The sequence below is a fragment of the Lysinibacillus sp. DFXJR4 genome, assembly GCF_057196045.1.
This window is the reverse complement of sequence record NZ_JBXUNW010000005.1, coordinates 98,147-155,817: the sequence shown is the minus strand read 5'-3', so window position 1 is coordinate 155,817 and position 57,671 is coordinate 98,147. Positions and strand designations below refer to the sequence as shown.

The window sequence follows — 57,671 nt, the reverse complement described above, 5'->3', positions numbered from 1 at the left end:
ACTGGATCTATAATACTTTCCTTTGTTTGTTCTGATACCAGTTCATTATTATAAATAGCACGCTCCCATTTTAGCAGATCATCTACAGTGGATTTTATACCGCCATCACCTTTAACACCATCAAGGAAGTAAACGTACTTATGTTCATCCATTTCACTTGGAAGTCTATACAAGTCCTGTTCCCAATCATAGATAAAACCTAACGAAAAATTTTCAATATCGCTATCTAGAAATTGCGAATGTGTTGATGTATTGAACATATTTAAAGGTGTGAATATTCTTTTCTGTAAAAACTCTCCGTACCCCATTTTAGAAACCATTTCTATGATTTCTGCAAGTAATACATACCCAGTATTACAATACTCCCACTTTTCATTCGCGTGGAATAACACTTCTGGCTTTTCATCTTTCAAAAATTTAACTACATCTTTATTCGTAGCAATTCTATTAGGGTCCCAGTTACCTGGATCTTCAAACCATTCCATGTAATCTAGAAGTCCAGAAGTGTGAGTTAACAGATTTTTAATAGTTATATTTTCATAAGAAAGAAAAGGAAAAAATTTTTTAAGATTATCATCTAGCTGAAGTTTTTTCTCCTCAATTAGTATCATAATTGCCATTGCCGTGAAGCTCTTAGAAATTGAGGCAATATCAAAGACTGCATCAATTGAATGTTGACTTGAGTTAGTTCTCTTGCCAATAGCTCTCTTGTAAAATGTTTTACCTTCCTCAGCTAATAATACAACCCCGCTAAATAACCTATTTTGTTCTAAGAAGTCTAATACCTTATCTAGTTGTTTACGTTTCAAATCTTGTCCATTCATAGTTCGATGACCTCCATTTATGATTTTTGTATTTAATATGATATATATTATTATCAAGGAGGAGGACCTCTTATTGTTGGTTATATAAAGTTGAAAATATAATACAAGTTAACTACTCCTTTTTTACGAAATTATCATTTCATTAAATTACCTGTAATGAAATTATCCCAAAATTAGGAGATTTAAACAATTACTTTATTCAAGAATAGACGTTTATTGAAAAAAATCCTGCACATCAAATCAAAATTTTCAGTCATACTTTTTTATAAACATCTTATATTGTGACTTTATTTCAAATCTACAGTTAATTAATAAAACATAGTTTCAAAAATTTCATTTAGAAATGTCTTTCCTTCGTTCATTCCTATATACACTATTCTACAAAATGGCCCTATAAAAAAGACACCCAATTTCTACATGAGTGTTTTAATTGAAATTAAAGTTATATTCCAAAGTATTTACTGTAAAAATCCTTAGCTTTCCGCTTAGGAAGTGTATATCTTTGTAGTCCCACTCTTTTCATGACTCAGTAAACTTTGAATGACCTCAATTGGCGTACCGTTATGAATCATACGCGTTCATAGCTGTGCCGTAATTGGTTCGGGTGTTATGTTGGTTTGGAATAAAGTTTGATCAAAACGGGTAAGTTTTTTTGAATTACCGACGATCTTCAACAATCGCCCCCTTTTCATGAATAAAGACGCTTTCCTTATTACGGAAAAGCGCCCGTTACTTAAAGTACATTTCTTCACAAACTTTTCGTTTTAACAATCAGATAATGCTTGGAATTTCTTAACCATACTATAACGGTAATTGCCATACTTAAAATTCCACTTATAAAAGTCATCCCGAAAAAAATTCTCCCTCCAATAGTTGGTGAATTAAAAATTAAACCACTAAGTAATATACATATACAACCTGTTAATCCCCAAAAGCCAATAGCCCATTTAGGATTGCGTTTTATTAGATAATAGCCAATTACACTCAGAATGTAGAGTACACAAACCATCATAATAGTAGGGAATAAAGGCTGGAATTTAGCTGAATAAACAAAATAATCAAGTTGGCTAATATCACGCCCATTTGTAATATCAATGTTAAATAATTCTGTAAACGGTGTTGAATACTTCCATTCTAAAGAATTATCTATAATGGCACTTCCCTCATACCAAGCAATAAATGTTGATACAGCTAAAATAAAAATTCCAATTATAAGTTGCAATATATACTTAACCAATTTTTCCCTCCTGATAAATTTTCATTATTTACGCTACCAAAAACGTCCCCTTATATTAAAAATTTACTTTAAATTCATTAATAATAATGGATTTAATTTGATCAGGCTTTAATGGCTCCTCTGATAGTAACTTCAGTTTCACTTGATTTTCATCCGTGAAGGAAACTAAACTTGTTAATTCCTTATGACTTCCGTCTTTTTTTACAATTGTAGCCGTTAATTCTTCTGTTTCTGTCGCATCGCCTTCCCCTATAATCGTTAAACCCAGTGGAGAAATCTTCAGCTCTTTCGCTATCCAGTCACCAAAGTCCATAGCAAATGGTACCGACTGCCCTCTCATTTCTTCGAGTTTGAAGGATGCTTCCCAATCTCCCTCCACATATTGACCAGCTGTATAAATCTTTGCCTTCAACTCGTACTCAGCTAGATTGATATCCTTCACATTAAAGACATTTTCCTCATAATTATACGCATAAATTGGTATTCCTTGTTCATCTCTCCCGTAAGAATAACTCACTGTTGGTAGAATCTTCTGCCCAGCTGGATTCACTAAATAAAATTCTCCGTGTTCAATCGCATTATTGGCGGTCCACTCTGTTTGCACATATAGTTTGTCATTATGAAGTCCTATATTTGTAATTCGCATTCTGTCGTATAGTTGTGTTTGAATATTCAATATACCCGCTGGTAGTACATATGCATCTCCTTCAGGGGACTTTCCACCACTTCCTCGAATTGTATCATCTGGCAAAATCTCTGTTTGTTGTTTTTCCACATCTTGTAGATCCAATGGGAATGTTACATCCTCTAACACTGATTTATCACTTAAAAAAGAACGGATTTTTAGCTTAAACTTATCTGTACTACTCCCATTAAACGACGTAAATCGAACAAAAGCTGTTTTCGTTGTAGGATCAAAACCAATTCTTTCAACTGTAAAAGACCGTCCTTTTGACATGGAATAATCATAAATATCCAATGTTTCATCAATACGATTTCCTTCAATATCCTGCATTGTCACATACACGACGGCCATATCTTCATCCTGCATCGCTGAAATAATTTCCATTTTTATCCCACCATATTCAACAGTACTTTCTATTGGTTCAAGTAATGCCGCTATTTCTGGGCTAATATGCCATAGCAAATTTTTTACATCGTCATTCATTGCAGCAGCAACTGTAATAGAGCTAGCTAAAAATACGGTGGCCACTGATGGAATGAGCCATGGTTTCTTCCTTTTTTTCTTTACTTGGCTAACACCCATTTTCGCTCTTTTGTGTAAATCTTGTGGCAATGGAATCGACTTCACTGATTCTTTTAACTTATCCATAAAAATCTGCCTCCTCTACTTGAACACGTAACTTTTTCAATGCACGATATAGGATGGACTTTACTGTTCCTAATGGGATTTGGAGCATGTCTGCAATTTCTTGAAAAGTATAGCCCTCGTAATATTTCAGTAATACAATTCCTTTTTCATCGCTTGTTAATTCTTCTAATATCTGTTGTAGCAAGACTTTAACGGTATGGTCACCCTGTTCAAACTGTATATTGTCTATGTATTCATTTTGCATAGGCACAATCTTTTCTAGCTTTTTTAAACGATTCAGTGAACTACTAATGGTAATCTTAATAAGCCATATTTTAATGTACGCAGGTTCTTTTAAGCCTTCAATTTTATCGAACGCTTTATAAGCAGTTTCTTGTACAATATCTAGAGCCTCCTCTTCGTTCTTTAAATAAACAAATGCCATTCGATATATATCTGCTTCATACATTTGAAAAAGTTTTAAAAAGGCTTTTTCATTTCCTTTTTGAGCTTTTTTAATTAAACGAATAATGTAACTCACTCCCTTCTATACATTAGACAATTTAGTTCATGATTTAGCTTAAATAATTTACATTTTCACAGAAAAAAAGTAGGAAGAATATTCTCCCTACGATTTCATTTATATTATTCCAATTAATTCTTGTTGTTAGTTACCACACAGCTCACTTAAGATTTGGTTCAATTTATGTTTTGAATCATATTTCACACTTAGATATAATCAAGCCACGAATGACCAGTTGGAAATTGTCTTTTCAAAGTCATTTTTAACCAATCCCTTTGTTCAGGTAATAAATATGGAAGCATAATTTGTAAATCTTGAAAATCTTTTTCTCTAACCTTTGAACTACCACCTTTATAAAGGAGTTGAATCTCGGGTCTCAGGTAAGGTATCTCATCATCTGTTCTTAAAAATATATCCTCTAATCTTCTTCGAATAGATTTTTCTCTCCTGTAAATCCAGGATTGTTGTTCTGTCTCTACTAACATAATTTGAAAAGCCCAGGGAGAACTACTGCTTTTTGTAACCCAGATGTCATTTGTGGTTTTTAAAAACTCGCCTTCTTGCCAAGGAACAAGTTTCCCATTCTCTGCTTTGTATAAAATCCAATCACCTGACAAATGATTATAGGCAGTCAATTGTTCCTCTCGAAGTATTATTACATCTATATCATCATGTGCCCTTGACTGTTTGCCTAAATGTAAATCTAAAGCCCATCCCCCTGCAATTCCCCATTTAATTGGAATAATAGAAAAGAGCTTATTAATTTCTGTTATGGTGATTGATTCCCAATTATCTATATCTGTCCTCAAATAAACTTCCTCCCGTAGCGTTGAAATAAAATTTGATTAAAAGTATCCTGTAAACTTTGATTTTCGTTATAAAAACCCACCCTTTTAAAATTAACGGTGGGATTCTATTGATTAAATAGTGTGTTTTCTTAAAAAGTTGAACAAAATTTTTAAGAAAATATCCTATATATTCCCTAAATGATTCGTATCATTTATAAAGTGAATTACCTTTTCCTTATCAGTAAGTTCAATTAAACTAATTCCTGTATCTCCAATTTTAAAATAAAGCACATAATATATTATTAATTACTCCACCATTAGCAACAATGGCCATTCGCTCATATGTATTTCCTGTCACAATCTTAGAAAATATCGTTTCAATTCTCATTCAAAAAAACACCATTCCAAGAAACCATTTAGTAACAGTATTTTCAAAAACAACAAAAACCTTCCAAATTGAATTCGGAGGGTTATTTGGGTTGCGCGCTTTTAAGTATAGATGAAGTGTTTATTAATTTAAAAGATTTTTATTGCCAATCTATTAGCTGGTTTAGTTGATTAGGGATATTTTTTAGATTGTTTCCAAAATCTCTTTTGCAATTTCATCAAGTTCTTCTGCGAGTTCATTATCTGTAGGTGTTTCAGCCACTCTTGTTAAATACTCTCTAAACTGAACTCTAGACTCTACCGGCAATTTGATAATCAAAAAATGTAGAATAAACCACTTCCAGTTATCATCATCTGAAGATAAAACATCTTGCACATGTGGGGCAATTTCATCTGGAAAAGTTAAAAGTAATTCTAATACCCTTGGTGCCACTGGCCAATTCATATCTTGAATCCATTCGAGAAGGTTAGGCAGTAAAGGCAATATTTTATCTCTATTCATTTTTTTAATCATTTCTATTCTATCATGATCATGCTTATGTTTTGGCAAAAGATCTTCAAAGTTTTCCATTTGCGTCTCTCCCTTAGATTTTTATACATGGCAATCTATTTATTGTATCAGTCTTTATTAAACTAATCTGTCCCGTTAGCCATCCATGTTGCGTAAAAACCAGCGCTACACCACAGAAAATGAAAATGTATTCAGAACGGGTATTGAATACTACGGCTGGGAGAGGAAGGTCGATAAACTATGGAGTCTTGAGCCCTTCCGTTAGTCTGACTCCAACGACCATGGTATCACTGACTGTCGCTCCTTCATGGGAAGCACTCATGGGAGGTTCATCCTACTCTGGTTACTGCACCAGCCTCTAATTTAATTGGCCGTAGAAAGGATGTTTCTAATGCAAGTCATCATTGAACGTGCATGTGGCATGGATATTCATAAGGATTCGATTACCGCATGTTTTATGACACCAGAAGGTAAAGTGATTCAAACCTTTTCTACTTTCATGGGAGTTGAACAAGTACCTTCTCTTCTATTACAAATTATGTGAAATGCGCAACTAACTTTAACAAATTATTTCCATAATTGATTTAATAATATATAGTTAGGTTGTATTAATATAAAGTTTAGGATCATTTAAAATATTGCTAAACTCCACAATTAAATACCTCACTACTCACTACTACAATTTGGAGGGAGATTACCAAACGGCAAAGATAAAGAACGAACAAATTGAAATTAAAATAGCGCTCCTCAAAGCTGAAGATCGTAGTCGATGGAATGTCTTGGCACGGAGCTATAAAGCATTTTACGAAACGGAGCTCCCAGACAAGAGTTACGATGAAGTTTGGGAGTACTTGCTAAGCGACCAAAAAGTTTTCGGTTTAGGAGCATACCTTCAAGGAAACTTGGTCGGCTTCACTCACTTCCTATTCCATGGCACAATCTGGATGGAAAAAGCATGTTACTTACAAGATCTCTTCGTAGATGAAACTGCTCGCGGGCATGGTGTTGCTCGTGCACTCATTGAGCAAGTAGCTCAAATTGCTCGTGAACATGACTCTACTAAACTTTACTGGCAAACTCGTTATGACAATACTACCGCTCGAGCTCTTTACGACAAGATTGCTCATCACAATGGTTTCATACGTTACGATTATCCGCTAAATTAGAACAAGCTTGGTATCCGGCTGCCATAGGTAAGCGGATACCTTTAACAACGCTTCGCTTTTCGTGTCAAATGCGACATAAAAACACCGCGTAAATGTTAGTTTAGTGACTAACATTTACGGAGCAGTTCATTTATTAAGATAGGTATTTAGTTTTTCTTTTTATAAAACTGGGCATTTTGGCAATTTTACGTATAGTGCGATTCGCCCCCCTATTTCTTCAATTTTCATATCCTCTACATTTTTAAATCCTCTGTATTTTCATGTTAAATTTCATGTGCACAGTAGGCCGGATCGGGTGCTGCAGACGTACCGATGTAGCTTTGTAATAGAGTTTGATTAAAATATTCAAACCAGCATTTTTCTATAAATATAAAGACTCCATTTTGAAAAAAAATTGATCAAAATGGAGTCTTTTATTGTAATACTAAGATTGATTATTTTCTTCCTATGTTATTCAACAATCGCGCCCAATTTGTTGAATATCTATTTTTTATTATTAATAAAGTTCTCTCATATATTTCTATATCTATATTAGGTAGTATATATACTAACAATTTTCTCGTTTAATAAAATCTCTTTTTCTTTTTTCAAACCATTTTTTATTGCTACCTTCTCTGAAGCAATGTTCCCATTTTGAATTAGGGCAATGATTTTTGGAAGTTTTAATTCATTTAATCCATAATTTATCAAGGCAAGAGCCACTTCCGAAGCATATCCTTTTCCCCAATAATTCTCTTCAATCCAATATCCTACCTCTATATAATGATCCTCTTCAACAATTTGAGGTACAAGTCCAGCATGTCCTATTTTTTTACCTGTGACTTTGTCTTTTATAAGTTTTAAACCATAATTTCTATTCAACTTATAATGTTCAATTATCCACTCGAAAAATTTATTAGCTTGTTCTCTATTACGAACTTCTCCATTTCCAATGTACCTCACCATATTAGGATTACTTAGCAAGTTCTCTAAAAAACTAATATCATCTTCTGTGTAATTAACTAAAATTAATCTTTCACTCTCCAACATTTAAACATCATCTCCTAATTCGACTAAGAAACGAAATACATTTTCTAGTTAATGTACATAGTCTCCAAAGCGTCGTTTGGCAACCTTTCATAAAAGCATGTTATTCAACAAACTGGCCCGATTGTGGAACAACTCTATTGTTACTCAACAATTATCAAATCGATCATTTGATTCTGATTTACTTTTTCTTTCATTATAAGAACCCCCTTTAGATAACCTTATCCAAAGGGGTAAAGCATCGTTGAGTTCATATCATTTAAATTCCTCTTTAACAAAGTCAAGGAGTCGGGACTTTAATACGTCACCATCCTGCCCCATATGGTACATATCTGTTCCGTGATAACCGCTCTCGTCCACAATTAGCTCTTTATCAGTTGCTCCAGATTCTTGATATAATTGACGCACATGTTTTTCAATACTGCCTCCATAATCACCAGGTGAAAAAACAAACAAGGATGGCGCTTTAATCTCTTTGACACTTGGAATTGCATCAAGGTTTGAACATTGTGCAGGAGAAGAAAGAATAATTAGGCCCTCAATAGGAAGCTCTTGACGAACTCCTGCAACGATTGCGGTTGTACCGCCACATGATGCTCCTGCCAAAAATACTTTTTTAGCACCCATTCGTTTGAGTTCATTTAAGGCTGCATCTGCATCAAGCTCTATATGTTCATTAACTTGGATCTTCTGTGAGGCACCGTGATTACGATATTCAGGAATAATAACTAAATATCCGTTGTCTGCCAGTTCAGTTCCTATGTCAAGAAAAGAGCAAATGGAATAACCTTGCTCGTGCGCAAGCAGGACTCCTTTATTTCCGCTACCAAGCACAAGTGCCGACAAATATACCCCATCACTGGTTTTCAATGTAGTTGCTTTATCGCGTAGCTTATCTGGAACACAACTATTCACAAGATGCCCTCTAGAAGACTTTACCGTTCGATCTGGCCAGGCAGGATCATACTCAACCGGTGGGTTTGATGGTATGTTCGTCACTTCTGCAAGTGACGTTTCATTTATGGTCTCGGTTTTAGAAGCAGTACTTTGGTTTTGATTAGATATAGATTGATCTTCATTAGAAGATACAGGATTTTTTGTGGTGCAGCCTGTGATTGTTACTAACAAAATGAGTAATGCAAGTAACATTTTTGTTTTGTTTAAAGATATGTTCATAGATTTTCTATTCCTCCAACTTTTACTGAACATAGAACTGAGAGTGTTTCATACTGTCCATCGAATAGTTTGACGTACTGTGTAAAACGACTTCCTGTTGATGAAACAACTCTTTAGAGACATTGGCTATATAAGAATCTATCTCTGCAATCGTGTTTATTCTTCAATTGTATAAACAAAAGCGCTGCGTTCATCATAATGAACTGCTTTATTTATCCCAATTAATTATTTATTTACAATTATAGTAGCCAAGGTAGTAGGTGGAAGCAAGGCACAAAATAAAGAAGTCTGTGATTTTGTAAAAAAATATTTGTTTGATTTTATCAAAAATGATAAACATGGTGGAATACCCATCAAACAAAATAAAGTTTAAAGTAAATACTGATCATACTCTTTATATTCCTCTAGAATACTTCCATATTCCCCGTAATATATGAAACGAAAAAAGGCTTGGATTGTTTCTTATCTTCGAAGTTCCTGTGTTGATTTAGAATACTCTATTCCATTCGAACACGCCGATCACGTTAGCAGAGAAACGTTACTCCTATAAATAACACCCACCTCCTTCACACCCCCCAATAGAAATATAGTTAAATCAATCCTCCGCAATAAGTCCCTTTAGATGAAGAAAGACACATTCCTTACAAAAGAAATGCGCCCGTTTTTGGAATATCGTTTTTTAAGCTAAAGCACCTGTTACTTCAATAACGCCTTAAGATTTATTTTGATCCCACATTTAATCCTCTAAATAATCAAATTTTCTCGCCTGTTCTACTTCCTGAATGGATACTTGGCGTGTTAATTCATCTGTTTCGGAGATATGGTAGGAATCCCATTCATCATTAACGGCAATTTCTTCAGGGTCTTCATATAATTCATCATAATTTTCAAAATCCCCTTCAAAATCGGACGGTGTTTCGGAAGTTCCGTATTTTGCCACAACTTGAAACATATCTTCATAATCATGAATATCATCCTTGTCATCTCGGCCAGAAAAAGAATTGTCAACTGGAGGAAGCATCACTTGTTCTTCAACTGGTCGATCTGTTGGCACGTCTTTTGCAGTATGTTCAATACAAAAAGAGGTATAAGGCAGTGCCACCAATCGATCATATGGGATATCTTGTTGACAAACTTCACATACGCCATAGGTTCCATCCTCAATCTTTTGTAAGGCGGAATTTACTTTTGCTAACTCATCATCGTCATGGACTTTTAACGCCATATCTTTTTCACGTTCGTATAATTCGGTACCTAAATCTGCTGGATGATTATCGATTGTTGACAACTCATCAACAGAATCCCGTAAACTACCTCGTTCTAAATATTCATCATCTGTATCCATTCTTCGTTGGAGCGAGTATTTTTGCTCAATTAACATATTTTTTAACTTTGATATCTTCTTCTCATTTAGAATAGTCATCACGTCCTTTTCATTATTATGAGCGATTTTGATTGAATTATTTGTCTAAAGGATAATATGCTATGGGTTGGATTTTTGCTGGAGTAGTAGTAGCTTTTGGAATTAGTATATTTTGGGATACTACAGCTATTTAATCAATTATCACTCATGTCAATTAACTCAGATCAGCCAACGATTTCTTGTTATATTTTATGACAAAACCCAAAATTCAGATAAAGAGTAAAATGACAGATTAAAAAATCTGGCATTACAAAGACAAAGGCTCAAAACAAGTGAATAACAGGCTTAGTTCTGACAACCTTTTGAATTAATGTATTTTCAAAATTATCGATTTTTCAGTTGTTCTTCATCAATTTCTCCATCATTTCATCATACATATCAAATCTTAATAACAAATTGTAATGACATTGTGAGTTTAATTATGAAATCATTGGTAAAGCTTCATAAGCTAAATAGATCTTTTAGTTCAGATGTAACCAACCATAAATGGTCACTGTGTTTATAATAAAAGGCGGCCTTCCACTATCTAATCTGGTGGAGGACCGCTTTTACTTTGTTCTTATTTACTTAACAATCCTTGACTCCTTGAATTCAAGAAGAACAGAACAGCTTATTCAACAATAGCGCCCTTTTGCAATATAACTTCTATCCCATTTTTAAATCATTCAGCATCGTTACCTTTATCATATAAATCTTTTATGGGTATTACATCGGTTTTATCTTTATATTGTATAGTTATCTTATCCTCATCCGTTAGTTTCTTCTTCTTCCCATTGTACAGTAATAATGTGTTTTCATCTTCAAATGTGAAAGTAATGCCACTCCCATCTTTTAAGAGTTTCGCTGGAGAAGAGAAATCGTTTCTTTTTTCATATACAAATATAGTATGTGTATATCCCTCAGCCGTTTTTGCATCTGTTAAAATTATATAATGATTGTCCTTTTTTGCTTTGAATAAGAGTGTAGCCATTGTTCCTTGATTCTGAATGTTTGTTTCAACATCACTGGAAGTTGCTTGCCACATATTTACGAACACAAAGTAATAAGCAGTTATCAGAACAAGAAACATTGCTAGTAGTGATGAGACGATAACTAAAATCTTTTTTCTATTTTTGGAGCGTACCTTTTTGAAATAATCAATGTTCCTTTTATCCTTTCTTCTCTCATTTTCATCTTCTGAAAATAAATCTCCCTTCATTTTGTTTAAATAATTTCGGCATTCTTCACATTGATTCATATGTTTTTCTATCTGTTCGTTTGTTTCTTCACTTGTTAATTTATCAATATAAGCAGGAGCCAAATCCTTAAATACACTATGTTTCATAACCTTACTCATCCTTTCTGATTTCAAGTTTTGCTCTATAAAAAGTCACTCTTGCCCAGTTTTCTGTCCTTTCAAAAATTGAACCAATTTCTTTGAACGATAAGTCACCCAACAATCTTAAATAAAGTATTTCTCGTTTATCCTCACTGAGTTGATGAGCCTTTTTAAAAAACATAACTTTATCCTCGTTTTTTAAATACTCATCTTCCAAGTCGTAAAATGTTGTGCTTTCATTTTTTATTGAGTCTTTCAATTGTTGGTTTTTATTTTTATGGTTTAATTCTTGCAGCCATACGTTTTTAGCAATTGCACAGAGCCACGTAGAAAACTTGGCTTTACCATTATCGTGAAAGTTATTAATGGATTTAATCGCTTGATAAAATGTTTCTTGAGTTAGCTCCTCTGCTAAATCAAGGTTGTTTGTCAAAGTTAACAAGTATTTAAAAATAAAATCCCCATAATCTTGGTATATATTGTCCTTATCCACTGCCACCCTCCCTTTTCCGTCTGGCCATTCAACTATGTATCACAAAATTATTGATTTCGTTACAACATTTTCAAAAAAATGCATCTTTATAACAGATGCAGATATTCATTTATTCAATTAAATGGCCCTTTAATGAAAATAAACGCTGATTCTTATTACAGTATCGTGCCCTTTAATGGAATAACTAAGATATTTATCAATCCTATACTCTTATAGTCATTCTCTAATGAAAGTTTCTCGTTCTCTTCGAAATATCCTCATTATGAATAAGTGTATCAACAAAATGTAATGTGCATGTTGAAACTACCTATAAAAAAATAGAAAAATCGTTAATACCTGCATATGGTACTTGATATCTGATTTTGTCTTTTAAGCTTTGTAAGGTGTATCCTTGCCATCCTTCTAAAATACCAGTATCCATAAAAAGGGGATTTGTATAATAGAAAGCTACTGCAATATCTTGAGCATACCAATTAAATGAGCAGTCATCAAAATCAATTGTAGTTATACTACCTTCCTCATTAATAATTAAGTTTCCTTGATGATAATCATTTTGAATAAGTCCGAAAGTATCAGGAGTAATAATGTATGAAGTTAGGCGCTACCATTTTTTTAAATATAAAGGTCGCGTTTGTAGTCCCAGAGATTTTATTTTCATGGGAGTGGAAGAAGAACAGAGATGCTTAATCAACTTAAGCCCTATTAGTTGAAGTTGAGGAGCCGGTTGAAAATGCAGATTTCATCGTTAAAAAATTGTCTAGATACTGTTCATACAAAAAGCCACAAAACACTGTTTTAACAGCATTCGTGGCCTTTTAATGAGTTTCCAAACTTTGATTTGGGAACGTTATTTGTATTTGGGTTGTATAAAACAAATAAATTTAATCACTAAATTCTTTAAAAAGGATTACTAATTCATATGGAAATTATTGTGTGTTTGTCGATGTATATAATAATTAATATATTATTGGTAGGTGTGAATGGATGAAGATGCAGGCGGTACAAGGTGGGGTAATGAATATTTATCCGCAGGTGGCGAAGCAAGGATACGATGCGAATTTTGGTAATCTACTTGTTGTGACACAGCAGGCAGCAGAGCAGCGTAATAATAGTCAGAATGAGGAAGTACGCGAGTTATCGTTTAAAGAAATGATTGAACTCGAGCATAAGGCGATTGTCGCTTTCAGGCAGGGCGATTTGATTGGTCATGAGCGTTATATGAAAGAGCTAAGTGGTCATCAAGGGTCGCTAGAGAGAGTGAATGCGGCGGCAGAGGCTCAGGCAGCAGAGGCGAATATGGATAATGGGATTTTCCCAGAGGATGCACCACAGTCGGTGAAAAGCTATATGAGTGGGCTATCGATGAAGGAACACATAGTTATGTTTACGCAGGTGGCGGTACAGGAAATTATAGCGAATGCGTATCAGGATGGGAATGGGCATTGGCGTATTCGACACCGAGATGAGCCGGGTTATATTAATATTTTTGAGCAACCGGATTTTTCGTATACAAAGCTAGTGGAGAAAATGCTAGCACATATTGAATTGAATCGTAAGTATACAACGCAAGATAAGTATGAGGAGCAATTAGACGTCGTACTCGGCTTGAAGGAAGCTGCAAAGGGCTTTTAATTAGCGGTATGGAAATTTGATAGAGGTTGGGAAAAACCATTTCTCAACATAGGTGCTAGCATTTTACGAAAGTAAGATGTCGGCGCCTATGTTTTTTGAACTGAAGCTAGTTTTGTTGTAGCTAAAATCGAATTAAGGAAGCCCTAACGAGTTTCCTTGATTTATGGTCCAGAAATTCCATTTGCCAACAGTAACAGAAATATAAATATTGATAACGGTATCATAAATGTAATGTTTGAAAGAATACTGAACACCTTTACAGTTATATTTTTAGACTTGATCCCTAAAATTAACGACACAATAAATCCAATGTCTATCAAAACATATAAGAAAATTGGAATCCATAGATTTATATTCGGAGACCTAAATACAAAGAAAATAAATAATGCAACTAAGAACAAAACTAAAGTTAAAATGATTGGATAAAACTCTTTATATTGTTTCAATATATTACCTCCTTTCATTTTTTGTTTCAAATGTAATAGTAAATGTAATAACTTGACGAATCTTCGTAATTTTCTATTTTAAATAAGGACTACACACTAAATTTTGATAGTCTCAAACTATCGTAGGTGTCAATCATTTCAAATACTAATGATGATAATAAAAATCTTTATTATGCTGATTGATATTTTCGTTACTGCGACTATCGACAAATAAGAACCAAACAAGGTAATTATCAAGATATTTCGTAGCTACACCTTTAAAACGACCTATCCATTGTTTTTAAGCAAGAATGGAAACCGTTGACATTTTGGATGTGATACAAGCCTTTAATAATGTGCTTTCCATCGTTTGATTTAATCAGATAATACTCTAAGCCCTTTTCTTTGGCATTGGTTTTATACGCTCTCCAAGTTACAAGCACGTTTTCATTAGACAATTTAGAACCTTTTGTTTTAACAATACGCCCCATACAAGCAACTTTTGAGACAGTTGCATTGGTTCGGTCTCTGGCAACGAGAACACAGACTTGTTCTTTGCTTATTCCCCTATGTTTAGATTTCTCACCTCTTTTACGAGGCTTCATTCCACGTTGAATCCTGACATTTATCAAATATCAACAATTACCTTTAACAGAGCCTTTATTTTTTAATTCTAAAAGTAAAGGTGCTACATTTAGAAAAATAGAAACAATTACTAGAAACCATAATGCCTTTTCCATAGTAGGTACAACATCCAATAAAGCCACCCAATCTTCAACTTTTACCCAATTAGATACAAGGCTATGTTCTGCACAGAGTGTCAATGCTGTAAATGATAACCCTATTGCCATCGCAAGTTTATAATCTTTACCTGTTGTATACATATAAAGATTTATAAAAGTTGCTACTATAGCAATAAGACCTAATATTAACCACATAATGATACCTCCCTTTTACAATATAGACATAAGTTGTAATCAAATTGTTCCCAAACGCTCGTTTGATAACGATTTGAAAGGTTGTTATTCAATAATATGCCCTTTAATGAAAATAAGCGCTGATCCTTATTACAGTATCGCGCCCAATTGTTGAATAACTATTTTTTATTATTAATAGCGTTTTCTCATATATTTCTATATCTATTTTAGGTAGTATATATACTAACAATTTTCTCGTTTAATAAAATCTCTTTTTCTTTTTTTAAACCATTTTTTATTGGGAACGGACTACATTCACGTTTAAAACATTGATAGTCATAGGAATGAAAGCACAAAAAAATGACAGAAACATATCGTAGTTTACGTCTGTCGAAGTTTATTATTTAGTAATTCAATGACTATTGAAGATACTTTTAATAAAAATTAGAGCCACAGTTTAGTGACTCTAATTTTTATGTCTATTCTTTACAAAAATCTACAAATTTTTTTGCCTGTATTAAAGACATATCTGTTTGTTCTCTCACAAACTTCACCGCTTTAATTTCACCGACGGACTTTATTTTCTCTTTTACTAAGGCAATCAGTTCCTCATTATAGATTTTAGTATAATCCATTTTTCCGACCTCCTCTAATCTATAATACCTTATACGACTACTTTAACCATTTAGTTTCAAATATATATTAATACCACAAAAAGACCCTTGTAAAAATAAGGAAAAATCGATTGTGAGGGTTCATATTATTAGAACCCTCCCACCTTCGCTTTTTAATTGATTCAATTTTAACATGATTTATTCCGTTAAATGGCCCTTTAATGGAAAAAGACGTATTCTTTATTAAAGAATTGCGCCCAATTGTGGAATGAGCTACTGCATATGCCCTCGAAATGTACAGTAAATATTTGAATGACACAGTTAATGATATCTAATTTTAGAAGGAGTATAATTTTAATAGCTCATGAATTGATAAACTAGTAGTAGCTTCCATTTTAACAAAATATGGTGATTGCCACTTTTTAGTTGCTATTGCTTGTTTGCTGGTGGGAGTATCCCAACTAGGATAAACTCTAATAGCCATTTTCCCCTTTGTATTAGCCGTTTTAAGGATGTTTTGTTTTAAAAGAACTTCTTTTGGAAAAACAAATTGGCCAAAATCACCAGTATTATTAAAAGTGTTTATTACCAGTAAATCAGTGGCATTATCATATGAGAATGCTTGATTTTTATTAGCTTCATCCTTTTCCCAAAAGGAAACAAACTGTCCCACCTTGTTAGGTGTTATTTTTGCGACTCTAAATCTTACAGATTTAGAATTTAACTGAAATACCACAGCCCCATAATCAGAATTTTGGGATTCCTCTCGGATGTTTTTTATAGTTAAATGATTAGGTTCATAAAGTAATTCATTTACAAATGTCAACGTTTTATTAAATTCATTCATAGTTTTACTCCTTATCTTATATTACGAATACCAATATATCATCTGGGGACTTGTTATCGTAATTGCTTTTTAAAAATTTTAGCTTTATTTCATTAGACTCTTCATTTTGATTTACTGTACAATTTGTTTCAAGTAAGTAAGAAATACCACATAACTAAAGAAGACACAATTCCATGTACAAGAATTGTGCTCAATTGTAGAATAACAACTTACAATGTTTTCGAATTGTTCATTAGTACTCCATTAGTTGTTAATGCCACTCAAACATAATTAAAAACTAAAAAGAGCCATCACAATAATTAACAAAGATCCTATTATAAGAAACATTCCCCAACCATTTTTTCCTTTCATTTTATATTCTTCAATTCCCATAATTGCAAAGAGAAATCCAAGCAATAAAGATGATATTGGACCATATGAAAAATCCTTTGTCATTAATCCGTACATTGAAATCGCTACTACAATTAAAGCAAGCATTATTTTAATAATTTTCAACGTAGTTCCCCCTCAATTGAAGACAGACTTTAGTTTTAGTTCATTATTTCATAACTTTTTATATTTTAACATTAATACCCAATTGTGAAGTGTATTGTTATGTCACAATCTGGCCCTTTCCATGAATAAAGACGCTTTCCTTATTACAGAAAAGCGCCCGATTGTGGAATATCAAGATAATGATTACTGTTTTTTACTTATTAACCTAAAGCCCCATTACTTCAAGAGATTTTAAAAATTATCTTTGAAATTCTAATAATGAAGGAAATCCAGCACGAGACCAAAGCCATAATGGAGTATGGACATCAATTGGTGCTAATCCTGTTCCTTTAAGTACAGTCCCCCAGGCGTCTGCAACAACTTTTCTATCATCTGCTCCACCATTTAATATTTCCTCGGAACATAAACCTAATCTAACCGTAGCCTTCAAGATGTGAGTATCTGGTGCTATTGTGATAAGTTCACGAGAACTCCAAGAAATATTGGTGTAACTTTCCAAGACATAAAGCCAGTAATTAAAAATTTTCGGTCCAGATAAATAAGGGAAATCTGCTTTTCGAGTACCTTGCATTAATTCTTTTAAAGGAAGAATATCAAAGTGAACAGATTCAATAAGACCTTGAACATTCCCTTCTTCAGAAGAATTCATAATTCCTTTTGCTACTCGCTGCCAAATTTCTGGATGTCGATTAGGTTGTAATGCTACACGATGCAGAAGTAAAGCATCTCGTAAAATATCTATATTACAATTAGCAACTACCTTCGTGTTGAAAATCCATTTTGTTTCTTCATCTTGATATGCTTTTAAAACTGCTTCCCACAATTTATATGAATTTCTTTGATAGTTCAAAGCCATAGCCAATGTTAAAACATCCATTAAATCATCTTCCTTAACAACACCAATTAGAACATCTTCTGGCATTACTTCCCCTCCAAGTAATCCGTCAGAGTGCATTTTTATCAATGATTTTACGTTCTTTAAAAATTCCTCTTTAATCATAAATTTCCCCCATTGTGTATTTACACTTATTAAACTTTCCTGCACTATAGTTTAAGTACATTACTCCATCACTCACTCGAATTTTACCATAAATACCCAAACTACTTAAAGGACGTTACTCAACAATCTGGCTCGATTGTGGAAGATCATAAGCATATTTCTTGTTTAACTAAAGCCCTCCATTACTTCAATAAGTATACATACTTTATTCCATAAAGGTAATAAGCTAAGGTCTTGTTAGCCTGCTTTATAGATGGCTCACTCTAGGATGGGAATAACTATAAAATTTTGAATTAGAAAGTACTCCTCCCATTTTTAAATATTTCAATTTTTTTGAAATTAAGAAGACCTATTTTTTATCTCCTTACCCTTTCTTTATTAAATTTCTTCTTTCTTTGGAAGAGTATTTAAGATAGTTAAGTGTTTGATGGTTAGGGAACAAAGTGAAAGAAGTTCCAATCTATTAGTAATGCAATGAAAGCAAATAGTAACAATCCAGTTGAAATAACAAACACAACATGAGTCTTTGTCAATGTTAAAGCAGTTTTTCGGACTTTTCGTAAATGAAGAATGATAAAGGCCAGTGAAAGGATAGCGAGTATCCAATTTAACATGATACTGATATTAATTTCTGTAGCCGTTATATAGACATCAGACGTACTACGTACCAAGATAAATATGAAGTTAAGAGAGATTGCCGAACCACATAATAAGAAGGCATTTGCCCAAGCATGAATCGGTGAGATTTTCCCTTTGTCCAATTTTCTAACCAAATGCCGAATACCTAATACAAGTGGTGTAATAAGGAAAAATACAATTGACGTAATAGCGATAATCATATACATGATTAACATGGGGGTAGTACGGCTTGCTTTAACCGGAATCATATCCATTGATTGTCCAGTAGTCAATCTTATCAGTTTCCCATCTTGTTTATCGATATAAAGAACGGGTGCCATTTCCTTAAATGATGCGTACTCTGTCTGGTATAATTTAAATAAATAAGGTGAGATTTGTTGATAGGTTGCTGTCATCTCTCCTATATTCAAGGTCAACTCATTCTCACCACTTACCTTTGCTTCTATTGGCGTTAGATTGCCTAGAATCTCATGTATGGTTGAATGTGAATTACGTGCAAATACATATTGACCTATCACTTCATTAAAAGTTGGCAAATGATTCTGTGTAGGTAGATGATTCTGTTTATCCTCTCCAATCAGCATATTCACAATTCCGTTGGTAATATCGCCTTCTGAGGCCATATTAGTGAGTACAATAATACTTAACTTTTCCTCAGGAACTATCGCAAGATTACTAGAGAAATTCAATGTATTTCCATCATGTGCAAGTACACGTGGTTGGCTTCTTATTTCCCAAAAACCATGTGCGATAGAACGGATTCCCTTATGCGGTGAATAGCTCTGCTTAAACATCGTTTGTAACGTATTTGGATTAGAAAATAATGGGGTTGCATCGGTTGTTGCTAATGCCATAGAGAACTGAGCCAAGTCCTCAGCCGTGCCGTTTATTCCTCCAGACGGATATAGCGGGATATAGGTCCAATCTCCTACCTTAAATCCTCCATTTTCGGAAGAACTATATCCGATAGCCTTGTTACCAGATAAATCCTGATGATCTAGTAAGGCAGGATGTCCAGAAGTATGCTGCATTTCTAATGGCACCAAGATTTGGTTCATCTCATAATCCGAAAACATTTGGCCACTCACGCACTCTACTACATAGGCAGCAAGAGCTGTGGCAAAATTGGAATAAGAAATAACAGTCCCTGGCTCAAAGGTTTGGTTGGGCTCACCAGCTATTAATGCTTCAGGTAAAGAGATCAACTTATCTGGTGATTGGACTGCCGCTTCAAACATATAATCCTCAAATCCTGCAGTATGGTTCATAATATGTAGCATTGTAATGGGTTTGTCATATTTAAGTTTGGCAGAAAAGGATGGTGGCAGATAAGCCTTAATATCCCGATCAAGCTCTATCTTGCCTTGCTCAACAAGTTGCATGACTGCTGTCCACACAAAAGTTTTGTTAATAGAACCATACTCAAATACGGTTTTTGCTGGATCAACGTGAGTTTTATCAGCTACATTCCCATATCCATAGCCTTTTGAAAAAACAATCTTATTATCTTTCGTTATTACGATTGCAGCCCCTGGAACAGAACTGCCAATAAAAGGCTTAACAAAATGATCAATTTCCTTATCTAATTCTGACAGTGGGATACCTGAGGGCGTTCTTTCTATATTGGGTACTTTGGCGGAAATAGGAACATTAGAACTTCCTATCATACCTAAAATGAACAAGACCATCATGCAAAAAATAGTTTTCAATATAAAATTATTTTTCAAATAAAGTCCTCCTAAAGTTCTGTGTGAAAACAACAATTTTTTTCTAATGATCTTTCCTTCCTAACCCTATTAGATTCAGTTAAAGGATAATGGAAATCGGTAAATGGAAAAACCACCTGAAGACGGATATTTTCTCCGACTTAAGTCCAGTAAAAGTTTATTTCCTAATATTTGCGTATAGACACAATATTATCATAGCGGGAACGAACATTTTCCACGCTACTGTTCTATACACGGATGACGACACACGCTACAATTTTGATGAATAATGATATTCCTATGAAAGCCATTGCCAAACGATTAAGGAATACGCCTGAAATAATCCATACAACATACAGGCATGTACTAAGAGAAATGGAAGATAAAATTATTGACACGTTTGACCGTGCTATTGAAAGTGGGGCTGGTTCTTAACTAACCCCCACTCAAACCGCTAAATATAGGCACTAACAATGCCTTTAAGTTTCTAAAATGACAGTAAATATGGATTACTTTGCTGAAGATATCCAGTACTTTTCTGATACAGGTCTTTAGACGTAAAAAAACACTTGTCGCCCAATACAGGCAAAACAAGCGTTCTAAGAGTTGAAGGTTAGTTGTAAGTTTATCAAGTATTAGTCAATTATGACTAAAGAATTTTGAATCCGCTTGGTGAGAATATTATGACACCATGCCAAACAGGCTTCAATTGTCAGATAGGAACAGCACAGGCTGAAAACAAGATTCCACTTTCTCACCGCTTGCTATCCTACGGCGATGTTACGGTAATCCCACTGAAAACGTCAACTTGCCCAGTTCTCGTTGATATTAACTCTTGATTTTATTGATGATATCTTGATAATATTGTTTGCCATATTCATTATTAGACTCTTCTGATTTTTTGTTAAAATATTCTATGGCCTCATTTTTATATTGTTCCGGAATTTTTTCTAAATACAAATCCATTATATTTTCAAAAGAACTTTCGGCTACTTTTTTGGGGGACATTTTTTTGACATTCATAAAATATTCCCACTTTTTATCATAATTTTCAAAATGTTTTAATCTAGGTAGGAATATCGCGACATAAGGTCCTATGTTACTTTTATCCGAATTTTCCAACATGAATTCGTAAATCTCCTTTGTTTCCGGAAGATCATATCTCTGAATCATATTCCCAATTGCTGAAACAAGCAGAACTACAAGTTTAGTATTTTCCTTATGGTTATTATAGATATCAAGAAGGGTTTTAGAAAACTTCAGATCATTAAATAAATCTTGATAATAAATTGAAACCTCTAACCTGGGTGTTTTCTCAAACTCTTTTACAGCAAGAAACAGCTCTTCATCACTCAATTTATGACAATTAGAAATTTTCTCTTTTAATAGGCTAATATTTTCAATATTTTTTTTAGTGTCCATATTGTTCTATCATCACCATTTTCCTTTATACCACCTTTATATTATCTTTAAAGAAAGTCATGCCGTTTTTTTGTATTTCCCATTTTCGCAACAACATGTGGTTGGTCGATAAAAGAAACTCCCTTTTCAAGCAATTCTTTAAAGGTTTTATTTATACCTTCACTTGAATTTTACTTCAAAAGTAAACAACTTTATTATCCCTACAAATATAGGAAATATTAGTTCAAAGAATCTGCCGAAATTGTCTCACACCCATTGAATAGTGCAAACCTTTGGAAACAACTGTTCAAAGCTGTTCGCAATTGTACTGTTTGCTTCACACCGTTCTCGTACCAGATATTTTTAACAAGGAGTGTTTCAGTTTTTCTCTCCGCGATAATCTCCGCTCGTCCAATGAAGCTCTCTCCATATAACAGAGGCAGCACATAATAGCCAAATTTTCGTTTGATTGCAGGCGTGTAAATCTCCCAGGTGTAATCAAAGTCAAACAATTCGTTGATAAGTTTTCTGTCCCAAATGAAATTATCTAGTGGAGCAATAAGCTCGCAACGCAATTTCGGTTCCTGATTTTGCAGAACGGCTTCAATAAGCGGTAAATCCTCCGCGAGGCAGTACAGCATATCCTTCATTTGCTCCACGGCAACAGCAACAATGCGAGTTTCGTGTAATAGCTGGCGGAAAACCTCTTTGCGTTGTGCTGCTTTCAGCCCCCAAATATTCAACCATGCATCTGACGCACGATTCCATAAGAGACCAACAGAGCCGATTCGACGTAGTACCCGCCACTTATAATGTTCAAGTTCATCAACCAGCGGCTCTGATGCATTCAGTAGATTTGGCTGTATGTACTTCTTGGCTATATCGTAATATTTACGCGTTCCTTTTTTATGATGGATAATCAACTCACCCGTCGAGTACATCTGTTCCAGGACTGAACGAGATGAATTGTTTCCACTGCTCCAATGGATGGCCGATTGCCAAGAGAAATCTCCATCCAATTTTAAATCATCCGAACATAGTGCACCTTGATTTTGGATATGAGCTAGTACTTGAGCTGTCAACGCTTCCATTTCGGGATAGCGTTCGGCATGTTGTCGGGCAGCCTGCCTGTATCGCTCAAAATACGGCCAGTCCTCAACAGGGATAATGGCCAGATTCTTGTCGGGATAATCGACAAGGCTTCTATCCTCATACAGCAAATCGGCCAGCATTCCCTTAGTAAATCCTTTGATTCGCGACTGTAACACCAATTCGGCGTTTTTTCCGCAAACATCAATGGGGTCGTATTGAATACAACCAACCTGCCGAGCAAAATCCAGTACGCCCTGCTTCCCGCTAAATTTATAATCGTCCAAAAGTCCGTGTTTCAACAACAGAAATTGCCGTGCCTGACGGTTTGTTAATTGGATCATGTACACACCTACCTCTAGTTTAGTTTCTTTTTATATTACAGTGGGGATGATGGGGAAAAGAAAAACGATGACGTGAAGGGAAATTTGTTTACTTCCTCGCTGGGGCGTTTCTTGGACTTTTTATTGGTTGGCTCGAGTCCAGTACAATACCAAACACAAACCAACCAATTAGCTGCATATTAAAAACTCTAACTTTAAGTAATACTACCCAGGAGGGCATTTTCTTTTGTTGGGCCCATCACAGGGGGAACTGGTAAGCCTGCTTGACGTAATAGCACCATCATTTGGCCGCGGTGATGTGTTTGGTGGTCAATTAAGAAACGCAATAATGCACCTTTTGTTGCCACACTCGCAATGCCTGTTTCTGTTAGCAAGTCCACATCTGATAGCTTAGCTACCTCTTCCTTGACCGCCTCTGCTGCTTTTCCGTAAGCTGCTATAATTTCTCTTGCTGTCGCTGGAACTGGTTCATCTTGACCAATCATTGGTACAGTTAAACCTGCTAAATGGCTAAAATAACCTGTTGTTTCTACTAAATGCCAGCCTAACCAACCAAGTGTACTATGCCCTTCCAAAATATTTTGTCCTAATTTGTCATCTGTTACGGCTTGTAATACTTGCAATGTCCCTTCCACAGCCACTGCCCAATCCTTTAAAAAATCATCAACTTGTCGATACATCAAAACTCCTCCATAATCTTTCACTTCTAGTTTATTATACAAAATTTATAGAAAAGACGCAAACATACGTTCTCTATAAAAGGTTCGTATAAAAATTACCTCCGCTAAACTTGAGAATACCATCAAAAGTGAGATGAGCGATTTGAGTAATGAAAAAAATACCAAAAAACAAGAGTTTTGGAACAAATAAATAACCTATTTATTAAATGTGTGCTTTTTTAATTTTGTTTAGCAATGGGGCATATTTGTTTTAAAGCAAATTGGATATTGTGAAGATTTACACTTAAACTATTTGGCAGTTTAGTTAAAGCAGCAAGATTAATGAAATTGACTTTTGTGAAAAAAAGCAGGATCAATTCCATATTTATCTAGATAAAAAAGCTTGATTACAATACTCTCTTAAAGAATTTATAAAATGGATCGTTGCATTCTTTCGTTCCCAACGATTTTTATAATTGGACTTAGCTTGAACTCTCCCTCTAATTCTAAGTGCCTCATAAAGAATGTCAGAATACCTTAAATCAAAGTCCTTAATCACTTCTGCACAGGCCAGTTCTTTTGATGTAATCTTTCCTGTTTTCAAAGTATAGTACACTCGACATAAGGTTAATACAATGAACTCAATCCAAGAATCGAATAAAAACAAATAGCTTCGGGAAGCTTTACTCGCTATATAGTGGTTAAGATTGTACTCCATCTCCTGCATAACATCCTTCCAATCTATATTTGAGTAATAAGTAGAAAAATTCGGACCGTAAACAGCATATGAATCATGAACAAGCTGATAAACGGCAATTTTCATAAGCTTTCTTTTCCCCTTACACTTTGTACCGTTAAAAAACGGGAAAGATCTATGTAAATGTAATTGATTTTGCTCATCCAAGGATAAGTACTCACATTCGAACTTTTTGATCAATGGATTTTCAGTTCTAAGCTTCTTATGAAGATACGATAGTTTTTTCACCTCTTTGTCTGTCACTTCTCGACTAAATACTGTAACAAAATCAATATCACTGCTTTCAGAATGAAAGGCACCTATAACGGTTGAACCATATAAATAGACACCAAGAATTTGATTTGGAAACATTTCGTTCAGCTTGCTACTATAGAGCATCATTACCTTCTTGACTTCGTTATGGATCATGTATTTTAACTCCTCTATGTTTCAATTAGCTTAACTCCTTGTTTAACAATTCCCTCCCATAATGGATATTTTTCAGGCTCAAGCATAATCATCGTAAATCCACTTAGGAAAGATAAATAAGCCCACGTTTTATCACGAAGATCTTGTTCGGTTTCATTTAAACTAGAGCGCTTCTTCAACAATCCAGTCATTCTCTCCACAAACTCATAAGTGATTGAAACTGCTTCTTGCTCTAGCTCTGGAAACCTACCAGATTGAGAAAATAAATATTGTAAAATTCGTAGGTTTGATGGATCTTCACGATAGTGCTTCACATGATGCCTCACCATCTGCTCTAATTGTTCTGACAGTTCTAAGCTTTCTGGTAAATAAAGTTGTCCATTCCTAGTCTCTTGAAATGCTTCTTTAACGGTATTCTCAAACAAGTCCTCTTTGCTAGGAAAATACAGTAAAATCGTAGCAGGATTAATACCTATTGCCTGTCCTATACTAGAAAGGGTAGTCTTAGAAAACCCCTCACTTGGAAATTGCCTTTTTGCTTCTTTTAATATGATATTTCGCTTCTCTAGCCGCTGTTGATTGTTGACTGTTCTTGCCATTTTCATCCCTCACAATACATTAAATAAATAAATGCTTATTTATTTAATGTAAATGAATAACATACGGAAGTAAATACTTTTTAACGCACAAAGCTAATTTTTATCTATTAAACAAGCGAAACCGACCTTTTGTTTCGTTTTTTCAAATTAATGGTACACAAAAACCTGGATATAAATAATTAAGAAACCTAGCAATCTTCTCATGTGAAGGTAGTTAGGTTTTAAAGTTATATGTGCGAAATAAATCCTAAAGTGACACCAATTATCATACACTCATAGCACCTCTATATGTATTTTCTATTTTCATTATTAAACAACTTAAATTGAACACTTTGAAAGTGCATGATTACGACTTTGTTCATATTTTGTGAAGTGATAATAAGTTTATTTAAATAATCAATTATAAATTTTGTTAAATATTGTTAAGTATTCTATTTTTTATCCGATAATTATAATGTGTTACAAATAATGTAAAAGGAGAAGTTGTATATGAAGAAATATTTACTAGCTGTTGGAATTATAACAAGTGGTTTGTTGGGGCTAAATACAGCTGAAGCTTCAGAAGTAGAAAAAGATATGATTGAAGTAGATCCATTAATTGAAAATCTAAAAACAGAACATCCTGATTGGACAATTACATTAGTAACTTCAGATGAGGCTACTAAAATTAAAGAAGAAGTAAAAAATAGTCCAGTTCTAAGAGGTCCAGCGCCACCATTAACAGCTCTCTACATTGATCAAATAGCATCACAAGTTGGAACAAGCAATGAATATACTGAGGATCTTCGCACGCAAACTTCTCATGCAGTTTCAGGCAAAGTTTCCATAGGAGTGATGCAAGTTGGTTATGGAAGTGATAATCAATGGTTAGATGATGAGCGAATTACTTATCAAAATCGCGATTATAAAATTAATGTTGCTTCCTTAGATTTTAATAATGACAGAATTATAGATGGGTATTATTACACAGTAACTTTTAATTCAGACTTAAAAATTCCAAGTGGAACTTCTGCATTATATAAGTTTAGTTCTACTTCACATAGTTACCCTTGGAACACCATTGAAAGAACTTTAAATATTCCACATTTATAATTTAAGAATCCATTGAAGAGAGGTGTATTTAAAAATGGTTTCTATGGAAGATATGAGTATAAGGCTATTTATACTTCGAGGAGCTTACGGATACAAAGGTTTTACTGAACAAGTTGGCGAAAATATGTATAAAGTTGATACGAAAGCTTTTCAAGAAACGATAGAAAATGCCAAAGAACCAATTGACGTTAATAAAGTTTCAGAATTATCATCCAATCAAATTAAAGTGTTACAAGGTGCACCAAGTGGTAGTTGGTTGATTCCTTTACTGAATAGAATGGGAGAATTAGGGATGATGGATTTACGTGAGGGACTAGTCAACCCTAAAGTATTCCAATATACTTCGACAATGAATGCTTATAAAAGATCCATTTAAGCTAAGTGAAAATAAAAGGCATTAACGATAAGGATTTATCCTTTCGGTTAATGCTTTTTTTTCAGTTGTTATGTAAACCTTAATTGCTTAATAATGGCCATTTTCTTATTAGGCTTCGAATTTAAAGTTTTATTCTCCTGGTAAACTATCCATTGTAATTTGCTCAAAACTACAGCCATTAAATCTGCTTTCAGTACACAGTAGCTTTAAAATAAAGTTTGATAAAAAGCACCTTCTTAAACTAGTTTCATACAATAAAGAAAAAGAATCCATTTTGAAAAAAATTTGTTCAAAACGGATTCTTATCTATCAAATTTAAACTACTTATGTTACTTCATAGTGTGTCACTTTAGGCGGTAATTTGCGCTAAAACTCAAATTTTTAAAAATCAGTCATCTAATACTTTGTAAAGAGTTGGTCTTAAAGTAATGAAAATATAATAACCTATTAATCCTCCAATTGTATTAGTAATCAAATCAGTTACATCAAAATTTCTAGAATATATACCACCCCACCATGCACTTAATAGTTGGGAACATTCAATAGTTAAACTAAATAGAAAGGTTATAACAATTGTACCCAAGACACCCTTCCTCTTTATAATTGGATATAAGAATCCAAAAGGCGTCATCATAATAATGTTTAGTATGATTTCCCTAACAGCTCTATCATGATTCAATATTAAATCTCTAAAAGGAATTAAATTAGCTGTTTGCATAAATAGATTATTTGTTCCACCAAATGGTAATGTAAATGGCATTAGTGTTACAAATAAAACCATTACAACATAAAGGTACATAAGTGTCTTAATTACAAACACCTGTTTAGATTCATTTATCCACTTTTTATAAAAGAACAGAAAGTAAATCAATAATAATAAAGTAAAATCAATAAAATAATTCAATTTTTAACCCCTTTGTAATTTCTTGCTTTCATGGTGTCTCCATCTTCACTAATCCTATTAAATCGTAGTTAATTTCACCATTTTCTTTTTTCCAGGATCAGTAATCTTTACATAATAAGTCTCGTTAATAATTTTATTAGCAAAACTACATCCTGTTAGAATACTCCCTAAAAAACAAAGTTAAAACCGAAATTGATAATATTTTTTTATCTCTCCTTACTTATCCAACATATTAATCTATATATTTTTTTAAATCCATAAATCTACAGACGTATTCATAATTTCTTAAGTATATACAAAATAAACTCTATAAATCTTAAAAATTTGCATTAAAAGATTAAGAAATTGTATGTATAATCCGATAAGTCCTCTGAGAAAATGTGAAAAAAGGAGATTTTATTACAGCATGGAAAAAATTTATTAGGCGAACAATCAATGAATTAGATTATATTCGAGAATTCACATTATTAGGAATTACTTTGGTAAATGCGTTGAGTTACCAGAAAATCATACTATTGATGCGAGTTATCAACGATTTTTATATTTATTTGTTGAAGGTAGGTTCTATACTATCTTTTCATTCTTATTTGGTGTAGGATTTTATATCTTTCTGACGAGAGCTAACTCTAAAGGTAGATATTTACTTTTATTAAGCAGACTTATTGTATTGTTTATTATTGGATTCATTCTTCCCTATTTTTAGATGGAGAAGTATAAGATTTTACGCAATAAACGGATAAAAATCCACCAGAATAATAAAGTATTAACAATTTGGCTCATAAATGAAAAGGCGCTTTTCTTAAGAAACGCGCCTAGAATGGAATAATTGTGTAGCTTCTATTAACTAGCTTAACTAAGTTAAATAACATAAACAGAGACTGTCCATGTACCTTTTTTCATTTCTTTTTAATCGGTATCCATATCTCACTATAATAATCCTCTAAAGAAGGGTCAGCATCACTTACGTATACCTCCATTTCTGGTCCACCAGTATGCTCATACCTAGTTGCTGGAAACCATTCAAAAAAGATCCTCTCCCATGCCCTTGGCATTGCATCGGGCATTGCTCCGTAAACTGGAAAAACTGCCCAGGTTGCAGAAGGAATTTGTCTTTCTTCCCAGTCAAATGGGGTTTGTTCAATATTTTTTTCTGCACCGATTAAGTAGGTTAGATTTTCTTGTTGTTTGTCAAAATCCATGCTAATTCCGATTAATCCAAGGGAGCCACAGTTTTTAGCAAGCTCTCCTGTGAATCCATTCTGTTTCGATTCATCCCAGAAAGCAGCTATCTTTCGGTTGTTCTCTCCGCCTATTGTGGTTGTACGAATACTTTTCCCTACAACAGTAAATACGTCTTTTTCCACAATCTTGTAATCCATTTCCACATCACCCTTTAACTGAATTTGAAAAGAGAGTTTTGGATAAGCCTTCAAGGATTGACTATTTTTCTTAGCTTCTGATGGACTGATACCATGAATTTTCCGAAATGCTTTTGTAAAAGATTCTGGACTTTCATATCCATACTTCATTGCAACGTCAATCACTTTAGACCTGGAATTAACCAGTTCCTGTGTAGCTAATGTAATACGACGATTTCGGATATATTCACTCACGGTATATCCAGTTAGCATATTGAACATCCGTTGGAAGTGATATTTAGACATATAAGCGATTGCAGCAATATCTTCAATAAAAAGATTATTGTCTAAATTCCGTTCTATATACTCGATGCTATCTAGCATTTTTTGAAGACCTTCCATGTGAAACTTACTCCTTTCTATATTCAGTCTATCAACAACGGTTTGGTCATTCCTGTTAATCCGTGCTCTATTATGACAGGGTATTACGGCTTAATAAATATTATTGTCCCTTTAAATACAAAATCTCATTTATTTTAACATAAATACCCATTTAACTTACCCAAACTTACTCAACAATCTGGCTCTTTAATGGAATAACTAAAATATGAGCTTTTATTACTGTAAACATCATGAATTTTGGCATTTAAAGTATTCAATGCTTTTAGTGTGACGCTTATATATTCTTTTACATAAAGAACCTGTTTTGCTACATTGCGATGTGCACCACCTGTAATTTCTGGAATGATGCCATCAATGACACCTAGCTTGTTTAAATCAGGTGCTGTTATACGCATTGCTCTGGACCTTCACATTTCACGGCGAACAACATCTTGGGAAACCAATAACGTCCCATTTCCCAAATAATTTTGAAGCATTTTTGCAGTCGTTGTTTTTCCATTTTCCCCCTGCGTCCATTAATAACAACTCAGTAAATAAAAGCAAATATCCTTAGTTTATTATTCTATTAAATGGCCCGGATCGTAATATAAGGTTAGCCAGATTGTTAAGGAACGTTTTCAATGGATATTATTGTTGAAATATAGAGTTTGATAAAGATTAACTCCATTTTGATCAATCTTTATTCTAAAGCTACATTTACTTGTTTTTTATTTTTATTTGTAGGTAAATCTTTATTTGGTTGGGATTTAACCGTATTGTAGCAGCAGCTAGGTTGCCAGCTACCACTATGCACGGATAGCGGCACACGCACACTACAATTTTGATGAATAATAATTCCTGTGAAAGTCATTGCCGAACGACTAAGGAATACACCTAGAATAATCCATGCAACATATGGGCATTGTTAAGAGAAGATAAAATTATCGATATATTTGATCTTGTTATTGAAAATAGGGCTAAAAAAGTGGGGCTAGTTCATAACTAACTCCCACTCAACTCTATATATAGACATTAACAAAGACATTATTATTCTAATGGTTCTAGAATAGCTTCAATTTCTGCGCGTTTTTCTTCTAAAAATGGTGGAAGATCTAGCTCTTTGCCAAGATCCTCGACTGCTGAATCAACTGTGAATCCTGGGCCGTCTGTCGCCATTTCAAATAAAATCCCATTACGATCTCTAAAGTAAAGACTTTGGAAATAATAACGATCCACTATACCGGTACTATCAAAGCCTTGCTCTTTAATTTTGGCATCCCATTCCTGTAATTCCTCGACTGTCGCCACACGTAATGCAAGGTGATGAATGCTGCCTCGCCCTGGTTTTTCACTTGGTCCTTCTAATTCTTTGACAACAATTTCACCGAATACTTCTCCTGCAATGGATTGTAGCACTGCTTCTTTTTCACTTTCTGTAACAACTGTATAACCGAATAAATTCTTTAATAAATTTACTGTTCTCTGTAAGTAACGAACTGTTATTTCCACTGTACCCATTCCTAGAATACGATGCTCTTCAGGAATTTCATTGCCATCCCAGGACTGCCAATGAGCTGGTACTTCGTGACCATGATGGTTTAAAAGGACCATCCTTAAACCTTCATGATCTTCAAAAAACAATGCATCCCTTCCTGCATAGGTTGTAATATCACTATGTTTGACCTCTTCCTGTTGAAAACGTTCTTTCCAATATTGCAAACTCGCATAGCTTGGCACGAGTAAGCCAATGCGAGTAATAGCATTTGTGCCTCGAACTGTACGTCCTGCGACAGGCATCTCAAAAAACGTTAATTCAGTACCTGCTGCTCCTGTTAAGTCTCCATAAAATAAGTGATACATTGATGGCGAATCCTGATTCACCGTCTTTTTCACTCGACGTAATCCTAGAATCTTTGTATAAAAGTCATTATTGCGTTTGCCATTTTTCGTTAGCATGGATATATGGTGATGTCCACTTAATTTGTTCATGATTCATTTCCTCCTTATTTTCACTTGACTAAGCAAGTGATAATCTAAAAAAATTACATTGGCGGTATTTGTTTTTCACGACTATGCTTTTCAAGCTTTGACATTAGTGTATATAAAGATTTCATTTCTTCTTCTGTTAAAATCTCTTCAAAAAATGAGGATTGAAAGTGTAGCTGACTCGGAGTCGCAGCATCGATTATTTGCTCTCCCTTTACTGTTAATGAAATTGTCTTCGTTTTCCAATTTTGCTTGCGTTCAATAAGCCCTTCTTTTTCAAGCCGCGCAAGCATTCGAGACATCCCGCCTTGCGTAACGGTAGCTTTCTCTGCTAATTGTGATTGTGTAATCGGTGCAAAAGTCTTAATTTGAATCAGTACATCGAACTGGGCAGTTGTTAAATCAAAACGCTTTAAAAATTCATTTGATAGCTGATTACTTTGTGTTGTAAAGCGCATCATTCGAATCCAAGTCAGTGACCCAAGTGTATGTTTTTGCAACGCTTCATCCTCCCTTCATTTATCACTTTACCACGCAAGTGATAAACAAGCAAGAAAAATATCTCGAATTCAAGATAAAATTCAGTGTGAAGCTCACACTATATTATGCCATGTGTAGTTATTGGATATAAACTACCTTTAAAGGCAAACGAAATCCTTCCTGTTTCTTCAGAAACCACCATAATTAATGCATCACTTACTTCACTTAATCCTAATGCTGCTCTATGTCTTGTTCCTAATTTCTTCTCCCCCGTATAAAGTTCTGATAGAGGTAAGACATTTGCAGCCGAGTCAATTTGATTTCGGTTTACTAAAACGGCGCCATCATGAAGAGGGTTTCCAGGAAAGAAAATAGCTTCTAATAAGGAATGGGTTAACTCTGCTCCTATATGAACCCCTGGCTGTATAAGTGATTTTATAGGGTCTTCTCGTTCAATAACAATTAATCCTCCATGTCTTCGCATCGACATATTTTGTACACAATGCGATAGCTCTGGATATTTTTCGGTAAACGGGGAAAGATAGCAATTTAAATAAAACGTTGCAGCCTTCATTTCAATCGTAATAAATTTCTCTTTAATCTTTTCAAAATTCCCAAGCAAACAATTTGTATCTATATCCATGGCTTCAACACTTTGCTGTAATGTCATTATGACCTGCAAAAGCTCATCTTTTAATGTTTGTTTCATTGGTGAAAAATCACAATTTATTGGATCCATAAAAGCATACCTCACTTTCAAATATCTTTTTTAGTTTCTCTAGTTACATTGTTTTTATTCGTTCCCAACAAAGAAAAGGCAGTTTCTTGTTATGTAACCAAGAAACTACCCTTCAGCTGTTTAAAAAGATATTAGTCGATCACTAGTATTTGCTAGTAATCCATAGCCTGGTGCAAAAAACTGATCAAAGGATGTTTCAACTACATTTTCAAAGGTACCTGCTGGGGTCGTGAGTGAGTAGTGAATAGCACGTACATATCCTTGATCTTGAGTCGTTCCGCTTAAGCGTGTAATGATTGCTCCTTCCTTTAAAGGCTTAACAAAAGAGTATTTGACACCATCCATATCAAAATTAAAGGCTTGGTCAGTTTCATGGTACGTAATGTAGTAAAAATCCTCGGCTTTAAAATGATTATTGGCTATTCTTTTGTAGACTCTATTGCCTGCAATATTCTGATATTCTAGCTTTTGAAGCCTCTCATTTGGTAAAAAGGATGTAATCACTGGCGATTCATTCGGCATTTTTATGGCTAGCACATTTTTAGGAACGGTATACATTTTTCCATTTACTGCGATTAATGCGATATATTCGTTTTCTGTATAGAACGATACCTCATCAAATCGTTTCAGCTCTACCTGTTGAGAATGATCCATACCTTTAGCAACAACACCATAGCGGATATAACGTTTGCCTTGATTATTCACAGGTTCTAATAGATTTGCTGGCATATAGCCTCTTTCCCCTGTTATGGATTGTACCCGAAGGTAACCATTGGCCTCGATCCCTAAAGATTGAAAAGCAGAACCCTTTGGATAAGCAAACATTTTATTCAGGGAATTAACCTCATTTAATGGAGACGGTGGATTCCATTCGATTGTTCTAGCTCCATTCATTGGACCTATCAGCAATTGTGTATCTGTTGTTACTGCATAATAGCCTTTATCTCTTGTCGTTGTTTCTACAATTCTAATATCGGTGCCATCAACAACACCATTTACTTCATTTCCTTCTTCTAAACTATAAAAGTAATTTAATTTTCCCTTGTCAAAAGTAACCTCTGCCGAATAATTTCTTGGTACATGCTCATTCAATAAATGCTGTCCATATGCTAAATCTATCATTGGGTATTTTTCTTCAAAATAGGCTTTTGTTCCTTGACGATTGCTCACAATATATGCAGGATTATTATAAAAAGAAGAGCGGATTTCAGTGGGCACTTCCTTAAAAATGACTAAATCTGTTGCTTGTACACGGTAGCCTGAGCTCATCCAATAGAACGTTTTTTGGTCATATTTTTCAATATTATAGACACGGAAAAAATTATTTCGTTTCACTGTCATAGAGTTGTATGTACCATTAGAATTTTTCTTATACACTTTGACATCCTTGGAAAATGTCATTTTACCTGTTTGTCCTTTTACGACTTCAGCTCCATCCCAGCTAACTTGCGCATTGGATTTGGTTGGGGAAATAAAGAAGACAATAATAATTAGCAGCGCTAGACTATATTTTTTCATTTGACCTCCTACAGTAGTACCTATTTTTTTATTTACTAGTATAGCAAATGAAAAATCACATGTCTTCGCCAATTAACGATGACACGTGATTTCATTTACATATGTCCAGCACGAATTTTCTTTACTATACTAAAGGTTGTGTAGGCTGCAGCAGGTGCAAGTACAACAATAAAAATAAGCCAAACTGTTAAATTATCTGTAGCTTTTAACGTTTCATAATTTGTAATAACAAAAATGATAAGACCAAAAAGTAATAAATAGCTCAGCACATTCGGAAAAATTACAATTAATCGTAAAAGTGCTGGTGGCATTTTTTGCTGATTCATATAAACCACTCCCCTTTCACTTCATTATACGAAAATCATCTAGTAACTTCACTATATTTCTTGTTTATACCAAATGTTTGTCAACTATTTTAAACCTTATATCTTCCTGCTGAATGTTGTAAATTCTCTGCGGTTGTATTTAGCCTATCGATAATCGATGTCATTTTATTCATGCTCGTAGTTTGAACTTTAGCCTTTTGGGCAACTGCCTCAACACTTTCTGACGTCTGTTTTGCCAGTAATGAAACGTCTTCCATCGTAGCCGTCACTTCCTCTGTACTTGCTGCAATTTCCTCAGTAGAACTTGACACTAAATCTACCTGCTCCGCTAATACTTGCACATCGTTCGTAATGCCTTCAAAAGAATGCTGTGCTTCATGGACAATGACACGACCTGCTTGTAGAACATCTGCAGTTGAATGGATAACAGATACAATATTAGCTGTCTCTCTTTGAACATTTATCACAACTTGAGATATTCGATCAGCCGCTCCTTTTGAATCCTCAGCCAATTTGCGGACCTCTTCTGCCACTACAGCAAATCCTTTCCCTGCCTCTCCAGCACGTGCTGCTTCAATAGACGCATTTAACGCCAATAAATTTGTTTGATCTGAAATGCCAGTAATTACATTTGTAAATTCACCAATCATGCCAGATAATTTTTCTAATTCATGTATACTCTCAACGGAAAGATTTGTTTTATCATGAATTTGTACTAATTGGTTTTGGAGATTATTCATTATTTGCAAACCATTACTTGCATTTTCTTCTGTATTACGAGAAATAGTAGATATTTCAGCGATTGATTCTGAAATATGCTGAATACTACGTGCCAACTCCTCCATAGAATGTGCACTATCTTCCGTATTTTTTTGCTGGTGAAACGAGGCCTGAGCAACCTGACTAGACTCTTCCTGTATCGTTTCAGATGAATGAAGTGTTTGATGTGCATTCTCTTGAATTATGTATGTTGCCTCTTTAATTTGACTTGCCTCTTGTTTAAGGTCACGCATTATAAATTGAAAATTTTCCATCATACCGTTACACGATGCGACTAACTGACCTATTTCATCTTTAGCGTTGACGTTGATGCGTTTGGTTAAATCGGCTTCACCTTTGCTAATTTCTTCTAAGGAGTTGCGAACACTTAAAATACGAGTGACCTGCCTTGAAATGGATATACCTGTTGTTAAAAAAATAACGCATACAACGATAAGTGAGGCAACAATTGTCCCCATTAAAATATGTGAAAGCACTACATTAGAAACAACTACAGCTAAGTAGGTGCCATTTGATAGAGGTTTGACATATTGTGTAACACGAGTACCATCATATTTACCTGAAAACTCAGCAGCATCAGATGATGAAAATTGTGCTGGCGAGAAGCCAATAGATTCAAGATTTTTATCTGCCGTGGCTGTAATGGTCTCACCTTTGTCACTCACAATAGCTGCAAATAGAACGGTCGAGGATAAATATTTATTTAGCTCGTTTATATAATACTCACTTCCAATGCTCTCCTCTAAATCTAATAATTGCTGTCCATGCCGTGCTACTTGCACAATCTGTGGATTTGCTGGATTCCAACTACTCACACCAACAAATTTAAAGAATTTATCATCCACATCACGAATTTGTGCCTTTTGTACAATTTCTTTGGCACGCCCATCTAAAAGCTGCATATATTCTGCTGCCTGTCCGTTTGGATCAGAGCCGAAGTTAAAGTCAACTGTTGGTGCCACAGAAGTGACAGTTGTATTTCCTTTATCATCTGTACTCCATATTTCATCCATGCCTCCACGCTCAGTAATAGCCTTTAAATCTTCATATGTTGCACCCTGATTAATAATATAAGAAGCCATGACTGACTCAGCAATCATTTCCTTTTCCATGATTTCTTCTGCTTTTTCTCTTGATTGAATAGCGCCCTCAATCCCCATAACAATAGAACTTGCAAGCGCCTCCCCATTATTTTTTACACTTTTGTATGTTGCCTGATAAATATAAATAGAAAAAGCACCAATTATTACGACAACAATCATCATAATTTCTAGTAGCATTTTCCATTTCATAGATTTCCCCATATTTCTCCCCCTAAAACATACTATTATTTCCATTTCATCATACAATATCAATTCAAACGGTTTCATTATTTTTTTATTAAATCTAGAATAATAATTTTCTAGGTAAAATAAATTGTCACAATTTTGTAATAAACATTCTCATTTTTTAGCTATAAAAAAATCTAAATAGTTTGGGCTATTTTATATTTAGAGCTAAGTATTTTAATGAAGTGAATAAATTCAATTAAATTCTGAGCTATTGGGAGTTATTTAATAAAGATATTCGACATGAGTTTTTACCTAGATTTATCTTAATGAATAGTAAAAAGCACCTTTAAATGAAACTTCATTCAAAAGGTGCTTCCTCGTTTTTATATTATATTAAAATAATTTATTATTATGCCATGTATACACTTCTTGATCAGATGTAAGAGCAGTTTGAGGAAAAATCGCCTGTGCCTCTGCTAAAAGCATTGGTAGATCCTGCGGCATAAAACGTGCACTCAAATGGTTCAATAGTAAAAATTTCACATCTGCTTGTTGTGCAATTTTAGCTGCCTCAACGTTTGTAGAATGTCCATAGCTTGCTGCTAAATCAGATGTAGTGCCATCAAACGTAGCTTCATGAATAATAATATCGGCTTTATTTGCTAATAACACTGACTCCTGACAGTATTTTGTATCGCCTAAAATAGTCAGTGTAAAGCCTTTTTTGGGCGGAGAGACAACATCTTTCGCATGAATAATTGTGCCATCTTCAAGCTCTACATCTTTCCCACCTTTTAATTGTCCTAGTAAAGGACCTTTAGGAACACCAAAAGCCTGCACTTTTTCCATTAACAATTCACCTGGCAAATCTTTTTGCTCAATCCGATAGCCAAAGCATGGAACAACATGTTGAAGCTCCCCTGCACTTACCTTAAAATGTGCATCCTCATAAATTACACCCTCATGAACCTCAATAAACTGTATTTCATATGTTAAATGAGTCTTTGATAAGGAAAACGTTTGCTCAATCCATTGCTGTAAACCCTTTGGACCGAATATTGTTAATGGCTCATCCCCACCCTGAAATGATCGAGAGCTTAGAAAGCCTGGTAAACCGAAAATATGATCACCATGTAAATGTGTAATAAAAATTTTTGTAACTTTACGTGGTTTTAGAGATGTATGCAAAATTTGATGCTGGGTCGCCTCTCCACAATCAAACAGCCACATTTCTCCTGTTTCATCCAAAAGTTTTACCATCAGTGCACTTGTATTACGTTCCTTTGAAGGCATTCCTGCGCCTGTTCCTAAAAAATGTAGTTGCACATATGCCACCTCTCTTCTGTGTCTATCGCTTTATTGTACCTTATCGTTAACAATAAGAAAAACCTTTGGTAACAAGCTTTCTCCAAAGGTTTGAAAATTATTTCGGCTCCCATGATACAAGGGCCGCATGAAAATCATGGCGATAATAATAACGACCATTCTTTTCTTCAATAAAGGGCTTAAGCGACTCCTCAACATGCGCTCTATCAAATGTAGTATTTAGTATTTTTTTACTTTGAGTCGTGACAAGCTGCTCGTAGCTTTCATAGTCATAGACTCGTTCTAATGGTATAATTTTACAATCTGCATAAATATCCATTTCATATAACAAATTCAAAAATTCTATATAGTCTCTTCTTGGAAATTTAATATCATAGCCATACTTTTTGTATAAAGTCTCATAATGAGGTTGAATTGGTCCTGTTGTCATGCCAATAATCGCACGCTTTTTAGCAAGTCGATTCATCTGGTAAAGGGCCGATTTTATTTCATACATACGATAGAAACAATTGACGCCAATGACGATATCGTGAGCTGCCACCTCATTCTCAGCAAGGCTTTCCCATTTTGCATGAATATAAGAGACATGTTGGTGTTCCTGCATGCAATTTTGTAGATAGCTTAGGATGCTATCCGAACTATCTACACATGTTAGCTGTCTCACATTTTCTGCTAGCGGAAAAGTATAATTGCCCCAGCCTGGACCAATTTCCAATACAGAGTCCTCTGGTTGAATAGTCTTTTTTATTTCTTGAAAAATCTTTGCGGCATAGGGATCTGTCTGTCCCGTTTTTTTACGTGTAATGGACTGTGCCCAGAATTGCTCTTCCAGCTGATCATCGACCATTCTTTCAGGCATTTGTCCATGCCAATCCTTCATACCTTCCTGCCATAATGCCTCATAATCAATGGCTAATGGTCCTTTTCTTGTCATACAGATACCTCTATATTCATGATTTCGTATATTTTTTTTATATCGAGATTCGCACGAACATGCTTAGCGAGCATATTATAGGCATCTTCCCGACGCTCTGCATCACTTTTAACATCACCTGCTAAAGCAGGTAGCCCTTTTTTTATACGCAAATCATTGATAAGTTGTCGTGTAAAGTGACGGTTATGGAATAGGCCGTGAAAATAAGTACCTATTACTTGCTCATCAGCACTTACTGCACCATCTACCCGCCCATCGGCTAATTGTAAAAATGGTGACACTTCATCACGCAAGATCCTTGTTCGTCCAAGATGAATCTCATAGCCAGAAAATGTATCCTGACCTCTTGTTCCAGTCATTTGCACCGTTTTTTTATCTCCAACGAAAACTGTTTCCATTGGCAATAATGCTAGCCCCAGCGCTGAATCTCCGCTTCCTTCTACAGCCTCTGGATCTAATAATGTTTCGCCAAGCATTTGAAAGCCACCACATATGCCAATAATTTTTGTTCCTTGCTGACGTAAGTTACTAATTGCTTGATCGAAGCCCTGTTCCTTTAACCAAGCTAAATCATCTATCGTATTTTTTGTCCCGGGTAGTATTAGTAAATCAGGCGTACCTAGCTCTTGAACGTTACCAATTAAACGAACTCCGACCTCTGGCTCATCAAAAAATGGGTCTACATCTGTAAAATTTGAAATACGCGGCAAACGAATCATTGCTACATCAATGGCGAACTCTCCAGGTTTAGGCTTTTTAAAGCGCAGAGCAGATAATGCGAGGGAATCCTCCGCCTCAATATTGACATCGACATATGGCACCACACCCAAAACAGGAATGCCCGTTTCACGTTCTACCCATTCAATACCATCATCTAGTAATTCTCGCAAGCCTCTAAATTTATTAATAATGAGCCCCTTTACACGAGCGCGCTCTGCCTCATCGAGCAATGCAAGTGTCCCCACTATGGATGCAAAGACGCCACCTCGATCAATATCTGCAACTAGCACAACTGCTGCATCTGCTAAATGGGCCATTCGCATATTTGCAATATCACGATCTTTTAAATTGATTTCTGCAGGACTGCCTGCTCCTTCAAGTACAATGACATCATATGTATTTTGCAAAGTTCGTACAGATTTTTCTACAATGGGCATTGCTTCCTGAACAAATTGATTGCGGTAGCTTTTGGCGTCCATATTTAAAAAATGCTTACCATGCACTATGACTTCAGATACCATATCCTGCTTCGGTTTTAGCAGTATAGGATTCATATCTGTCGTAGCAACAATACGTGCTGCCTCTGCCTGTACTCCCTGTGCACGACCAATTTCGCCGCCATCTTGTGTCACGAATGAATTAAGTGCCATATTTTGTGATTTAAAGGGGACTACCTTTAGTCCATCATCTGAGAAAATACGGCATAGCGCAGTACAAATCATACTTTTTCCTACATCTGAAGCTGTTCCTTGAATCATGATTGATTTTGCTGGCATCATCTTTTCCTCCATCTTAATAATTGAAGCTGGTATTTACACAGATTTCTGCTGCTTTTTATATGCTTAAAATTCAAGACCTTTGACAGCTGGAATACCCTCATCATAATAGTGTTTTGTCGCCTCAATTGTTGAAACTAAATCTGCCATGGCAATAAGTGCTGGATTTGCACTGCGTCCTGTTACGACTAAATGCATGGTAGAAGGGCGCTGTTGTATGGCTTCAATAACTTCTGCTAAGGGTAGCACATCATCAATTGGAAATTTTGTGATAGCCAGTGCATTGTTCAGCTCATCTAATACAAGTAAATCAATCGTGTCGTCCTGCAGGGCAGCTTTTGTTTTCTTCCATGCCTTTGCTAAAGCCGTACGATGCTCTTCTGGCGTTTTTGTCCAAGTAAAGCCAATACCCAGCTGCTCCATTTTCACGCCAAGCTTACTTAGGGCAATTTGCTCTCCATATGTACGCTCTGGTGATTTAATAAATTGCATATAACGTACATTCAGCCCTCTTCCAACCGCGCGTAATGTGACGCCAAGAGAGGCAGTTGTTTTGCCCTTTCCTTCCCCTGTATAAACCAAAAACAAGCCTTTTCTTGCCATTTTTTAAGCCTCCCTTAAAGCCATGTTGTTTTTTCCTCAAATGGGGTACGCTTCTTGTCTTTAAGCTCCTGCTCCTCTGGATAGCCTATAAAAATAGTACCTACTACTTTTTGCGTTTGACCTGCTCCAATAAAGTTATGCATTCTTTCATCATGAACAAGCCCCACACCACGTGTACGCCAGACAAAGCCAAGTCCTAGCTCCTCTGCAGCAAGCCACATGGACATAATTGCACTACAAACAGCAAAGACGTTATCCTCTGTTGCATCAGCATCATCTTCCACAATATCTGCTGTCACCACAATGGCAACAGGTGTCGTTTGCACAACTTTCAATGAGCTTTCTACCAAATTTGGCTTAGTTGGAAAGCGTTCTAGTAAATAAGCATTTGCCATTTCCTCATAACGTTTCATGGCATCATCTTGGATGACATAAAAATGCCAAGGCTCACGCATACGGTCGTTTGGTGCATAAGTGGCTGCTTGTAAAATTTGTTCAATTTTCTCTTTCTCAACTGGCTGTGTTGTATAATTACGAATTGCTCGACGATTTTTTAATGCCTCTATTATAGTCATGCGGTTCCCTCCAATTGAATCTTCTACGAAAAAGCAAGTCCCTGCTCTTCAAACCATTGAATTTTTTCTCGGACATTAACGACATCACCAACAATAATCATAGAAGGGTTATGATAGCCCTCTCGTTCAATAATGCTAGCAATTTCATCAAGTTGTCCTGTAATGGTACGCTGTTGATCTGTTGTGCCCCATTCAATGACAGCAACTGGGGTAGATGCCTTACGACCATGCTCAATTAATTTTCTAGAAATATAGGCAATATTGCCAACACTCATATAAAAGGCCACTGTATCAATGCCTGTTGCGAGTGCAGACCAGTTTAAAAAGTCTTGTCCCTTTTCTTCACGGCCATGACCTGTTACGAGTGCAAAGCTTGTTGCAAAGTCCCGATGTGTAACAGGAATACCTGCATATGCTGGGGCAGCAATTCCTGCTGTTATGCCAGGTACGATTTCATAGGCAATTCCATGATTTTTTAATACCTCGGCTTCCTCAGCACCGCGACCAAAAACAAATGGGTCTCCCCCCTTTAATCGTGTGACAATTTTGCCCTCCTGCGCTTTTTCAACAAGTAATGTATGAATCTCGTCTTGAATAAGGTGATGCTTGCCAGGTAATTTACCACAGTACACAAGCTCCGCATCCTTTTTCGCAAATTCTAGCAATTTAGGATTCACAAGACGATCATAGGCAATAACATCTGCCTTCTGAATACATTCAAGCCCATATACTGTAATAAGCTTGGGGTCTCCTGGTCCAGCCCCTACTAAATACACCATTCCATCCTTCATTATGCTTCTCCCATCAGTAATTGTTGTAAGTAGGCTTCACGTCTATCCATCTCACCTCGACGTGTCCATTCTAGTAAGTTTGGTTCTAGTAATGCCTGTAACGCGGCTCGTCTTTGCTGACCTTTTTCAAATTTTGCAGCAATCATTAATCGTGCCTGTTGTAAAAAGCATACGTAGTCATCATAAATCTCATCAAATTGTTCTTCGAGATCGGCTTTAATTTTTCTTGCTAATGCTGGACTAGCACCTGATGTTGATACCGTGAGCACTAAAGGACCCCGACGAACAGTTGCTGGTGTAATAAAATCACTCTCAGCTTGTGCATCCGCACGATTAATAAGCTGCCAATGCTGAGCAGCTTCTTGAACAGCCTCATTTACTGATGTATCATTGGTCGCGGCAATAATCAGTGATGCATCATCTAAATCACGTGGTTCAAATTCTTTTTCACGCCATGTAATTTTCCTTGCTTCCACAAGTGGGAATAATGAGTCATCTAGTGTTGGACTCACGACAACAATATTTGCTTTAGCTGGAATCAAAGATGCAACCTTCTGCGTTGCTACATGTCCGCCTCCAACAATTACTACGGTTTTGTATTCAATATTGATATGAATTGGAAAATAATTAGTCATGATTTTTCACCTTCTTACAAGCTGATAGCCAATTGTCAACAAGCTTTGGGTTTGATACGAAATGAAAATGTGTATAGCCAGCTACTAGATTTCCTTCTTGATAGCCCTCCTGCTTTTTCCCAAAACGACCTTTTGTTTGATAGGCAGGCGTATTATGAGAGCCGTTATATGTTGAATAGTGGAATTCATGTCCTTTAGCTTCTTCGTCTGTACCTATTAAGAAATTATGTTGAGTGCCATAAATTTCACGGTAGCCAAGAGCTGCTAGCTTTGTTTGCATGGTAACTTCACCAGGAATAACACCTACCATATCAAAACGAATACCATCATTATTTGAAATAGCCTCTGTCAAATACATAAAGCCCCCACACTCCGCTAATGTTGGTAAACCTTTGGCAATTGCTTCACGAATCGAACTTTTGGCTTCTACATTGTTCGCCAGTGTTTCCGCAAATTCCTCTGGGAAGCCCCCGCCAATATATAGCCCATCAGCCTCAGCAGGCACAGCTTCATTGGCAAGCGGTGAGAAAAATTGTAGTGTTGCACCTTTGGCACGTAGTAGCGCTAGGTTTTCTTCATAATAAAAATTAAATGCCGCATCCTTTGCAACAGCAATGCAAATGTTTTGCGATGGCTCTTTTGCAAATAGCTGTCCTGCTTCTTGTAGAACAGGAGCCTTTGTTAGGTTCAATAATTGATCTACATCTATTGTCTCTGCCATTAACGAACCTAGCTTCTCAAAAAATGAATCCAGTTCTCCACGTTCTATCGCAGGTACTAGTCCTAAATGGCGACTAGGGATATCAATTCCTTCCTCACGCTTTAAGTAGCCAATAACAGGGATACCACATTCCTGCTCAATCGCAGCTTTCGCAATCTCATAATGACCGACACTGCCAACCTGATTCGCAATCACCCCAACTATATTTGGCTTATCAGACAGCAGTTGGAAGCCCTTTACAACTGCCGCAACACTTCGGGCCATACTAGCACAATTAACAATTAAAATGACAGGGCTTTCTGTGATAACACTGATGTCTGCCGCAGAGCCTTCATCAGATAAAGGACTTTTACCATCATAGAAGCCCATAACACCTTCAATAATGGCAACATCTGCACCCATACTTGCGCGCGCAACAATATCTCGTACAGCTTCATGTGAAAACATCCAGCTATCAATATTCCGAGATACTCTTCCTGTTACGGCTGTGTGGTAGGTTGGATCTATATAATCAGGACCGCATTTAAAGCCCTGTACAACTTTCCCCTTATTTTGTAAAGCCTTCATCAATCCAATCGTGAAAGTTGTTTTACCTACGCCACTGCCCGTACCAGCCAGTACAAAACGATTTGTTTGCATGGACTTCCTCCTTAAAATAGTAATCTAGCAACAGAGATCGTAGCATTGCCTGATTTCTTCTTTTCTAAAATGAGCGCATTTACCTTAGCATAACGCATAGCAGCTGGTTCACTGACTCCATAAGCTCCTGTATATTTAAAAACTGTTTCCGAAGGGGAAGGGAAATCTATTTCGTTTAATTCATCCGGTGAATAGGTGACAAATTCCCAATCATAGTTTCTAGTAATGTCCAAGAAGCATTGCTCATCTTTCTTTAAATCTATTGTGCATAATGCCTTCACACTTTTTTTCGAAAGCTTTAGCTCAGCCAGCGTTTCATCAATAACTTGCTCAATTTCATCCAGAGTTGTCCCGCGATTACAGCCCATACCTAGTACTATTGATTTTGGTCGGTAAATCACACCATTTTCAAGCAGTACTTCTTCTTCAGGCTCTATCATGCGATCTGTAATTAGCAATGTCGCATGCGGCTTAGCCTTTATTGCCGCCTGTGTGGATGGATAAATTTTAATTTGTTCTGGCATTGGTGTATCACGCATCCACCAATCACGTTCACCCGTCTCCTGAACGATAGCAACATGCTCCTCATTCACAACAGATGCACTAACAGGTGTCAATTTATCTGCACTATCCCATACCCAACCAAAACGGGCACCAAATAAATCAACTGGAATCGTTTTTTGTACATCGGAAGCTGTTGTAATTATTGGATTGGCGCCTAGTGCAGCAGCTACTTCATGTGTCAGCTCATTGGCACCGCCTAAATGTCCAGATAATACACTAATTACATTTTCACCACGATCATCAATGACAACAACACCAGGGTCTGTTTTTTTATCATTTAGTATTGGGGCAATCATCCGTACAACTGCGCCTAGTGAAATGATTAAAATTAAGCCTTTATATTGCTTAAAAAGAGTTGGTAATAGCAAGCGCACAGTACCTGTAAACAGTTGTATATGCTTGTCTACTTCATCGCCCTGCTCAAATTTACTCATATAATATAAATCACTTGCCGCGAAGGTATGCTGCAATCGACGTCCAATTTGAACACCATGCTTGGTGATGGCGACTACAGCATAGGGATTTCGTTGATCAACCTCCGGTAAAACGCCCTCTTGTAATTCAATCACTTGTCTTCACACCTTTTCTAAAGCCATGTGTAAAGGTTGCATCATATAATTTCGAGCGATATTGATCCTTATCATGTATAGTTGGATCTAAAGCCCAGCCAGCTAAAATCATCGCATGTTTCCGAATACCGTTTACACGCATCGCTTCATCTAATTCAACTAGTGTTGTACGTACGATTTTTTGGTCTGGCCAAGATGCACGTTGAATAACAGCTACTGGTGTATCATCTGCCCAGCCTGCACTTTGTAGCTCTTTGACAATTTTTTTCGTTAAAGTTGCACTAAGGAATAGCGCAATTGTACAATGATGACTTGCTAAATCACGTAGTTTTTCAAATTCCGGTACAGGTGTACGCCCTTCTGCACGTGTTAAAATAAGTGTTTGCGTTAAATCTGGAATTGTTAATTCTGCACCAATTGCTGCCGCAGAAGCGAAGACTGAGCTCACACCTGGAATTACCTCATAGCCAATGCCTTCCTTCTTTAAAAGAGCTACCTGCTCCATAATAGCTCCGTACATGGCAGGATCTCCTGTATGCATACGAGCTACTACCTTCCCTGCATTAACACGATCCACCATAACAGCTACCATTTCTTCTAAATGCATACCTGCTGTACGGATTACCTCAGCATCTGGCTTAGCTTTTGCAATTAGGTCCTCATTGACTAAAGAATCTGTATACATGACCACGTCTGCCGTTTGTAGCATATGTAAGCCTTTCACTGTAATTAAATCTGGATCACCAGGACCAGCGCCGACAATATAGATTTTTTTCATTATTTACGCACCACCATTAATGTTAAATATTCTAGCTCGACACCGTCTAGCTCACGTACATCCCAAATAATTTCCTCGTCAGATGTTACCTTTGTGACAACTGAAGCTTTATCAAGTAAATCTAAATCTCGTAGCACCTGTAGCATTAGGTCAATAACCTTTGCCACTTTAATAAACACAACTGCATCATGACTTTCAATAGCTTCACGCATTGCATTATAATCATCATGAGCAGGTATAATGGCAACTTTGTCATCTCCATCCGCTAGTGCAATTCCTAAGCGTGATGCAGAACCATTAAATGAAGAAATACCTGGAACTGTACGGATTTCAACCTCTGGGTACTTGTCCTGCATCAGCTTCATCATATGAATAAACGTACTATATAATAGAGGATCTCCCTCTGTAACAAATGCGACGTCTTTACCTTCTTTCAATTTTTCATAAACAAGCTCAACAGATTTTGTCCATTCACGCTCTAATACAGCCTCATCCTTCGTCATCGGAAAAACTAGGCCTAGCATATCCTTTTCCTCTGGATTAATATAAACATCCACGATTCGATGTGCATAGCTTTTACTGCCTCTTAGCTTTTTTGGATAGGCAATAACTGGCGATTCCTGGATAACACGAAATGCCTTCACTGTAATTAATTCTGGGTCGCCAGGACCTACGCCCAAGCCATATAAAATACCAAGATTACTCATGATTCTCTTCCTTTCGATAAGCCGTAATAATATAAATAGGATTTAATGGAACAAAGCGTGTCATATCTAAGATTGGTTTACTGCGAGCAAGCTGTGCCTGTAAAATATCTACAGCAAGACCACATGCCTTAAATGCTTCCACTGCCTTATATAAATTTTCGATGGTTGCAGCATTTAGGACAATACGTCCATTTTGTTTTAATCGTTTACAACACAATTGCAATAATTCCACCATTTCGCCTCCTGTGCCGCCGATAAAAATGGCATCCGGATCAGGGAAGTTTTCAAGTCCTGCTGGCGCTTTACTATGAATTGCCGTAATATCGACACGGAACTTTTGCTGGTTTTGCAGGCAATTTTCTAAATCTGGAGCATTTTTCTCCACTGCAAACACTTGACCTTCTGGCGCAAGCTTGCCAGCCTCAATTGCCATTGAACCTGTACAAGTCCCAACATCCCAGATAATACTATCCTTTTGAAGCTGCATTGCCTGCAAACTTAATACACGAATTTCTTTTTTTGTGATTAACCCTTTATCTGGCTTACGCTGTGAGAATTCTTCATCATCAATGCCAAGTGCATAATGTTTTGGCTCTGAAATTTGCTGAAGAATAACGACATTTAAAGGAGAAAAATCAGCTTCTTCTAATTCATCAAGCGAATACCAGCCGAATCTTTCATTGGTACCTTGTAAGTTTTCCGCAACAAATGCTCGGTATTCCGTCATGTCAAAATGCTTTAAATATCGCGCTAGTGCATTCGGATTGTTTTCCGCATCTGTTAGAAGCGCCACTTTCTTTTTGCCATCAATACGCTGCGCTAAGCCCTTCATGGAGCGTCCATGAATACTCGTGACATAGGCATCCTGCCAGCTTTCCCCCATCTTTGCAAAGGCAAGTTGCACTGAGCTTATATATGGGTAAACCTCTATGTCTAGCTTTTTTGCTAAGTAACTGCCGATTCCATAAAATAATGGATCACCCGATGCTAGGATAACAGTATTTCTTGTTTCTTCAGATAATCTAGTAACAAGTGTAGAAAGGCCACCTTTAATCATTATTTTTTCGCCTTTAAAGGTCGGGAAAAATTCCAGAACACGCTCCCCACCAACAAGTACCTCACAGTCTTCAATCCACTGCCTATATTGCGGCAGCAAGCTTTCTAGTCCGTTATCCCCGATCCCAATCAATTTCATCGATCGATGCAATGTCATCAGCCCTTCCTAATAATTGTCCCTGCATCGAATAAATCGATGTGGAAAGCGTTAAACCGCCTTTAATATGGTGTAAGGAGGAGTAACAGCAAGCTTCACATAAATGATGGAAAAATGCATCATAGCCCTTTTCTGCCATAATTTCGCCTACCTGTGAAGCGGTATTGGCCTCCTGTACAGCAGCTATTGTGTCCTTGTCTGCACCTATATCTGTAGCCAGTTGTGCTAAAAAATTAAAATCTATCGGAGCACTTTTGGAATGCACCATCATCACACCTTGCGCCACTTTCGAGAATTTCCCCATCATGCCAACAAGAGAGACTCGCTTAATGCCGAGACGTTTACAGTGCTTTAACGTAAAGCCAACAAAATCGCCCATTTCAATAAATGCTTCCTCTGGTAGATTAGGGTATTGCGCCATTCCATACTTTTCACTGCGTCCCCCTGTTGTAATGACTAAATGCTCACAGCCAGCTGCCTTAGCAACGCTTATTGCTTGCACTATACTTGCCATATAAGCGGAACTCGAAAAAGGCACGACGGTTCCCCTTGTGCCTAAAATGGAAATACCACCTATGATCCCCAGACGACCATTTAAGGTCTTTTTCGCAATTTCTTCACCATCTGGGACAGAAATAATAACGTTGACGCCTCGCTTAATTTGAAAATCGTCAAGAACACCCTGTACAGTGCTATGAATCATTTTACGAGGTACGGGATTAATAGCCGCTTCTCCAACTGGGACAGGTAAGCCAGGCTTTGTTACCCGCCCGACACCAATCCCACCATCAAGATGAATGCCAGGTGTATCGGCCCAGCTCACCGTGCCAATAATAAGTGCTTTATGTGTAGCATCTGGATCATCCCCAGCATCCTTTATGGTTTCACAGCTTACCGTATTGTTTTCAAACGTACAATTTTCAATAGTAAAGGTTGCATCTCGCCCAATTGGCAAATGAATTGTACTAGTTTCCTGCTCTTCATTTGTAATTAGTGCTAGCAATGCTGCCTTTGCCACCGCAGTTGCACAGGCTCCCGTTGTATAACCGTGACGCATGTCCTTGGGATCCTTTTTCGGCTTCCGCTCCATTATTTTTTCGCCTGTTCATCCGCTAAAAGTGAAATGGCATTCAAAGCGGCAACCGTCACTGTACTACCGCCTTTACGGCCAACATTCGTAATATACGGAATACCTTCTAATTTTAATAATTCCTCTTTTGACTCTGCTGCAGATACAAAGCCAACTGGCATACCGATAATTAGATCTGGTTTTGCTAAGCCTTCTTTAATTAAACGGATTAACTCTAATAATGCAGTTGGTGCATTACCAATGGCATAAATTCCACCTTCATGTAATTTAGCAGCTTTTTGCATGGAGATAATAGCGCGTGTTGTATTTTGTTTTTTCGCTTCTACTGAGACATCTTCATCTGCGATATAGCAATGTAGATCCCCACCATGCTTTTGGAAACGTTTTTTTCCTGAGCCACTTTCGATCATTTGCACATCAGCAATCACATGGCGACCTGCAAGAATAGACTTGATACCTGCCTCAATTGCCCCTGGAGTAATAATAACGCTACGACCAAGCTCAAAATCAGCAGATGCATGAATAATACGACGAACAACCTTCCACTCATCCTCTGAAAAATCATGCTCGCCCATTTCTTCTGCTATAATTGAAAAACTGTAATCGTAAATTTTATCCGGATCTACCGTTAAAGGTTTGAAATCTGTTTTAAAATCCATCTGAATTGCCTCCTAAAGTGTGTGTTGTACTGCCTGTAGTACTTCTGTAAATGTAGAATATTGCTGGCCATACTTTATATTTGGTCTTGCAATTAATATTGTCTCAATGCCACATGCAAGTGCTGCCTCTAGCTTTTCATCCACTGAGCCAACCTTGCCACTTTCCTTCGTAATCATCAAGGTCACATCATATTGACGAAAGAGTGCTTCGTTTAATTCCTTTGAAAAGGGTCCCTGTATAGCGACTATGTCCCTTTGTGCCACACCAAGTGCCTCACATTTCTCCATGTTATCGAGTCTAGGTAGCATACGTGCAATCACTCTTGTATTCTCCAGACCATGTAAAACCTTCGTAAATGTCGCAAGCGTTTTACTGCCTGTTGTTAGCATTATGACACCACGTTTTTCTGCTGCTAAGTGAGCAGCCTCCTCATAATCTTTTACTACTGTTATAAGAGGATGAGAATAATGTTCATGCGCGCGTTCATAGCGAATATATGGTATATTTGCTTGCTCCGCTGCTGCCATGGCATTTTTTGAAGCTTCCTCAGCAAAAGGATGAGAGGCATCTACAACTAAACGATAGCCTTGTTCTGTCATAATTGCTGCCATTTCCTCAGCTGTTAACCGTCCAACTAAATGAGGTAGACCCACCTCAGCAAGGCTAGAGGCTGCAGACTCAGTAACAACTGTTGCTGTTACCTGATAGCCTGCTGACTGTATTTCAAGAGCTAAGTTTCTGGCATCACTTGTCCCTGCTAACATGAAAATCATTTCACAGACTCCTCTTCATGGTGGTGGTCATGTTCGTGATGATGATCATGGTGGTCGTGATCATGGTCGTGGTCATGATGGTGATGATGATGCGCATGACCATGCACTGCTGCATAAGCTCGATAGTTTTCTAAATCCTGCATACCTGTTGATGTCCCATTTACAGCCTGCTCAATACGCTCAAGTAGCACATTTTGCAAGCGTTCATGATACCCAAAATAGTCAGCAATTTGAATATCACACTCTGGAAATTTGTCGTTAAATTGTTGACACATACCATTCATGCGTTCCATTAGGATACCCGTGAATAAAAAGTATGGAAGCATAATGATCTTTTTAGCACCTAGCTTAACACAGCGCTCAATTCCCTCTTCGACACGAGGATCCGTTACCCCCATAAAGGCACTTTCTACATATTTCACAGGCAATTTTTCCCACAGCAGACGTGTAATTTTATAAAAGTCTCCATTTGCATATGGGTCACTGCCGCCTCGTGCAATTAATAATATAGCTGTATCCTGTTGCTCCTCTTCAGCATTGAAGCCGATTTCAGCTAAACGATCCTCTAAAATTGCAAATATCTCTTCATGGACACCGATTGTTTGACCATATGTGAATGTAATATGTGGATAATGTTCTCGCGCATGCTCAATTTCTGCCGGAATATGTAGCTTTGAATGTCCAGCATGAAGAAGAATGATTGGAATCACATGCACCTCTGTTGCACCCTTCTTGACACAGTTTGTTATACCCTCTTCAATGTTTGGAGAAGCAAACTCCAAGAAACACGTTTCTACTAAGAAGCTATCATCAATACGAGGTGCCATTTGCTCGATAAATGTACGCACCTCATCATTTCCTGCTGCTAAACGGCTCCCGTGGCCGACAAATAAAATTGCTTTCATCTCATTACTCCTCACTAGTCACCGCATGGAGCGGGCTCTACTTTTATTTTTGAAGACATGTCCTGATACGTAAAATGTAGAATCTTTTTCACACGCTTAAAATACTTAAACAAACGTTCATTTGGATGGGCATTTGCTTTATACTCTTCGATGATGTCCGTAATGAGCGGAATAAGTTGTTCAGGCTCTAGTCCCTCTACAACTGGCTGTGCAGCATGCGCTGTACGACCAACTGGCTTTGCCCCAATAAAAACATCGAACTTACTTTTACGATAAACGATGCCAATATCATCAAATACTGCTCGATAGCATGCCATACCACAGCCATTAAAGCCAATATTCAACGTTTTCGGTAAAGACATTCCGCCAAGCTGCTTCTGAATCTCCTCGGCATATGGAATCGAATCAGCCTTTTCCCCATAACAGAAGTCACAAGCCTTTAATGATAGTACATCCCCAATCGGAGCCAGTAAGAATCCAACCTCACGTAGCTTTGCTGTAATTTTTTCTGGCCCCGTTGTTGGAATTTTTAAATGGATTTGATGGTCTGGCGTGTATTCCATCGTTCCATCCTCCCCGACAACCTCTGCTAGCGTCATCATCTGTTGCGGGGTGAAAAATTTATTGGCTACTCCTGGGCTCACAGCTAACTCAAAGATAGATTCGATTTTTTGTTGCACAAGCTTGGGTGTTGCCTTTACCTCACTTGTTCCGTTGACCATCGCTAAGGCTGCTGTCGCCATCTCAAGTGAAGTTTTTTTTTGTTTCGGATTAGGAGAAATGGCTAAACTGGGTTCGATGCGATTAGCGTTGGGATCTGCCGCAAAGTCATTGCGTGCCTTCCCTGTTTCTTGATTCATTGCCCATGGTTCATTTTCTTCCCTTAAACGTTGGTGTGGACGTAATGGCTGCTTCTCCTCTCCAAGTGTGTATTTACGCTGATAGCCACGTGGTGTAATCATTTTATTATCATAGAAAAATGTTGATGAATTTCCGATAATAACCGTTGTCAGCATCCCAATATCATGCTCTAGCATTTCTGCTAAAGTTGTCATGGTAACCTCCTGACGGTCACGATAAGCGCTTTTAACAAGTCCCACTGGTGTATCAGGTGAACGATATTCTAATAAAATTCGTTGGGCCTCCACAATTTGTCTTGTACGTCGACCACTTTTTGGGTTATACAGTGCAATCACAAAATCCGCCATCGCTGCTGCTTCCACACGCTTCGCAATTAAATTCCAGGGTGTTAGGTGGTCACTTAAACTAATCGTACAAGCATCATGCATAATTGGCGCTCCTAGTAAACTTGCACATGAGTTGATAGCAGAAATACCTGGAACAATTTCTACCTCTACACCAGTTGCCTCCGTCCAACCAAGCTCGATTAATACCTCATACACTAAACCTGCCATTCCATATACACCAGAATCACCGCTGGAAATAACGGAAACAATATTCCCAGCCTCTGCTTGGCGTACCGCTTCCTGTGCACGAGATACTTCCTCCGTCATACCCGTACTAACAATGGATTTTGCATTCACTAAGTCCTGAATTAGCTCTACATATGTTTTATAGCCTATGATCATATCACTCTGTTGTAATGCCTCTACAGCCCGATGTGTAATATGATTAAAATCACCAGGCCCAAAGCCAACTACAAAAATCTTTCCTTTTTGCGCCATTTTTGTTACCCCTCTTTCACCTTTTCGATGCCTTTAATGGCTGTTGTTTGTGCTGTGCGCTGTAATGTGCCCTCACGAAGCGTAAAAACATGTTCATGGTGCAGTGACTCATGATGTAAATCCTGCACAAGTGCCCTCGCATGTTCAGTTGTTGGCACACGGTACCAATTCCCTTGCGGATAAGCAATGACAACACATGCATCCTTACATCTGCCATTACAACGTGTCCGGGTTGTATGTATTTTTTTATCAAGTGCCTGCAACTGTATCTCATCACGAATGGCTTGCGTAATTTCCTCTGCTTCTTTTTTCATACAGCTACTGCCATTGCAAATAAAAAGATGTGTCTGCATCCCCTCTAAATTCCAAGTAGTCATCGTTGTTCTCCCCTCAATACGTTTAGGAACAAGAAAAACCTTTACTCTAATCGAAGAGTAAAGGTTTTGTAGAAGCCAAATAAAGTCGAATAAGATAGGTATTCGCCTTTGCTTCAACTTCTCCCTCCGAAAAGTTTGCATGCATCATTCCATAAGCAGGTTTCCTGACTTAAGCTTCCATTTACTTTCGCGCCTTCCCAAGTTTGCACTAGTGGCATTTGCGATTTCATCAGCTATTACAGTAGCGGGGGCTGTATTGGACTTTCACCAATTTCCCTATTATCTTGAAAATATTCAAGCACTTATGTATGTTTTTATATCAAATTTGTATGTTTAACATGAATTTAAAACTGTCTCTATCATATCTTAAAATTTTAAAATTTCAATATTTCTCTCTAAAATTGTGACATTTTCATTAAAATTTCATCAAAAAATTCGTAGAAAAAAGAAAAATTTCTCTTTTATTTTATCAGAATTTTCTAGATTGTACCTCAATTTTAAAAATTTTTTTCTAAAAAAAGATAGCATCATGATGGAAAATTATGTTACACTTTGTCGTGAAATCTCACAACTTCATCTTTTTTCGGTGCGAAGTGCTTATCATTTCGCTTAAAAGGGAAGCCGGTTCAAGTCCGGCGCGGTCCCGCCACTGTACTAGGGAGTTTTATAGAGAATGTCACTGTCCAACGGATGGGAAGGCCTATAAAATGAGGAACTAAAGCCAGGAGACCTGCCGAAAAGAATGTGAACGTTTCAACCTACGAGGATAGGTGTGCGGCTTAGTAGAATCGAATTCTATTTGTTTTAGCTATGCACTTTTCCCTAAGGAGAAGTGTTTTTTATTTTTCGCACGCTAATTCAAAAACTATATGTAAGGAGGAGAAATTTTGAAATTCTCAGGCTGGAAGCTTAGTTATTTCTTATTGGCATTTTTATTTGTGCCAAATCGTGCATTCGCCATGCATATAATGGAGGGCTTTTTACCAATTGAATGGGCCATTTTCTGGTGGGTTGTATCTATTCCATTTATTATTTTAGGATTACGTTCAATTCGTAAAACGATCGATGCAAACCCTGAAACTAAAATGATTTTAGGACTATCAGGTGCCTTTGCCTTCGTCTTATCAGCATTAAAAATTCCGTCAGTAACTGGAAGCTGCTCGCATCCAACAGGAGTTGGACTTGGTACAGTTCTTTTTGGTCCATTAGCAATGAGTGTAATCGGAACAATTGTATTATTATTCCAAGCTTTACTTTTAGCGCATGGAGGGCTTACAACTTTAGGAGCAAATGCCTTTTCTATGGCAGTAGTTGGTCCAATTATTGCTTATTATGTATTTAAAGGCTCTCAAAAAATGGGTCTTTCATTTTCTGTAGCTGTGTTTTTAGCTGCTATGCTCGGTGACTTAGGTACATATATTGTCACTTCTGTTCAATTAGCTCTTGCTTTTCCTTCTGAGGTTGGTGGCTTTATGGCGTCATTCACAAAATTTGCAGGTATTTTTGCATTAACACAAATCCCTCTTGCTGTTAGTGAAGGGATTTTAACCGTAGTTGTGATGAACTTCTTGAAAAAATACAATGTGAGCGAATTAAAAGCATTACGTGTTTTTTCAACAAAGGAGGCACATTAGAATGAAAAAAAACTTATTACTGCTAGCTATCGTTGTGTTATTAGCAATTATCCCTCTATTCATTCAAAAGGGTGCAGAATTCGAAGGTGCAGATGGTGAAGCAGAGGCAGCAATCGGGGAAATAAATGCTGACTACGAACCATGGTTTGAAAGCATATGGGAACCACCAAGTGGAGAAATTGAAAGCCTATTATTTGCACTACAAGCTGCAATAGGTGCTGGATTTATCGGATACTTTATTGGCTTAATGCGCGGCAAACATAAAGAAGGTTAAGTATGTTACTCATTGATAAGTATGCATATATGAATAAGCTAGCGTCTGTTCATCCGCTAGAAAAAATGTTGTTTTCTTTTGGACTATTATTATTGTCGCTTATCATGAGAGATGAACGAATTTCACTCATTACATTTATTGTAATGAGTGCTTTTATCATTATAGGCGCTAAAATCCCTGTGAAATATTATTTAAAACTATTATTGTTACCCGGATTTTTTTTACTATCTAGCTTACTATCTATTCTAATTTCAATAGCTCCGGCGGCTAACGAATTACCTGCACATATTTGGGCATTTTCTTTCAATGATTGGACAATTTTTGTTGGCAATGCAAGCTTAGTTACAGCAAAGCAACTTTTTTTCATCGTTCTTGGCAGTGTCAGTTGTTTATATTTTTTAATCCTAACAACATCTGTACAGTCTATTTGTCATGTGTTACGACAATGTAGAATTCCTGCCTTGTTTGTTGAACTAGTGGAATTAACATACCGATTTATTTTTATTTTTTTAGACAGTATGCAAAAAATTCATCTTGCTCAGCAGGCACGACTTGGTTATCATTCACCTGCCCAGTGGCTACGCTCTATATCTATGCTTATTGCTGCATTATTTGCTGAAATGTTCCAACGAAGCCGCGAACTTAATAATGCCATGCAAGCACGAGGTGGCGAAACGGTCTATTGGCAGGAAAATGCAACCTATAGCATGAAAAACTGGCTAGGTATTGCAGCTATCTTACTATTCCTCATCGTGTACGGAGGGTTTTTCTAATGACGACAGACTTTTACTTTGAACTAAATCAGCTTTCTTATGCCTATGCAGATGGAACACATGCCCTAACAGATATTACACTCCAAATTCCGAAGGGCAAAAAAATTGCCTTACTTGGTCATAATGGAGCGGGAAAATCTACATTATTTCAGCATCTCAATGGCATTCTTAAACCAACTACTGGAACGATAGCCTTTTGTGGCAAGCAGCTACATTATAGTAGAAAAGCATTAAAAGAATTACGTCAACAGGTTGGCATTGTATTTCAGGATGCAGACAATCAGCTGTTTTCTGGTACAGTAAAGCAGGATATTGCATTTGGACCTTTGAACCTTGGCTGGACAACTACAAAAATAGAAGAAAAAATGGCTTGGGCAGTTGCACAAACAGAGGTGGAAGCATTACTCGATAAACCAATACATTTTTTAAGTGTGGGTCAAAAAAAACGGGTAGCCATGGCAGGCGTACTAGCAATGGAGCCATCTGTATTACTATTAGACGAGCCAACCGCAGGACTCGATAATTATTATGCTGCACAAGTTTTGCAATATTTAGCGAAATTAGAAAACGGAAATCGCACTATTTTATTGGCCACCCATGACATTCCATTAGCTTATGAATGGGCAGATCAAATAATCGTTATGGAAGGTGGAAAAATCATCTATAATGGGGACCCTGTTGAGATGTTTTATCAGGAGGATTTACTCCAACGTGCTCATCTGGAACGTCCCTGGGTCTTTGAAATGGCGCTTGCTTTACAAAGTAAAAAATTATTGAAGGAAAACATTAAGTTGCCTCGTTCAAAAGAGGATTTACAGAAACTAATTGAGCAAATTTAAGGGTTTGTATCTGAGCTGTTTTAAGAGAATTGAAGTACTTTGCTTTAGTACCCTAGCTTTTTCTGGGGGGATGTTAGCTCTTTGGCATCTACCTGAGTGAGTCTTAAGGGAAGCCGAGCTCTTTGACTTCACACCTGAGCGTATTTTGAGAGAAGCCGAGCTCTTTGGCTTTTCACCTGAGCG

General features: G+C 36.5%; 61 protein-coding genes, 4 pseudogenes and 2 riboswitches (1 of these 67 cut by a window edge). Of the genes and pseudogenes, 12 read left to right on the top strand and 53 right to left on the bottom strand.

Features of this window, described 5'->3' with window-relative positions:
• The 7 genes and pseudogenes from AC2CGN_RS13460 to AC2CGN_RS13430 form a co-directional block, all read right to left on the bottom strand.
• Positions 1-824: the 5' portion of a serine hydrolase domain-containing protein gene (locus AC2CGN_RS13460; RefSeq protein WP_484514347.1), read on the bottom strand. It extends 322 nt beyond the left edge of the window; 824 of the gene's 1,146 nt are visible here — the first part of the coding sequence; its start codon is at positions 822-824; its stop codon lies beyond the left edge, outside the window.
• Positions 825-1,572: 748 nt separating this feature from the next.
• Positions 1,573-2,061 (bottom strand): YjdJ family protein, encoded by a 489-nt coding sequence (locus AC2CGN_RS13455; protein ID WP_429982168.1) that lies wholly within the window; start codon positions 2,059-2,061, stop codon positions 1,573-1,575.
• 55 nt (positions 2,062-2,116) lie between these two features.
• Positions 2,117-3,394: a hypothetical protein gene (locus AC2CGN_RS13450; protein WP_429985568.1), complete on the bottom strand. Its 1,278-nt coding sequence runs from the start codon at positions 3,392-3,394 to the stop codon at positions 2,117-2,119.
• Positions 3,387-3,914 carry an RNA polymerase sigma factor gene (locus tag AC2CGN_RS13445; RefSeq protein ID WP_484514344.1) on the bottom strand — a complete coding sequence of 176 codons (528 nt, stop codon included), beginning with the start codon at positions 3,912-3,914 and terminating at the stop codon, positions 3,387-3,389. Before AC2CGN_RS13445 ends, AC2CGN_RS13450 begins: the two co-directional genes overlap by 8 nt.
• Before the next feature lie 188 nt (positions 3,915-4,102).
• Positions 4,103-4,705 carry a nucleotidyltransferase domain-containing protein gene (locus tag AC2CGN_RS13440; RefSeq protein WP_484514342.1) on the bottom strand — a complete coding sequence of 201 codons (603 nt, stop codon included), beginning with the start codon at positions 4,703-4,705 and terminating at the stop codon, positions 4,103-4,105.
• Between the two features lie 162 nt (positions 4,706-4,867).
• Positions 4,868-5,072, bottom strand: a pseudogene (locus AC2CGN_RS13435) (histidine phosphatase family protein); the annotation flags it as partial.
• A gap of 183 nt (positions 5,073-5,255) precedes the next feature.
• Positions 5,256-5,642 (bottom strand): DUF5071 domain-containing protein, encoded by a 387-nt coding sequence (locus AC2CGN_RS13430; protein WP_484514340.1) that lies wholly within the window; start codon positions 5,640-5,642, stop codon positions 5,256-5,258.
• 331 nt (positions 5,643-5,973) lie between these two features.
• Between AC2CGN_RS13430 and AC2CGN_RS13425 the strand changes: the two genes are divergently transcribed.
• A complete protein-coding gene (locus AC2CGN_RS13425; protein WP_484514466.1) occupies positions 5,974-6,126 on the top strand; it encodes a hypothetical protein in 153 nt (50 codons plus the stop codon).
• 94 nt (positions 6,127-6,220) lie between these two features.
• Positions 6,221-6,748 carry a GNAT family N-acetyltransferase gene (locus tag AC2CGN_RS13420; protein WP_484514338.1) on the top strand — a complete coding sequence of 176 codons (528 nt, stop codon included), beginning with the start codon at positions 6,221-6,223 and terminating at the stop codon, positions 6,746-6,748.
• Between the two features lie 531 nt (positions 6,749-7,279).
• On the opposite strand, the gene AC2CGN_RS13415 is transcribed toward AC2CGN_RS13420, so the two are convergent.
• From AC2CGN_RS13415 to AC2CGN_RS13390, 6 genes and pseudogenes are all read right to left on the bottom strand, one after another.
• Entirely contained in the window at positions 7,280-7,777 is a 498-nt protein-coding gene (locus tag AC2CGN_RS13415; protein WP_484514336.1) for a GNAT family N-acetyltransferase, read from the bottom strand.
• 252 nt (positions 7,778-8,029) lie between these two features.
• On the bottom strand, positions 8,030-8,950 hold the full coding sequence (locus AC2CGN_RS13410) for an alpha/beta hydrolase (protein ID WP_484514334.1): 921 nt from the start codon (positions 8,948-8,950) through the stop codon (positions 8,030-8,032).
• A 736-nt stretch (positions 8,951-9,686) separates the two neighbouring features.
• A complete protein-coding gene (locus AC2CGN_RS13405) occupies positions 9,687-10,367 on the bottom strand; it encodes a TraR/DksA C4-type zinc finger protein (RefSeq protein WP_429983989.1) in 681 nt (226 codons plus the stop codon).
• A gap of 667 nt (positions 10,368-11,034) precedes the next feature.
• The gene (locus tag AC2CGN_RS13400) at positions 11,035-11,697 is read right to left on the bottom strand and encodes a zf-HC2 domain-containing protein (protein ID WP_429990010.1); all 663 of its coding nucleotides are present in this window, start codon (positions 11,695-11,697) and stop codon (positions 11,035-11,037) included.
• Positions 11,698-11,701: 4 nt separating this feature from the next.
• Positions 11,702-12,184 carry an RNA polymerase sigma factor gene (locus AC2CGN_RS13395; protein WP_429987582.1) on the bottom strand — a complete coding sequence of 161 codons (483 nt, stop codon included), beginning with the start codon at positions 12,182-12,184 and terminating at the stop codon, positions 11,702-11,704.
• A gap of 307 nt (positions 12,185-12,491) precedes the next feature.
• Positions 12,492-12,782: pseudogene (locus AC2CGN_RS13390) on the bottom strand (phosphotransferase); the annotation flags it as partial.
• 386 nt (positions 12,783-13,168) lie between these two features.
• Here AC2CGN_RS13390 and AC2CGN_RS13385 point away from each other — a divergent pair.
• Positions 13,169-13,816 carry a hypothetical protein gene (locus AC2CGN_RS13385; protein WP_484514331.1) on the top strand — a complete coding sequence of 216 codons (648 nt, stop codon included), beginning with the start codon at positions 13,169-13,171 and terminating at the stop codon, positions 13,814-13,816.
• Between the two features lie 535 nt (positions 13,817-14,351).
• Here AC2CGN_RS13385 and AC2CGN_RS13380 read toward each other — a convergent pair.
• The 7 genes and pseudogenes from AC2CGN_RS13380 to AC2CGN_RS13350 all read right to left on the bottom strand — a co-directional run.
• Positions 14,352-14,849: pseudogene (locus AC2CGN_RS13380) on the bottom strand (IS1595 family transposase); the annotation flags it as partial.
• A gap of 27 nt (positions 14,850-14,876) precedes the next feature.
• Positions 14,877-15,179 (bottom strand): hypothetical protein, encoded by a 303-nt coding sequence (locus AC2CGN_RS13375; RefSeq protein WP_484514329.1) that lies wholly within the window; start codon positions 15,177-15,179, stop codon positions 14,877-14,879.
• A 458-nt stretch (positions 15,180-15,637) separates the two neighbouring features.
• Positions 15,638-15,793, bottom strand: a complete 156-nt coding sequence (locus tag AC2CGN_RS13370) for a hypothetical protein (RefSeq protein WP_162832712.1) — start codon at positions 15,791-15,793, stop codon at positions 15,638-15,640.
• Between the two features lie 316 nt (positions 15,794-16,109).
• Entirely contained in the window at positions 16,110-16,619 is a 510-nt protein-coding gene (locus AC2CGN_RS13365) for a MepB family protein (protein ID WP_484514326.1), read from the bottom strand.
• Between the two features lie 270 nt (positions 16,620-16,889).
• Positions 16,890-17,114, bottom strand: coding sequence for a hypothetical protein (locus AC2CGN_RS13360; protein WP_429982178.1), 225 nt, complete (start codon positions 17,112-17,114; stop codon positions 16,890-16,892).
• A 238-nt stretch (positions 17,115-17,352) separates the two neighbouring features.
• Positions 17,353-18,114, bottom strand: a complete 762-nt coding sequence (locus AC2CGN_RS13355; protein ID WP_484514324.1) for a hypothetical protein — start codon at positions 18,112-18,114, stop codon at positions 17,353-17,355.
• A gap of 431 nt (positions 18,115-18,545) precedes the next feature.
• Entirely contained in the window at positions 18,546-20,480 is a 1,935-nt protein-coding gene (locus AC2CGN_RS13350; RefSeq protein WP_484514322.1) for a serine hydrolase domain-containing protein, read from the bottom strand.
• Positions 20,481-20,717: 237 nt separating this feature from the next.
• On the opposite strand from AC2CGN_RS13350, the gene AC2CGN_RS13345 reads away from it, so the two are divergent.
• Both AC2CGN_RS13345 and AC2CGN_RS13340 read left to right on the top strand, forming a co-directional pair.
• Positions 20,718-20,894 carry a hypothetical protein gene (locus AC2CGN_RS13345; protein WP_484514320.1) on the top strand — a complete coding sequence of 59 codons (177 nt, stop codon included), beginning with the start codon at positions 20,718-20,720 and terminating at the stop codon, positions 20,892-20,894.
• Positions 20,895-21,142: 248 nt separating this feature from the next.
• Positions 21,143-21,298 (top strand): hypothetical protein, encoded by a 156-nt coding sequence (locus AC2CGN_RS13340; protein ID WP_484514318.1) that lies wholly within the window; start codon positions 21,143-21,145, stop codon positions 21,296-21,298.
• Here the strand turns inward: AC2CGN_RS13340 and AC2CGN_RS13335 are convergent.
• From AC2CGN_RS13335 to AC2CGN_RS13315, 5 genes are all read right to left on the bottom strand, one after another.
• Positions 21,288-21,881: a hypothetical protein gene (locus AC2CGN_RS13335; protein ID WP_484514316.1), complete on the bottom strand. Its 594-nt coding sequence runs from the start codon at positions 21,879-21,881 to the stop codon at positions 21,288-21,290. The genes AC2CGN_RS13340 and AC2CGN_RS13335 overlap by 11 nt on opposite strands.
• Before the next feature lie 218 nt (positions 21,882-22,099).
• Positions 22,100-23,293 carry a winged helix-turn-helix domain-containing protein gene (locus AC2CGN_RS13330; RefSeq protein ID WP_484514314.1) on the bottom strand — a complete coding sequence of 398 codons (1,194 nt, stop codon included), beginning with the start codon at positions 23,291-23,293 and terminating at the stop codon, positions 22,100-22,102.
• Between the two features lie 194 nt (positions 23,294-23,487).
• Positions 23,488-23,973, bottom strand: a complete 486-nt coding sequence (locus AC2CGN_RS13325; RefSeq protein WP_484514313.1) for a DinB family protein — start codon at positions 23,971-23,973, stop codon at positions 23,488-23,490.
• Positions 23,974-24,337: 364 nt separating this feature from the next.
• Entirely contained in the window at positions 24,338-25,117 is a 780-nt protein-coding gene (locus AC2CGN_RS13320; protein ID WP_484514311.1) for an aminoglycoside adenylyltransferase domain-containing protein, read from the bottom strand.
• A gap of 14 nt (positions 25,118-25,131) precedes the next feature.
• Entirely contained in the window at positions 25,132-25,716 is a 585-nt protein-coding gene (locus tag AC2CGN_RS13315; RefSeq protein ID WP_484514309.1) for a TetR/AcrR family transcriptional regulator, read from the bottom strand.
• 489 nt (positions 25,717-26,205) lie between these two features.
• Between AC2CGN_RS13315 and AC2CGN_RS13310 the strand changes: the two genes are divergently transcribed.
• Both AC2CGN_RS13310 and AC2CGN_RS13305 read left to right on the top strand, forming a co-directional pair.
• The gene (locus AC2CGN_RS13310) at positions 26,206-26,808 is read left to right on the top strand and encodes a DUF4879 domain-containing protein (protein ID WP_484514307.1); all 603 of its coding nucleotides are present in this window, start codon (positions 26,206-26,208) and stop codon (positions 26,806-26,808) included.
• A gap of 52 nt (positions 26,809-26,860) precedes the next feature.
• Entirely contained in the window at positions 26,861-27,184 is a 324-nt protein-coding gene (locus tag AC2CGN_RS13305; protein WP_484514305.1) for a hypothetical protein, read from the top strand.
• 388 nt (positions 27,185-27,572) lie between these two features.
• On the opposite strand, the gene AC2CGN_RS13300 is transcribed toward AC2CGN_RS13305, so the two are convergent.
• Complete coding sequence (locus AC2CGN_RS13300; RefSeq protein ID WP_484514464.1) at positions 27,573-27,983, bottom strand: VanZ family protein; 411 nt, start codon at positions 27,981-27,983, stop codon at positions 27,573-27,575.
• Between the two features lie 503 nt (positions 27,984-28,486).
• On the opposite strand from AC2CGN_RS13300, the pseudogene AC2CGN_RS13295 reads away from it, so the two are divergent.
• Positions 28,487-28,776: pseudogene (locus AC2CGN_RS13295) on the top strand (DUF418 domain-containing protein); the annotation flags it as partial.
• 208 nt (positions 28,777-28,984) lie between these two features.
• Here AC2CGN_RS13295 and AC2CGN_RS13290 read toward each other — a convergent pair.
• The 27 genes from AC2CGN_RS13290 to AC2CGN_RS13160 all read right to left on the bottom strand — a co-directional run bounded on the left by AC2CGN_RS13290 (position 28,985) and on the right by AC2CGN_RS13160 (position 53,968).
• Positions 28,985-29,848 (bottom strand): AraC family transcriptional regulator, encoded by an 864-nt coding sequence (locus tag AC2CGN_RS13290; protein WP_484514303.1) that lies wholly within the window; start codon positions 29,846-29,848, stop codon positions 28,985-28,987.
• 170 nt (positions 29,849-30,018) lie between these two features.
• Positions 30,019-30,243, bottom strand: a complete 225-nt coding sequence (locus AC2CGN_RS13285) for a hypothetical protein (protein ID WP_286926095.1) — start codon at positions 30,241-30,243, stop codon at positions 30,019-30,021.
• Between the two features lie 284 nt (positions 30,244-30,527).
• The gene (locus tag AC2CGN_RS13280; protein WP_484514301.1) at positions 30,528-30,698 is read right to left on the bottom strand and encodes a hypothetical protein; all 171 of its coding nucleotides are present in this window, start codon (positions 30,696-30,698) and stop codon (positions 30,528-30,530) included.
• A 176-nt stretch (positions 30,699-30,874) separates the two neighbouring features.
• Positions 30,875-31,816 carry a ring-cleaving dioxygenase gene (locus AC2CGN_RS13275; protein ID WP_484514299.1) on the bottom strand — a complete coding sequence of 314 codons (942 nt, stop codon included), beginning with the start codon at positions 31,814-31,816 and terminating at the stop codon, positions 30,875-30,877.
• Positions 31,817-31,869: 53 nt separating this feature from the next.
• Positions 31,870-32,274: a MarR family winged helix-turn-helix transcriptional regulator gene (locus AC2CGN_RS13270; RefSeq protein ID WP_376781234.1), complete on the bottom strand. Its 405-nt coding sequence runs from the start codon at positions 32,272-32,274 to the stop codon at positions 31,870-31,872.
• Positions 32,275-32,411: 137 nt separating this feature from the next.
• Positions 32,412-33,032 carry a sporulation-specific diadenylate cyclase CdaS gene (cdaS, locus tag AC2CGN_RS13265; protein ID WP_054772195.1) on the bottom strand — a complete coding sequence of 207 codons (621 nt, stop codon included), beginning with the start codon at positions 33,030-33,032 and terminating at the stop codon, positions 32,412-32,414.
• 120 nt (positions 33,033-33,152) lie between these two features.
• Entirely contained in the window at positions 33,153-34,550 is a 1,398-nt protein-coding gene (locus AC2CGN_RS13260; RefSeq protein ID WP_484514297.1) for a hypothetical protein, read from the bottom strand.
• A gap of 95 nt (positions 34,551-34,645) precedes the next feature.
• The gene (locus tag AC2CGN_RS13255; RefSeq protein WP_484514295.1) at positions 34,646-34,876 is read right to left on the bottom strand and encodes an acyl-phosphate glycerol 3-phosphate acyltransferase; all 231 of its coding nucleotides are present in this window, start codon (positions 34,874-34,876) and stop codon (positions 34,646-34,648) included.
• An 89-nt stretch (positions 34,877-34,965) separates the two neighbouring features.
• Positions 34,966-36,960: a methyl-accepting chemotaxis protein gene (locus AC2CGN_RS13250; protein ID WP_484514293.1), complete on the bottom strand. Its 1,995-nt coding sequence runs from the start codon at positions 36,958-36,960 to the stop codon at positions 34,966-34,968.
• Positions 36,961-37,320: 360 nt separating this feature from the next.
• Positions 37,321-38,253, bottom strand: coding sequence for a ribonuclease Z (rnz, locus tag AC2CGN_RS13245; protein ID WP_429982193.1), 933 nt, complete (start codon positions 38,251-38,253; stop codon positions 37,321-37,323).
• Positions 38,254-38,350: 97 nt separating this feature from the next.
• Positions 38,351-39,187, bottom strand: coding sequence for a class I SAM-dependent methyltransferase (locus tag AC2CGN_RS13240; RefSeq protein ID WP_429982194.1), 837 nt, complete (start codon positions 39,185-39,187; stop codon positions 38,351-38,353).
• Positions 39,184-40,683, bottom strand: coding sequence for a cobyric acid synthase (locus AC2CGN_RS13235; protein WP_429982195.1), 1,500 nt, complete (start codon positions 40,681-40,683; stop codon positions 39,184-39,186). Before AC2CGN_RS13235 ends, AC2CGN_RS13240 begins: the two co-directional genes overlap by 4 nt.
• A 66-nt stretch (positions 40,684-40,749) precedes the next feature.
• Complete coding sequence (locus AC2CGN_RS13230; RefSeq protein ID WP_429982196.1) at positions 40,750-41,286, bottom strand: cob(I)yrinic acid a,c-diamide adenosyltransferase; 537 nt, start codon at positions 41,284-41,286, stop codon at positions 40,750-40,752.
• 14 nt (positions 41,287-41,300) lie between these two features.
• Complete coding sequence (locus AC2CGN_RS13225) at positions 41,301-41,861, bottom strand: nitroreductase family protein (protein WP_484514290.1); 561 nt, start codon at positions 41,859-41,861, stop codon at positions 41,301-41,303.
• Positions 41,862-41,884: 23 nt separating this feature from the next.
• On the bottom strand, positions 41,885-42,652 hold the full coding sequence (gene cobA, locus AC2CGN_RS13220; protein ID WP_283868497.1) for a uroporphyrinogen-III C-methyltransferase: 768 nt from the start codon (positions 42,650-42,652) through the stop codon (positions 41,885-41,887).
• Positions 42,652-43,287, bottom strand: a complete 636-nt coding sequence (locus AC2CGN_RS13215; RefSeq protein WP_484514288.1) for a precorrin-2 dehydrogenase/sirohydrochlorin ferrochelatase family protein — start codon at positions 43,285-43,287, stop codon at positions 42,652-42,654. Before AC2CGN_RS13215 ends, cobA begins: the two co-directional genes overlap by 1 nt.
• Complete coding sequence (locus tag AC2CGN_RS13210; protein ID WP_484514286.1) at positions 43,280-44,647, bottom strand: cobyrinic acid a,c-diamide synthase CobB; 1,368 nt, start codon at positions 44,645-44,647, stop codon at positions 43,280-43,282. The genes AC2CGN_RS13215 and AC2CGN_RS13210 overlap by 8 nt, the downstream gene beginning before the upstream one ends.
• A gap of 11 nt (positions 44,648-44,658) precedes the next feature.
• Positions 44,659-45,780 carry a cobalt-precorrin 5A hydrolase gene (locus AC2CGN_RS13205; protein ID WP_484514284.1) on the bottom strand — a complete coding sequence of 374 codons (1,122 nt, stop codon included), beginning with the start codon at positions 45,778-45,780 and terminating at the stop codon, positions 44,659-44,661.
• Positions 45,773-46,558 (bottom strand): precorrin-4 C(11)-methyltransferase, encoded by a 786-nt coding sequence (gene cobM / locus AC2CGN_RS13200; RefSeq protein ID WP_283868501.1) that lies wholly within the window; start codon positions 46,556-46,558, stop codon positions 45,773-45,775. Before cobM ends, AC2CGN_RS13205 begins: the two co-directional genes overlap by 8 nt.
• Entirely contained in the window at positions 46,558-47,265 is a 708-nt protein-coding gene (gene cobI, locus AC2CGN_RS13195) for a precorrin-2 C(20)-methyltransferase (protein WP_484514282.1), read from the bottom strand. Before cobI ends, cobM begins: the two co-directional genes overlap by 1 nt.
• On the bottom strand, positions 47,258-48,478 hold the full coding sequence (gene cbiE / locus AC2CGN_RS13190) for a precorrin-6y C5,15-methyltransferase (decarboxylating) subunit CbiE (RefSeq protein WP_484514280.1): 1,221 nt from the start codon (positions 48,476-48,478) through the stop codon (positions 47,258-47,260). The genes cobI and cbiE overlap by 8 nt, the downstream gene beginning before the upstream one ends.
• A complete protein-coding gene (locus AC2CGN_RS13185; protein WP_429982203.1) occupies positions 48,435-49,568 on the bottom strand; it encodes a cobalt-precorrin-5B (C(1))-methyltransferase in 1,134 nt (377 codons plus the stop codon). Before AC2CGN_RS13185 ends, cbiE begins: the two co-directional genes overlap by 44 nt.
• Entirely contained in the window at positions 49,568-50,227 is a 660-nt protein-coding gene (locus AC2CGN_RS13180; protein ID WP_286926075.1) for a precorrin-8X methylmutase, read from the bottom strand. Before AC2CGN_RS13180 ends, AC2CGN_RS13185 begins: the two co-directional genes overlap by 1 nt.
• 12 nt (positions 50,228-50,239) lie before the next feature.
• Positions 50,240-51,001, bottom strand: a complete 762-nt coding sequence (cobK, locus tag AC2CGN_RS13175; RefSeq protein ID WP_369593118.1) for a precorrin-6A reductase — start codon at positions 50,999-51,001, stop codon at positions 50,240-50,242.
• Positions 50,998-51,906, bottom strand: a complete 909-nt coding sequence (locus AC2CGN_RS13170) for a sirohydrochlorin chelatase (protein ID WP_484514278.1) — start codon at positions 51,904-51,906, stop codon at positions 50,998-51,000. Before AC2CGN_RS13170 ends, cobK begins: the two co-directional genes overlap by 4 nt.
• A 14-nt stretch (positions 51,907-51,920) precedes the next feature.
• Positions 51,921-53,591 carry a precorrin-3B C(17)-methyltransferase gene (gene cobJ, locus AC2CGN_RS13165; RefSeq protein WP_484514276.1) on the bottom strand — a complete coding sequence of 557 codons (1,671 nt, stop codon included), beginning with the start codon at positions 53,589-53,591 and terminating at the stop codon, positions 51,921-51,923.
• A gap of 5 nt (positions 53,592-53,596) precedes the next feature.
• Positions 53,597-53,968 (bottom strand): (2Fe-2S) ferredoxin domain-containing protein, encoded by a 372-nt coding sequence (locus tag AC2CGN_RS13160; protein ID WP_313373222.1) that lies wholly within the window; start codon positions 53,966-53,968, stop codon positions 53,597-53,599.
• A gap of 137 nt (positions 53,969-54,105) precedes the next feature.
• A riboswitch (cobalamin riboswitch) is annotated at positions 54,106-54,288 on the bottom strand.
• A gap of 247 nt (positions 54,289-54,535) precedes the next feature.
• A riboswitch (cobalamin riboswitch) is annotated at positions 54,536-54,720 on the top strand.
• A gap of 135 nt (positions 54,721-54,855) precedes the next feature.
• Between AC2CGN_RS13160 and AC2CGN_RS13155 the strand changes: the two genes are divergently transcribed.
• The 4 genes from AC2CGN_RS13155 to AC2CGN_RS13140 are packed head-to-tail and all read left to right on the top strand — an operon-like array spanning position 54,856 to position 57,488.
• Positions 54,856-55,602 carry an energy-coupling factor ABC transporter permease gene (locus AC2CGN_RS13155; protein WP_484514274.1) on the top strand — a complete coding sequence of 249 codons (747 nt, stop codon included), beginning with the start codon at positions 54,856-54,858 and terminating at the stop codon, positions 55,600-55,602.
• Between the two features lies 1 nt (position 55,603).
• Positions 55,604-55,876, top strand: coding sequence for an energy-coupling factor ABC transporter substrate-binding protein (locus tag AC2CGN_RS13150; protein ID WP_429982207.1), 273 nt, complete (start codon positions 55,604-55,606; stop codon positions 55,874-55,876).
• A gap of 2 nt (positions 55,877-55,878) precedes the next feature.
• Positions 55,879-56,649: a cobalt ECF transporter T component CbiQ gene (cbiQ, locus tag AC2CGN_RS13145; protein WP_283868512.1), complete on the top strand. Its 771-nt coding sequence runs from the start codon at positions 55,879-55,881 to the stop codon at positions 56,647-56,649.
• Positions 56,649-57,488 (top strand): energy-coupling factor ABC transporter ATP-binding protein, encoded by an 840-nt coding sequence (locus AC2CGN_RS13140; RefSeq protein WP_429982208.1) that lies wholly within the window; start codon positions 56,649-56,651, stop codon positions 57,486-57,488. The genes cbiQ and AC2CGN_RS13140 overlap by 1 nt, the downstream gene beginning before the upstream one ends.
• Positions 57,489-57,671: the final 183 nt, after the last annotated feature.

What these genes read in the sequence shown, in the direction of transcription:
- AC2CGN_RS13250 (WP_484514293.1), bottom strand. Translation starts at nt 36,960, where the DNA reads ATGGGGAAATCTATGAAATGGAAAATGCTACTAGAAATTATGATGATT.
- AC2CGN_RS13180 (WP_286926075.1), bottom strand. Translation starts at nt 50,227, where the DNA reads ATGGATTTTAAAACAGATTTCAAACCTTTAACGGTAGATCCGGATAAA.
- cobA (WP_283868497.1), bottom strand. Translation starts at nt 42,652, where the DNA reads ATGAAGGATGGAATGGTGTATTTAGTAGGGGCTGGACCAGGAGACCCC.
- AC2CGN_RS13400 (WP_429990010.1), bottom strand. Translation starts at nt 11,697, where the DNA reads ATGAAACATAGTGTATTTAAGGATTTGGCTCCTGCTTATATTGATAAA.
- AC2CGN_RS13375 (WP_484514329.1), bottom strand. Translation starts at nt 15,179, where the DNA reads ATGTGGTTAATATTAGGTCTTATTGCTATAGTAGCAACTTTTATAAAT.
- AC2CGN_RS13320 (WP_484514311.1), bottom strand. Translation starts at nt 25,117, where the DNA reads ATGATCCATAACGAAGTCAAGAAGGTAATGATGCTCTATAGTAGCAAG.
- AC2CGN_RS13210 (WP_484514286.1), bottom strand. Translation starts at nt 44,647, where the DNA reads ATGCAAACAAATCGTTTTGTACTGGCTGGTACGGGCAGTGGCGTAGGT.
- AC2CGN_RS13170 (WP_484514278.1), bottom strand. Translation starts at nt 51,906, where the DNA reads ATGAAAGCAATTTTATTTGTCGGCCACGGGAGCCGTTTAGCAGCAGGA.
- cbiQ (WP_283868512.1), top strand. Translation starts at nt 55,879, where the DNA reads ATGTTACTCATTGATAAGTATGCATATATGAATAAGCTAGCGTCTGTT.
- AC2CGN_RS13410 (WP_484514334.1), bottom strand. Translation starts at nt 8,950, where the DNA reads ATGAACATATCTTTAAACAAAACAAAAATGTTACTTGCATTACTCATT.
- AC2CGN_RS13430 (WP_484514340.1), bottom strand. Translation starts at nt 5,642, where the DNA reads ATGGAAAACTTTGAAGATCTTTTGCCAAAACATAAGCATGATCATGAT.
- AC2CGN_RS13240 (WP_429982194.1), bottom strand. Translation starts at nt 39,187, where the DNA reads ATGACAAGAAAAGGACCATTAGCCATTGATTATGAGGCATTATGGCAG.
- AC2CGN_RS13150 (WP_429982207.1), top strand. Translation starts at nt 55,604, where the DNA reads ATGAAAAAAAACTTATTACTGCTAGCTATCGTTGTGTTATTAGCAATT.
- AC2CGN_RS13300 (WP_484514464.1), bottom strand. Translation starts at nt 27,983, where the DNA reads ATGTACCTTTATGTTGTAATGGTTTTATTTGTAACACTAATGCCATTT.
- AC2CGN_RS13425 (WP_484514466.1), top strand. Translation starts at nt 5,974, where the DNA reads ATGCAAGTCATCATTGAACGTGCATGTGGCATGGATATTCATAAGGAT.
- AC2CGN_RS13340 (WP_484514318.1), top strand. Translation starts at nt 21,143, where the DNA reads ATGACACCATGCCAAACAGGCTTCAATTGTCAGATAGGAACAGCACAG.
- cobM (WP_283868501.1), bottom strand. Translation starts at nt 46,558, where the DNA reads ATGAAAAAAATCTATATTGTCGGCGCTGGTCCTGGTGATCCAGATTTA.
- AC2CGN_RS13335 (WP_484514316.1), bottom strand. Translation starts at nt 21,881, where the DNA reads ATGGACACTAAAAAAAATATTGAAAATATTAGCCTATTAAAAGAGAAA.
- AC2CGN_RS13270 (WP_376781234.1), bottom strand. Translation starts at nt 32,274, where the DNA reads ATGATGCGCTTTACAACACAAAGTAATCAGCTATCAAATGAATTTTTA.
- AC2CGN_RS13235 (WP_429982195.1), bottom strand. Translation starts at nt 40,683, where the DNA reads ATGCCAGCAAAATCAATCATGATTCAAGGAACAGCTTCAGATGTAGGA.
- AC2CGN_RS13260 (WP_484514297.1), bottom strand. Translation starts at nt 34,550, where the DNA reads ATGAAAAAATATAGTCTAGCGCTGCTAATTATTATTGTCTTCTTTATT.
- cbiE (WP_484514280.1), bottom strand. Translation starts at nt 48,478, where the DNA reads ATGACATTGCATCGATCGATGAAATTGATTGGGATCGGGGATAACGGA.
- AC2CGN_RS13330 (WP_484514314.1), bottom strand. Translation starts at nt 23,293, where the DNA reads ATGATCCAATTAACAAACCGTCAGGCACGGCAATTTCTGTTGTTGAAA.
- AC2CGN_RS13345 (WP_484514320.1), top strand. Translation starts at nt 20,718, where the DNA reads ATGACGACACACGCTACAATTTTGATGAATAATGATATTCCTATGAAA.
- cobK (WP_369593118.1), bottom strand. Translation starts at nt 51,001, where the DNA reads ATGATTTTCATGTTAGCAGGGACAAGTGATGCCAGAAACTTAGCTCTT.
- cobJ (WP_484514276.1), bottom strand. Translation starts at nt 53,591, where the DNA reads ATGGCGCAAAAAGGAAAGATTTTTGTAGTTGGCTTTGGGCCTGGTGAT.
- AC2CGN_RS13365 (WP_484514326.1), bottom strand. Translation starts at nt 16,619, where the DNA reads ATGAATGAATTTAATAAAACGTTGACATTTGTAAATGAATTACTTTAT.
- AC2CGN_RS13315 (WP_484514309.1), bottom strand. Translation starts at nt 25,716, where the DNA reads ATGGCAAGAACAGTCAACAATCAACAGCGGCTAGAGAAGCGAAATATC.
- AC2CGN_RS13370 (WP_162832712.1), bottom strand. Translation starts at nt 15,793, where the DNA reads ATGGATTATACTAAAATCTATAATGAGGAACTGATTGCCTTAGTAAAA.
- AC2CGN_RS13275 (WP_484514299.1), bottom strand. Translation starts at nt 31,816, where the DNA reads ATGAACAAATTAAGTGGACATCACCATATATCCATGCTAACGAAAAAT.
- AC2CGN_RS13310 (WP_484514307.1), top strand. Translation starts at nt 26,206, where the DNA reads ATGAAGAAATATTTACTAGCTGTTGGAATTATAACAAGTGGTTTGTTG.
- AC2CGN_RS13140 (WP_429982208.1), top strand. Translation starts at nt 56,649, where the DNA reads ATGACGACAGACTTTTACTTTGAACTAAATCAGCTTTCTTATGCCTAT.
- AC2CGN_RS13215 (WP_484514288.1), bottom strand. Translation starts at nt 43,287, where the DNA reads ATGACTAATTATTTTCCAATTCATATCAATATTGAATACAAAACCGTA.
- AC2CGN_RS13185 (WP_429982203.1), bottom strand. Translation starts at nt 49,568, where the DNA reads ATGGAGCGGAAGCCGAAAAAGGATCCCAAGGACATGCGTCACGGTTAT.
- cobI (WP_484514282.1), bottom strand. Translation starts at nt 47,265, where the DNA reads ATGAGTAATCTTGGTATTTTATATGGCTTGGGCGTAGGTCCTGGCGAC.
- AC2CGN_RS13255 (WP_484514295.1), bottom strand. Translation starts at nt 34,876, where the DNA reads ATGAATCAGCAAAAAATGCCACCAGCACTTTTACGATTAATTGTAATT.
- AC2CGN_RS13385 (WP_484514331.1), top strand. Translation starts at nt 13,169, where the DNA reads ATGAAGATGCAGGCGGTACAAGGTGGGGTAATGAATATTTATCCGCAG.
- AC2CGN_RS13230 (WP_429982196.1), bottom strand. Translation starts at nt 41,286, where the DNA reads ATGGCAAGAAAAGGCTTGTTTTTGGTTTATACAGGGGAAGGAAAGGGC.
- AC2CGN_RS13285 (WP_286926095.1), bottom strand. Translation starts at nt 30,243, where the DNA reads ATGCGTATAACAGCACCTGATTTAAACAAGCTAGGTGTCATTGATGGC.
- AC2CGN_RS13290 (WP_484514303.1), bottom strand. Translation starts at nt 29,848, where the DNA reads ATGGAAGGTCTTCAAAAAATGCTAGATAGCATCGAGTATATAGAACGG.
- AC2CGN_RS13160 (WP_313373222.1), bottom strand. Translation starts at nt 53,968, where the DNA reads ATGACTACTTGGAATTTAGAGGGGATGCAGACACATCTTTTTATTTGC.
- AC2CGN_RS13305 (WP_484514305.1), top strand. Translation starts at nt 26,861, where the DNA reads ATGAGTATAAGGCTATTTATACTTCGAGGAGCTTACGGATACAAAGGT.
- AC2CGN_RS13280 (WP_484514301.1), bottom strand. Translation starts at nt 30,698, where the DNA reads ATGACTTTCACAGGAATTATTATTCATCAAAATTGTAGTGTGCGTGTG.
- AC2CGN_RS13415 (WP_484514336.1), bottom strand. Translation starts at nt 7,777, where the DNA reads ATGTTGGAGAGTGAAAGATTAATTTTAGTTAATTACACAGAAGATGAT.
- AC2CGN_RS13355 (WP_484514324.1), bottom strand. Translation starts at nt 18,114, where the DNA reads ATGATTAAAGAGGAATTTTTAAAGAACGTAAAATCATTGATAAAAATG.
- AC2CGN_RS13225 (WP_484514290.1), bottom strand. Translation starts at nt 41,861, where the DNA reads ATGACTATAATAGAGGCATTAAAAAATCGTCGAGCAATTCGTAATTAT.
- AC2CGN_RS13450 (WP_429985568.1), bottom strand. Translation starts at nt 3,394, where the DNA reads ATGGATAAGTTAAAAGAATCAGTGAAGTCGATTCCATTGCCACAAGAT.
- AC2CGN_RS13325 (WP_484514313.1), bottom strand. Translation starts at nt 23,973, where the DNA reads ATGTATCGACAAGTTGATGATTTTTTAAAGGATTGGGCAGTGGCTGTG.
- cdaS (WP_054772195.1), bottom strand. Translation starts at nt 33,032, where the DNA reads ATGGATCCAATAAATTGTGATTTTTCACCAATGAAACAAACATTAAAA.